Source organism: Rhabdothermincola sp. (genome assembly GCF_036846205.1).
GTDB lineage: Bacteria > Actinomycetota > Acidimicrobiia > Acidimicrobiales > Acidimicrobilacustridaceae > Rhabdothermincola.
The window spans coordinates 1-48,567 of sequence record NZ_DAIUCK010000008.1 but is presented as its reverse complement, the minus strand read 5'-3'; the positions used below and the strand labels follow the sequence as shown (position 1 = coordinate 48,567).

The 48,567-nt window shown below is 70.5% G+C and carries 48 protein-coding genes and 1 pseudogene; 25 read left to right on the top strand and 24 right to left on the bottom strand.

The window, feature by feature from the left end; genetic code table 11:
* A partial coding sequence (locus tag V7004_RS02520) for a S1C family serine protease (protein ID WP_334141837.1) occupies nt 1–1,170 on the top strand: 1,170 nt, incomplete at its 5' end.
* Between the two features lie 3 nt (nt 1,171–1,173).
* On the opposite strand, the gene V7004_RS02515 is transcribed toward V7004_RS02520, so the two are convergent.
* The 4 genes from V7004_RS02515 to V7004_RS02500 form a co-directional block, all read right to left on the bottom strand.
* On the bottom strand, nt 1,174–1,812 hold the full coding sequence (locus V7004_RS02515; RefSeq protein ID WP_334141835.1) for an LON peptidase substrate-binding domain-containing protein: 639 nt from the start codon (nt 1,810–1,812) through the stop codon (nt 1,174–1,176).
* A gap of 36 nt (nt 1,813–1,848) precedes the next feature.
* The gene (dacB, locus tag V7004_RS02510; protein WP_334141833.1) at nt 1,849–3,297 is read right to left on the bottom strand and encodes a D-alanyl-D-alanine carboxypeptidase/D-alanyl-D-alanine endopeptidase; all 1,449 of its coding nucleotides are present in this window, start codon (nt 3,295–3,297) and stop codon (nt 1,849–1,851) included.
* An 87-nt stretch (nt 3,298–3,384) separates the two neighbouring features.
* The gene (locus V7004_RS02505) at nt 3,385–4,851 is read right to left on the bottom strand and encodes a CoA-binding protein (protein WP_334141831.1); all 1,467 of its coding nucleotides are present in this window, start codon (nt 4,849–4,851) and stop codon (nt 3,385–3,387) included.
* The gene (locus tag V7004_RS02500) at nt 4,851–5,543 is read right to left on the bottom strand and encodes an acetate--CoA ligase family protein (protein ID WP_334141828.1); all 693 of its coding nucleotides are present in this window, start codon (nt 5,541–5,543) and stop codon (nt 4,851–4,853) included. Before V7004_RS02500 ends, V7004_RS02505 begins: the two co-directional genes overlap by 1 nt.
* A gap of 21 nt (nt 5,544–5,564) precedes the next feature.
* Between V7004_RS02500 and V7004_RS02495 the strand changes: the two genes are divergently transcribed.
* Nucleotides 5,565–6,872 (top strand): beta-N-acetylglucosaminidase domain-containing protein, encoded by a 1,308-nt coding sequence (locus tag V7004_RS02495; protein ID WP_334141825.1) that lies wholly within the window; start codon nt 5,565–5,567, stop codon nt 6,870–6,872.
* A 16-nt stretch (nt 6,873–6,888) separates the two neighbouring features.
* Here V7004_RS02495 and V7004_RS02490 read toward each other — a convergent pair whose 3' ends face one another.
* Entirely contained in the window at nt 6,889–7,509 is a 621-nt protein-coding gene (locus V7004_RS02490; RefSeq protein WP_208028612.1) for a TetR/AcrR family transcriptional regulator, read from the bottom strand.
* A 71-nt stretch (nt 7,510–7,580) separates the two neighbouring features.
* On the opposite strand from V7004_RS02490, the gene V7004_RS02485 reads away from it, so the two are divergent.
* The 6 genes from V7004_RS02485 to V7004_RS02460 all read left to right on the top strand — a co-directional run bounded on the left by V7004_RS02485 (nt 7,581) and on the right by V7004_RS02460 (nt 15,391).
* Nucleotides 7,581–7,967, top strand: a complete 387-nt coding sequence (locus V7004_RS02485) for a hypothetical protein (RefSeq protein WP_334141822.1) — start codon at nt 7,581–7,583, stop codon at nt 7,965–7,967.
* A gap of 98 nt (nt 7,968–8,065) precedes the next feature.
* The gene (tkt, locus tag V7004_RS02480) at nt 8,066–10,063 is read left to right on the top strand and encodes a transketolase (protein ID WP_334141820.1); all 1,998 of its coding nucleotides are present in this window, start codon (nt 8,066–8,068) and stop codon (nt 10,061–10,063) included.
* Between the two features lie 73 nt (nt 10,064–10,136).
* Nucleotides 10,137–11,234: a transaldolase gene (gene tal / locus V7004_RS02475; RefSeq protein ID WP_334141817.1), complete on the top strand. Its 1,098-nt coding sequence runs from the start codon at nt 10,137–10,139 to the stop codon at nt 11,232–11,234.
* 28 nt (nt 11,235–11,262) lie between these two features.
* Nucleotides 11,263–11,946, top strand: a complete 684-nt coding sequence (pgl, locus tag V7004_RS02470; RefSeq protein WP_334141815.1) for a 6-phosphogluconolactonase — start codon at nt 11,263–11,265, stop codon at nt 11,944–11,946.
* Nucleotides 11,947–12,000: 54 nt separating this feature from the next.
* Nucleotides 12,001–14,346 carry a 5-amino-6-(D-ribitylamino)uracil--L-tyrosine 4-hydroxyphenyl transferase CofH gene (cofH, locus tag V7004_RS02465; protein WP_334141813.1) on the top strand — a complete coding sequence of 782 codons (2,346 nt, stop codon included), beginning with the start codon at nt 12,001–12,003 and terminating at the stop codon, nt 14,344–14,346.
* A 1-nt stretch (nt 14,347) separates the two neighbouring features.
* Nucleotides 14,348–15,391 carry an LOG family protein gene (locus tag V7004_RS02460; protein WP_334141811.1) on the top strand — a complete coding sequence of 348 codons (1,044 nt, stop codon included), beginning with the start codon at nt 14,348–14,350 and terminating at the stop codon, nt 15,389–15,391.
* Between the two features lie 19 nt (nt 15,392–15,410).
* Here the strand turns inward: V7004_RS02460 and V7004_RS02455 are convergent, their stop codons facing one another.
* Complete coding sequence (locus V7004_RS02455) at nt 15,411–15,611, bottom strand: hypothetical protein (RefSeq protein WP_334141809.1); 201 nt, start codon at nt 15,609–15,611, stop codon at nt 15,411–15,413.
* 77 nt (nt 15,612–15,688) lie between these two features.
* On the opposite strand from V7004_RS02455, the gene V7004_RS02450 reads away from it, so the two are divergent.
* The 3 genes from V7004_RS02450 (at nt 15,689) to V7004_RS02440 (ending at nt 18,408) form a co-directional block, all read left to right on the top strand.
* A complete protein-coding gene (locus V7004_RS02450) occupies nt 15,689–16,411 on the top strand; it encodes a hypothetical protein (protein ID WP_334141807.1) in 723 nt (240 codons plus the stop codon).
* Nucleotides 16,412–16,481: 70 nt separating this feature from the next.
* Complete coding sequence (locus tag V7004_RS02445) at nt 16,482–17,366, top strand: AAA family ATPase (RefSeq protein ID WP_334141804.1); 885 nt, start codon at nt 16,482–16,484, stop codon at nt 17,364–17,366.
* Between the two features lie 10 nt (nt 17,367–17,376).
* A complete protein-coding gene (locus tag V7004_RS02440; RefSeq protein WP_334141801.1) occupies nt 17,377–18,408 on the top strand; it encodes a hypothetical protein in 1,032 nt (343 codons plus the stop codon).
* A 12-nt stretch (nt 18,409–18,420) separates the two neighbouring features.
* On the opposite strand, the gene typA is transcribed toward V7004_RS02440, so the two are convergent.
* Both typA and V7004_RS02430 read right to left on the bottom strand, forming a co-directional pair.
* Nucleotides 18,421–20,226, bottom strand: a complete 1,806-nt coding sequence (typA, locus tag V7004_RS02435; RefSeq protein ID WP_334141839.1) for a translational GTPase TypA — start codon at nt 20,224–20,226, stop codon at nt 18,421–18,423.
* A 43-nt stretch (nt 20,227–20,269) separates the two neighbouring features.
* The gene (locus V7004_RS02430) at nt 20,270–20,455 is read right to left on the bottom strand and encodes a hypothetical protein (protein WP_208028623.1); all 186 of its coding nucleotides are present in this window, start codon (nt 20,453–20,455) and stop codon (nt 20,270–20,272) included.
* Nucleotides 20,456–20,610: 155 nt separating this feature from the next.
* On the opposite strand from V7004_RS02430, the gene V7004_RS02425 reads away from it, so the two are divergent.
* Nucleotides 20,611–22,167 (top strand): alpha-amylase family glycosyl hydrolase, encoded by a 1,557-nt coding sequence (locus V7004_RS02425; RefSeq protein ID WP_334141797.1) that lies wholly within the window; start codon nt 20,611–20,613, stop codon nt 22,165–22,167.
* A gap of 73 nt (nt 22,168–22,240) precedes the next feature.
* Here V7004_RS02425 and V7004_RS02420 read toward each other — a convergent pair whose 3' ends face one another.
* The 7 genes from V7004_RS02420 to pyk are packed head-to-tail and all read right to left on the bottom strand — an operon-like array spanning nt 22,241 to nt 28,340.
* Nucleotides 22,241–23,407: a ribonuclease D gene (locus V7004_RS02420; protein ID WP_334141795.1), complete on the bottom strand. Its 1,167-nt coding sequence runs from the start codon at nt 23,405–23,407 to the stop codon at nt 22,241–22,243.
* 19 nt (nt 23,408–23,426) lie between these two features.
* Nucleotides 23,427–23,750: a rhodanese-like domain-containing protein gene (locus V7004_RS02415; protein ID WP_334141793.1), complete on the bottom strand. Its 324-nt coding sequence runs from the start codon at nt 23,748–23,750 to the stop codon at nt 23,427–23,429.
* Nucleotides 23,751–23,765: 15 nt separating this feature from the next.
* Nucleotides 23,766–24,359, bottom strand: coding sequence for a molybdenum cofactor guanylyltransferase (gene mobA, locus V7004_RS02410; RefSeq protein ID WP_334141790.1), 594 nt, complete (start codon nt 24,357–24,359; stop codon nt 23,766–23,768).
* Nucleotides 24,360–24,364: 5 nt separating this feature from the next.
* A complete protein-coding gene (locus V7004_RS02405) occupies nt 24,365–25,621 on the bottom strand; it encodes a glycosyltransferase 87 family protein (protein ID WP_334141788.1) in 1,257 nt (418 codons plus the stop codon).
* A 10-nt stretch (nt 25,622–25,631) separates the two neighbouring features.
* A complete protein-coding gene (locus V7004_RS02400; RefSeq protein ID WP_334141785.1) occupies nt 25,632–26,078 on the bottom strand; it encodes a DUF3151 family protein in 447 nt (148 codons plus the stop codon).
* A 31-nt stretch (nt 26,079–26,109) separates the two neighbouring features.
* Entirely contained in the window at nt 26,110–26,913 is an 804-nt protein-coding gene (locus V7004_RS02395; RefSeq protein WP_334141783.1) for an alpha/beta fold hydrolase, read from the bottom strand.
* Entirely contained in the window at nt 26,910–28,340 is a 1,431-nt protein-coding gene (pyk, locus tag V7004_RS02390; RefSeq protein WP_334141780.1) for a pyruvate kinase, read from the bottom strand. The genes V7004_RS02395 and pyk overlap by 4 nt, the downstream gene beginning before the upstream one ends.
* Nucleotides 28,341–28,377: 37 nt before the next feature.
* Here pyk and V7004_RS02385 point away from each other — a divergent pair, with 37 nt between their 5' ends.
* Nucleotides 28,378–28,971: a histidine phosphatase family protein gene (locus V7004_RS02385; protein WP_334141777.1), complete on the top strand. Its 594-nt coding sequence runs from the start codon at nt 28,378–28,380 to the stop codon at nt 28,969–28,971.
* An 18-nt stretch (nt 28,972–28,989) separates the two neighbouring features.
* On the opposite strand, the gene V7004_RS02380 is transcribed toward V7004_RS02385, so the two are convergent.
* The 4 genes from V7004_RS02380 to V7004_RS02365 all read right to left on the bottom strand — a co-directional run bounded on the left by V7004_RS02380 (nt 28,990) and on the right by V7004_RS02365 (nt 31,473).
* Complete coding sequence (locus V7004_RS02380) at nt 28,990–29,409, bottom strand: hypothetical protein (RefSeq protein WP_334141773.1); 420 nt, start codon at nt 29,407–29,409, stop codon at nt 28,990–28,992.
* A gap of 64 nt (nt 29,410–29,473) precedes the next feature.
* The gene (locus V7004_RS02375) at nt 29,474–30,259 is read right to left on the bottom strand and encodes a SirB1 family protein (RefSeq protein WP_334141770.1); all 786 of its coding nucleotides are present in this window, start codon (nt 30,257–30,259) and stop codon (nt 29,474–29,476) included.
* Between the two features lie 83 nt (nt 30,260–30,342).
* Nucleotides 30,343–30,858, bottom strand: a complete 516-nt coding sequence (locus V7004_RS02370) for a hypothetical protein (RefSeq protein ID WP_334141768.1) — start codon at nt 30,856–30,858, stop codon at nt 30,343–30,345.
* Nucleotides 30,859–30,933: 75 nt separating this feature from the next.
* The gene (locus V7004_RS02365; RefSeq protein WP_334141765.1) at nt 30,934–31,473 is read right to left on the bottom strand and encodes a hypothetical protein; all 540 of its coding nucleotides are present in this window, start codon (nt 31,471–31,473) and stop codon (nt 30,934–30,936) included.
* A 116-nt stretch (nt 31,474–31,589) separates the two neighbouring features.
* Here V7004_RS02365 and V7004_RS02360 point away from each other — a divergent pair, with 116 nt between their 5' ends.
* Complete coding sequence (locus V7004_RS02360; RefSeq protein ID WP_334141763.1) at nt 31,590–33,131, top strand: AMP-binding protein; 1,542 nt, start codon at nt 31,590–31,592, stop codon at nt 33,129–33,131.
* Between the two features lie 34 nt (nt 33,132–33,165).
* Nucleotides 33,166–33,924 carry a glycerophosphodiester phosphodiesterase gene (locus V7004_RS02355; protein WP_334141759.1) on the top strand — a complete coding sequence of 253 codons (759 nt, stop codon included), beginning with the start codon at nt 33,166–33,168 and terminating at the stop codon, nt 33,922–33,924.
* Nucleotides 33,925–33,937: 13 nt separating this feature from the next.
* Here the strand turns inward: V7004_RS02355 and V7004_RS02350 are convergent, their stop codons facing one another.
* Together V7004_RS02350 and V7004_RS02345 are read right to left on the bottom strand one after the other, a co-directional pair.
* On the bottom strand, nt 33,938–35,314 hold the full coding sequence (locus tag V7004_RS02350) for an FAD-binding oxidoreductase (RefSeq protein WP_334141758.1): 1,377 nt from the start codon (nt 35,312–35,314) through the stop codon (nt 33,938–33,940).
* 73 nt (nt 35,315–35,387) lie between these two features.
* Nucleotides 35,388–36,107, bottom strand: coding sequence for a class I SAM-dependent methyltransferase (locus V7004_RS02345; protein ID WP_334141755.1), 720 nt, complete (start codon nt 36,105–36,107; stop codon nt 35,388–35,390).
* Nucleotides 36,108–36,442: 335 nt separating this feature from the next.
* On the opposite strand from V7004_RS02345, the gene V7004_RS02340 reads away from it, so the two are divergent.
* The 9 genes from V7004_RS02340 to V7004_RS02300 all read left to right on the top strand — a co-directional run bounded on the left by V7004_RS02340 (nt 36,443) and on the right by V7004_RS02300 (nt 45,946).
* Complete coding sequence (locus tag V7004_RS02340) at nt 36,443–37,546, top strand: lytic transglycosylase domain-containing protein (protein WP_334141754.1); 1,104 nt, start codon at nt 36,443–36,445, stop codon at nt 37,544–37,546.
* A 470-nt stretch (nt 37,547–38,016) separates the two neighbouring features.
* Nucleotides 38,017–38,679 carry an O-methyltransferase gene (locus tag V7004_RS02335; RefSeq protein ID WP_334141752.1) on the top strand — a complete coding sequence of 221 codons (663 nt, stop codon included), beginning with the start codon at nt 38,017–38,019 and terminating at the stop codon, nt 38,677–38,679.
* Between the two features lie 226 nt (nt 38,680–38,905).
* Nucleotides 38,906–40,570: an ABC transporter substrate-binding protein gene (locus V7004_RS02330; RefSeq protein ID WP_334141750.1), complete on the top strand. Its 1,665-nt coding sequence runs from the start codon at nt 38,906–38,908 to the stop codon at nt 40,568–40,570.
* Between the two features lie 48 nt (nt 40,571–40,618).
* On the top strand, nt 40,619–41,572 hold the full coding sequence (locus tag V7004_RS02325; protein ID WP_334141748.1) for an ABC transporter permease: 954 nt from the start codon (nt 40,619–40,621) through the stop codon (nt 41,570–41,572).
* The gene (locus V7004_RS02320; protein ID WP_334141746.1) at nt 41,553–42,542 is read left to right on the top strand and encodes an ABC transporter permease; all 990 of its coding nucleotides are present in this window, start codon (nt 41,553–41,555) and stop codon (nt 42,540–42,542) included. Before V7004_RS02325 ends, V7004_RS02320 begins: the two co-directional genes overlap by 20 nt.
* Nucleotides 42,539–43,657, top strand: coding sequence for an ABC transporter ATP-binding protein (locus V7004_RS02315; RefSeq protein ID WP_334141744.1), 1,119 nt, complete (start codon nt 42,539–42,541; stop codon nt 43,655–43,657). Before V7004_RS02320 ends, V7004_RS02315 begins: the two co-directional genes overlap by 4 nt.
* Nucleotides 43,658–43,659: 2 nt before the next feature.
* Nucleotides 43,660–44,724: an ABC transporter ATP-binding protein gene (locus tag V7004_RS02310; protein ID WP_334141742.1), complete on the top strand. Its 1,065-nt coding sequence runs from the start codon at nt 43,660–43,662 to the stop codon at nt 44,722–44,724.
* Nucleotides 44,725–44,762: 38 nt separating this feature from the next.
* Nucleotides 44,763–45,395 (top strand): TetR/AcrR family transcriptional regulator, encoded by a 633-nt coding sequence (locus V7004_RS02305; protein ID WP_334141740.1) that lies wholly within the window; start codon nt 44,763–44,765, stop codon nt 45,393–45,395.
* 74 nt (nt 45,396–45,469) lie between these two features.
* Entirely contained in the window at nt 45,470–45,946 is a 477-nt protein-coding gene (locus V7004_RS02300; protein WP_334141737.1) for a peptidylprolyl isomerase, read from the top strand.
* Nucleotides 45,947–45,950: 4 nt separating this feature from the next.
* Here V7004_RS02300 and V7004_RS02295 read toward each other — a convergent pair whose 3' ends face one another.
* Nucleotides 45,951–46,142: a hypothetical protein gene (locus tag V7004_RS02295; protein WP_334141735.1), complete on the bottom strand. Its 192-nt coding sequence runs from the start codon at nt 46,140–46,142 to the stop codon at nt 45,951–45,953.
* Between the two features lie 191 nt (nt 46,143–46,333).
* Between V7004_RS02295 and V7004_RS02290 the strand changes: the two genes are divergently transcribed.
* The gene (locus V7004_RS02290; protein WP_334141733.1) at nt 46,334–46,588 is read left to right on the top strand and encodes a hypothetical protein; all 255 of its coding nucleotides are present in this window, start codon (nt 46,334–46,336) and stop codon (nt 46,586–46,588) included.
* Nucleotides 46,589–46,613: 25 nt separating this feature from the next.
* Here the strand turns inward: V7004_RS02290 and V7004_RS02285 are convergent, their stop codons facing one another.
* Together V7004_RS02285 and V7004_RS02280 are read right to left on the bottom strand one after the other, a co-directional pair.
* Complete coding sequence (locus V7004_RS02285) at nt 46,614–47,741, bottom strand: hypothetical protein (protein WP_334141731.1); 1,128 nt, start codon at nt 47,739–47,741, stop codon at nt 46,614–46,616.
* A pseudogene (locus V7004_RS02280) lies at nt 47,738–48,567 on the bottom strand (hypothetical protein); the annotation flags it as partial. The pseudogene V7004_RS02280 and the gene V7004_RS02285, both read right to left, overlap by 4 nt.

The window sequence follows — 48,567 nt, the reverse complement described above, 5'->3', positions numbered from 1 at the left end:
CCGGTTCCTGCTGCGCCCAGGGCGGTTGCAGCCGCCGTTCCGACGGCGGAAGCCCCCGGCGAGCGAGGCCCCCAGCCGTCCCCCGGGCCGCACCCGCCGCGAACACCCGGTGGGACCACGCCCAGATTCGGCCCGAACTGGCTGCTCATCGGCGGCGTCGCCGTCCTCCTCGCCGCCCTGGTGGCGGGCATCGCGATGGTGGGGGGAGGCGGCGACCGCGGCGATGACGCCACTGACCTCGCCGAGGGCACCACGACCACCGCAGCGGTCACGTCCTTCCCGCCGCCGCCGGCGATCGAGGTTCCCCCGGGCGGCTTCACCGCCGAGCAGATCGCCGTTCACTTCGGGGATGCCGTGTGGCGGGTGGAGGCCTCCGGTTGCGGGGTGGAGACCGGCGGGAGCGGGTTCGCGATCAGCCCGCGCCACGTGGTCACGAACTGGCACGTGGTGGTCGGTGACACGGAGCCGGAGCTGGTCTCCCGCAACGGCGAGCGCATCCCAGGGCATGTCGTGGGCATGACCAAGAGCCCTGACGTGGCGCTGATCGTGGTCGACCAGCCGCTGAGCTCGTATCTCGCGTGGGCGGACACCTCGACCCTCGTCGAGGGCCAGCCGCTCGTCGCGCTCGGCTATCCCCGCCCTCTGCGCACCTTCACGGTCACCGAGCTGAGCATCATGAGCTTCGACCGGAGCGGGGAGCGGCGCATCGGCATGTCGGTCGACGGCCGCATCGACCGTGGCAACAGCGGAGGGCCGTCGTTGACCACCGACGGCAAGGTGGCGGGTATCAACACCGCGGTGAACATCAACCAGGGCGCTGCGCTCGGCGCGCTCAGCAGGGGAGGGTTCCAGGTGGTGCCCTACCTGGAGACCTACGAGGGGGTCAAGGCGTCGCTCGACTCGTTCCTGGCGGACACCTCCGGCAAGACCGTGCCCCCCGACTGTGCGAAGCTCGATCCACGCAAGGCCAGGTCCTACGGCGACAACGCTCAGCTCGACGAGCTGTGGGAGCTGTGCGATGCCGGCAACTCGTACGCCTGTGACCTGCTCGTGCAGGAATCGGCGCCCACCTCGGACTACTACCAGTTCGGGGTGACCTGCGGCGCCCGCATGCCGGTCGCGGGCTACTGCCTGGCCCGGTGGGGGCCGCAGCTCCCGCCCAGGGGTTGAGGCTCAGCCCGGCCCACCGTCGCCGTCGAGGCGCATGCCGGCGAGGAGCACCTCGCGGGCTTCGTCCAGCAGGCCGATGAGCAGCTCGACGCGAGCCTGCGTGGACGGTGCCGACAGCAAACGGTACTGATCAACAGGCCCCAAGGGCGAGAGCGCACAGAGCCGGTAGCTGGCCAGGATCGGGTCGTCAGGCACCTCGAGCTCCACGGGGATCCCGCGACCTCCCGCCTCGGAGAACGCCGCGAGGAGGCGCCGCAGGCTCGCCGCAGCGGAGGCCACCAGCGAGGGCAGCGCTGCGGATGGCGCTGGATCGGGCCACGGCTCGACCTCCGCTCTCGGATAGGGGTCGTCGGTGAGCCACCGGACGACCCGCAGGCGCTCGATCCCGACGCCCAGCAGGGTCCAGCGCCCGTCGGCCAGCTGCACCGGCTCGACGATGGCGGCGCGGGTACCCACCGACGCCCGGACGTCGCCACCGCCGACCTCGCTCCCCCGCTCGATGAGCACGACACCGAAGCCCTCCTGCTCCGCGAGGCAGTCGCGCATCATCCGGCGGTAACGAGGTTCGAAGACCTGCAGGGGCACCGCCCCCGTGGGCTGGAGGACCGTGCCGAGCGGGAACATCGGCAGGACGGGCACCATCGCGCAGCCTATGCCGGGGTCGAGACCCGGTGGGCCTCAGGTGCCGACCGGGCGCGGGGCCAGGTGCTCGACCGGTGGACCGCCCGGAGCGGTGACCAGGGCGGTGGCCAGCTCGTCGAGCGGCAGGAGCCCTCGCGGTTGGTCCGGGCCGTTGATCACGTAGGCGAAGGTCAGGGTGGCGCCGCTGTCGGTCTCGACGAACCCCGCGAGCGCGTTCACCTCGGCGAGGGTGCCGGTCTTGGCCCGCACTCGCCCCTCGGCCGGGGTATCGCGCATCCGCTTGCGCAGCGTGCCGCTGCGGCCGGCCACCGGGAGGCTCCGGCCGAGGACGCTGTCGGGCCCGGCCCGGTCGAGGGCCGCCACCAGCAGGCTGCACGTCACCCGGTCCTGGGGGTCGAGCCCTGAGCCGTCGCGCAGCTCGATGCCCGCCGCCGGCAGGCCCAGCTGCGCGAGCTCGGTGGCGATGGCGTCGAGCCCGGCTCGGGTGGTGCCCTCCCCCCGGGTCGCGACGCCCAACTCCTTGACCAGGAGCTCCGCGGTGGTGTTGTCGCTGTCGGCGATCATCTCGCCCACCAGATCCCAGACCGGCGGGGACTCCAGGGTGGCGATGACGGTTGCACCGGCCGGCGCCGAGCCGATCGACGGCGCGCCCGCCACCCGGACGCCTCGATCCTCGAGCAGGGTGCGCAGCGTCTCGGCCGCGAGCAAGGCGGGCTCCCCCGGTCTGCGGAACCGAGCGGGCTCGTTCGGTGCCAGCGACAGCCCGGTCGAGCCGTCGTTGACCATCAGCGCGCTGAGCGGGCCGACGTAGCCTTCCCGCTGGTAGCGCTGGGGCCACGTGGGGATCCAGCGCTCCTGGTCGTAGCGTGACTCGTCCCCGACGATGCCACCGCGGATCTCACGCACACCGGCGGCCGCGATCCGGTCGGCCAGCTGACCGAAGTCGTTCGAGAGCTGGCCGGGGTTCTCGAAGGTGACCTTGTAGCCATCAGTGGTGAGCAGCGGATCGCCGCCGCCGATCAGGTACAGGTCGCCGTCGATCACGCCGTCGCGGGGGGCCTGGCGCGCCTGGACGGTGGTCGTGAGGTGGCTGCCGGGATCGAGGGTCTCGAGCGCAGCCACACCCGTGAGCAGCTTGAGGGTGGACGCCGGGACCACCGGCGTGTCGGGGTCCTTCTCCAGCAGCACGCGCCCACCAGCGCTGACCACGAGGCAGCTCGAAGGTGGTGCCTCGGCCAGCAACGGCGTCAACGCGTCGTGGAGCCGCTGGCCGGTAATGGCGGCCCGGAGCAGCTCGGGAGCGCGGCGGGCGGACAGTACCGGGGTGGTGAGCCGGGTCCCGGGAGCCTCTGCCGATGAGGCAGCCGCCGCACGATCGGGACCGACCGAGACCGCCTCGCCCGCACAGCCCGCGGCGAGCATCGCACCCACTGCGGCGAGGGCAGCCAAGGCACGGCGCGGCGATCGAGGCGGGTGGTGCGGCATCGGGGGGGAGCCTACGTGCCGTGGATGCGCCGGCCGGCGCATGCCGTCGCTCGCCAGAACCACCCTGCCGGCGGGTGTGGGGTCACCTCAGAGACCCCGGCGGGCCCGCCACCGGGCATGGTGCCAGAGGTGGGCCAGGGCGACCACGGCCCGGTTCGAGGACGGGTAGCAGTACTTGCCGCTCTCCACGACGCCCCGCACCGCGGGATTGTCGGGCGAGCTGATCGACAGCTCGGTGGCCGTGAGAATCGGCTTGCCCAGCTCGTCGGAGAGCGCGCCGGCCGTGGTGGTGTAGCGGTGGTCCTGACGCTCATGGAAGCTCACGATGCGATCGAGCCCGTGGTCGGGGTAGAAGGGCCCCTCCCGCTCGAGCTTGCCCTGATTCCCCTGGATGCCCATCCCGAGCAGGATCACGGCGTCGACCTCGTCGTGGCGGGCCACGGTCGACAGCACCGAGGGAACGGTGTCCTTGGTCTCACCTCCCGCGAGGTCGATGGGGTTGTTGCGACTCCAGCGGGGTGGAAGCTCGGCATCGAGGTCGCGCAGCAGGTCCGGGGGTAGCGTCATCAGATCGAGATCGGTGCGGGCGATCGCATCGGCGGTGACCACGCCCCAACCGCCTGCCGTCGACAGCACCGCTACCTTCGGACCTTTGGGGAGCGGCTGGGTGGCGAAGGTGGCCGCAGCCTCGTAGGCCTCTTCGATCGTGGATGCCCGCACGGCCCCCGCCTGGCGGCACATGCCGTCGAACACCCGGTCATCGGTGGCCAGCGAACCCGTGTGGCTCGCCGCCGCCCGGGCGCCGCCGGCGGTGGCCCCACCTTTCACCAGGACCACGGGAATCTGCTCGCACACCGCGCGGAGCCGTTCGAAGAAGCGGCGGCCGTCCATGACCCCCTCGACATAGGCCAGTGCCACATCGGTCGCCGGGTCCTCGGCGTAGAACTCGAGCACGTCCGCGACCCCCACCTGTGCCGCATTCCCGGCCGAGACCGCACGGCTGACACCGACGCCGCTGTGGATGGCGTAATTCATGAACGAGGAGACGAAGTTGCCGGACTGGCTCACGATCCCGATGCGGCCGGGCGGCGGATAGGGCGCCACGATCTGCGCGCACATCGACACCGGCGTGGACACGACGCCCTGCCCGTTGGGCCCCACGAGCAACAGGCCCAGCTCGTTGGCCAGCGCCACCAGCTCGTCCTGGAGGGCACGGCCCTCCTCACCGGCCTCGCCGTAGCCCGCGGAGGCGATGAACGCAGCCTTGATGCCTTTGCTGGCCGCCGTCCGCAGCACCTCGGGGTTGGATGCCGCGGGCGTGCACACGAAGACCAGGTCGGCTTCCCCCGCGGGCACATCGTCCAGCGAGGGCACGGTGGGCCGGCCGAGCACCGCTGAGCCCTCGCGATTGGTGGCGAAGACCTTGCCCTGGTAGCCACAGGCCAGCAGGTTGTGCAGTGCCACGAAGCCGAACTTGCCGGGGTGGGTCGAGGCCCCTGCCACCACCACCCCGCGGGGCTCGAACAGCGCCAGGAACTGCTCGGTCGTCGCCATCAGGCCTGCACCTCGACGAGAGCGTCGACCGCGATCGGGTCACCACCGACGATGAGCACGGGGTTGAGGTCCGCCGACACGATCTCGGGATGGGCCACCGCGGCCCGCGACAGGGCGAGCAGCACGTCGGCCAGCCGCGACCGGTCGACGGGAGGCTCGCCCCGGAACGCATGCAGCAGGGACTGGGTCGTGAGGTCGTCGATCATCTCCTCGGCGTCTTCCCGCTCGATGGGCACCAGCCGGATGGTGGCGTCGGCGATGGCCTCTGCCAGCACGCCGCCGACCCCCAGCATCACCGTCATGCCGAAGTGGGGGTCGCGAGCCAGCCCCGCGATCAGCTCGCGGGTGGCACGCAGCATCGGCGCGACGAGCAGGTCCACCTCCCCGTCGGCAGGCGTCGCCGCCGCCAGCAGCTCGCCGGCTGCTCGACGGACCGCTGCCTCGTCGACCAGGTTCAGCCGGACCAGGTTCCGTTCCGTCTTGTGGGCGATGCGGTCGCCGTTCAGCTTGACCACCACGGGGAAACCGATGTCGATCGCAGCGGCGACCGCGGCCTCCGGGTCCGCGGTGGCCCGTTCCTCCGGGAAGGGGACACCGAAGCGCGCCAGCAACGCTTTCGAGCGGGCTTCGGAGAGGGTGCGGCTGGTGGGTGGTTCGTGTGGCGCGCGGCCACCGGCTGAGGCTGGCGGCATGGGTGCGTACCCTAGCGAGCCATGGGATGGGCGATCCGCGGGCTGATCGAGGGCTTCTACGGCCCGCCCTGGTCGTGGGACGAGCGCCTCGACGTGATGGCGTGGTGTCACGAGCGAGGCATGACCCACTACCTCTACGCCCCCAAGGATGATCCCCTCCATCGGGAGCGCTGGCGCGAGCCGTATTCTTCGGAGGCCCTGGCCGGGTTCGAACGCCTCCTCGAAGCGGGCACGCTCCAGGTCGGGTTCGCGCTGAGCCCCGGACTGTCGATCGACTACGCATCGCCCGACGACCGGGCCGCCCTGCTGGGAAAGCTCGGGCAGTTGACGGCGCTGGGCGTGCGGCTGGTCTGCCTGGCCCTCGACGACATCCCGCCCCGTCCCGGGCTGGGAGACGAGCATGCCGGGATCACGCGGTGGTTACGGGAGGAGCTCGACGCTGACGTCACCCTGGTGCTGGTGCCCACCGAGTACACCGGCACCACCTCCACGCCGTACCTGGATGCCCTCGCCACAGGGGTCCCCCTCGAGGTCCCGATCGCCTGGACCGGCGCCACCGTGGTGTGCGACGAGATCACCGCCGGCGACGCGCGGGCCCGGGCCGCGGCCCTCGGTGACCGGCCGCCACTCGTCTGGGACAACTACCCGGTCAACGACGCGCTGATGGCCGATCGCCTTTTCCTCGGGCCGCTCCGGGGCCGGGATCCGGCGCTGTCGTCCGCGTGTGCGGGGTACGTCGCCAACCCGATGGTCCAGCCGGTCGCCTCGAAGCTGCCTCTGTCGTCGGTGGCGGCGTTCCTGCGGGGCGATGACCCGACCGCGGCGTGGGAACAGGATGCGGCTGCGCTGGGGATCCGGGGGTTCGCGGCGGCGTGCGACGGGGTGGAGCCCTGGCAGCTCACCCGGGCGGTCGTGAGCTCCTTCGGGACGGCACGGCAGGAGGCGATGGCCCGGCTGCGAGCGTGGATCGACCAGGCGGTCGACGTGGAGGCGGCGCCCGATGAGAAGCTCCTGGCGGAGATCACCCCCTGGCTCACCCAGCTGCGGGCCGAGCGGGAGGCGGTGCGGGTCGCGCTGCGGGTGCTCGCCGCGCTCGACGCGGGGGATCTGACGAAGGCCACCGACCAGGGGCTGGCCCTCCTCTATTTCTGGCCACCCCTGCGCCGGGCGGCCCATTCGGTGATGGGCCCGCGCTGCAGCGTCCGCCCGGTGCTGGGACAGTGGCCCGACGGCACGTGGCGCTACTGCGCCGACAGTGTGGTGGAGGACCGGAACGCCACCGACGCGCTCGTGCGCTTCGCGCTGGCGTCGCTCGCCGAGGCGGGCTGAAGGGCCAGGCGGCGGCTCACGGCTCGAGCGCAGCCCGCATGAACGCCCTCAGGTGCTCGAGGCGCTGCTGGAGCACCTCGGGGGCCATCGGGTCCCGGCCGAGCAGGCCCTCGATGAAGGGCCGGTCACCGAAGTAGCTCAACAGCGCGCCGTACCCGGTCAGGAGGAGCTGCTCCGGGTCGAACCGGCGGAAGGTGCCGGCATCCATCTCCCGCTCGAAGTACCCGACCGCCCGTTCGAACAGGGGCCTGAGCATGACCCCGAGGTCCACCCCCAGCCGTTCCCCGCCGTCGAGCGCCTCCCGCCTCACGATGCGGACGAACTCCGGGTTGGCGACGAAGAACCGGAAGCCCGCGGTCAGCACCTGGTCGACCCGGGCCCAACCCGTGAGCGCGTCGTGCGCAGGACCGGTGGCCTCGTCGACCCGGGCCATCCACTCGCTCAGAGCGTCCTCGAAGACCTGGCGGTAGATGGCATCCTTGGACGGGAAGTGGTGCAGCACGCTGGAGCGGCGGATGCCGACGGCCTCCGCGATGTCGTTGAGCGAGGTGCCGTCGTAGCCGTGCTCGGCGAAACAGTGCCGGGCGGCGAGCAGGATCGAGTCCCGCGTCGATGTCGTGGATTCCTCGACGGCCACGCTGCCAGGGTAGTGACCGGCGGGCGGCCGAGCCGGTTCCGTGTGCCGGATCGCACGGCTAGCTTGCGCCCGTGCACATCCTCGCCGCCCTCTTCATCGACGGGATCGACGTCCGGCAGGTCCCCGGGCCCTCGACGCGTATCGACCTCACCGGCGTGGGCTTCTCGGCCCCGGCACCCGCTGCGCTCCCGGTGACCATCGAGCCCCACCTGGTGGTGATCGTCCACTGCCCGCCGGACCATCGGGGCACCGCGGCGCTCGAGGTCGTGTACCGGCGCGACGGCGAACAGGTGGCGCGCAACGTCCAACCCCTCGAGGTCGAACCGGGACGGTTCACCTACCGGCTGGTGCGGGCGGAGCTCACCTTCGAGGCCTTCGGGACGGTGGAGGCGCACTGCCGCATCGACCTCGGGCCCGCGACGGTGGTGCCCTTCACCCTCCTACCGCCGGTCGGCTGACCGCCGATGAGAGGAGTCCCTCGCATCACGGCGCACCCGGCGTCGGAGCTGCCGGGTGCCCTTGGCTAGGGTGGCCACAGCCATCCGAGGGAGGGACCGTGACCGACGCCGAGCTCCGGCAGCGAAGCATCAACGTGATCCGCGGGCTGGCGATGGACGCCCCCCAAGCCGCGAACTCGGGTCATCCGGGCACGGCGATGGCCCTGGCACCGCTGGCGTACACCCTCTGGGCGCGGGTCATGCGCTACGACGCCGCGGCACCCGATTGGCCCAACCGTGACCGCTTCGTCCTCTCGGCCGGCCACGCGTCGATCCTGCTGTACTCGATGCTCTATCTCACCGGCCACGGGCTGCAGCTCGACGACATCGCGGCGTTCCGGCAGTGGGGCTCCCGCACCCCGGGCCATCCGGAGGTCCACCACACGCCCGGGGTGGAGGTCACGACAGGTCCCCTGGGCCAAGGCTTCGCCAACGCGGTCGGGATGGCCCTGGCCGAGCACATGCTGCGTGCCCGGTTCGGCGAGCAGCTCTTCGATCACCACACCTTCGTCATCGCCAGCGACGGCGACCTGGAAGAGGGCATCAGCCACGAGGCGGCCTCGCTGGCCGGGCACCTCGGCCTGGGCAAGCTCGTCGTGGTCTACGACGACAACCACATCAGCATCGACGGGCCGACCGAGCTGGCCTTCTCCGACGACACGGCGGCCCGGTTCGCCGCCTACGGCTGGCACGTCGACCGCATCGGCGAGGTGGCCAACGACGTCGACGCCCTGGAGGCTGCGCTGCGGCGAGCCATGGTGGTGGAGGATCGGCCGTCCCTGGTGATCCTGCGCAGCCACATCGGCTACCCCTCACCCACCTACACCGACACCGCGCACGCCCACGGCAGCCCGCTCGGCGAAGACGAGGTGCGGGCCACCAAGGAGATCCTCGGGCTGCCGCCCGAGGAGCGCTTCTGGGTGCCCGACGACGTGCTCGCGCACCTCCGTGAGGTCGGTCAGCGTGGCCGCACCGAGCGGGAGTCGTGGGAGCAGACCTGGTCCAGCTGGCCGGAGCACCGGGAGGAGATCGAGGCCTGCCTGCAGGGCCGGGGCCTTCCCGGGTGGGAGGCCAAGCTGCCGACCTGGCAGCCCGGCGAGAAGGTGGCCACCCGCAATGCGGGCAAGGCGTGCCTCGACGCGGTCCTCGACGTCGTCCCCGGCCTCGTGGGGGGCGGCGCGGACCTGACCGGGAACACCGGCACCGAGATGCCGCCCGAGGCCGGGACCTTCTCCCGCACCGACCGGGCCGGGCGCCAGATCCACTTCGGGGTCCGCGAGCACGGGATGGGGGGGATCATGAACGGCATGGCCCTCCACGGCGGGTTGATCCCTGTGGGGGGCACGTTCTTCGTCTTCAGCGACTACATGCGTCCCTCCGTCCGCCTCGCCGCGCTCTCGCGGGCAAAGGTGATCTACTCCTGGTCCCATGACTCGGTGGGACTCGGCGAGGACGGCCCCACCCACCAGCCCATCGAGCAGCTGGCGGCGATGCGGGCGATGCCCGGGCTCCGGGTGATCCGCCCCGCGGACGCCAACGAGACCGCCATGGCCTACCGGGTGGCCATCGACAGTGAGGGTCCGACCGCGCTCGTCCTCAGCCGCCAGAACCTTCCGGTTCTTGAGGGCACGGCGGGCAACGCCGGGGTGGCGAAGGGCGCGTACGTGCTGCGCGACGTCGACGACCCGGCCGTGATCCTCATCGGCACGGGGAGCGAGGTGGCCGTCGCGCTGGCCGCGGCCGACCAGCTCCGAACTGGCGGGATCGCCGCTCGGGTGGTCTCCATGCCCTCATGGGACCTGTTCGCTGCGCAGCCGGTCGCCTACCGCCGCCAGGTGCTCCCTCCAGAGCTGCCAAAGGTGTCCGTGGAAGCGGCGTCCACCTTCGGGTGGGAGCGCTACGCCGACCGTTCCGTGGGTATCGACTCCTTCGGAGCCAGTGCCCCCGGGCCGGTGGTCCTGGAGCAACTCGGCATCACCCCCGAGCGGGTCGCGGCAGCGGCCCGGGAGCTGCTCGGCCGTACCGCTCCGGTCGGCGAAGATCAGCGGCCGAGGTGACGGCGAGCCGGGCGCACACAGGGCAGACTGGCACCGGCCACCGGCGCAGGCGGGCCCCGAGGAAGGAAGCGACGTGAGCACGAGACTGCAGCAGCTCCACGATGAGCAGGGACAGAGCCCGTGGCTCGACAACCTCAAGCGTGGCTGGATCACCAGCGGCGAGCTCGAGCGGTGGGTCGAGCGGGGCGTGCGTGGGATCACCTCGAATCCGAGCATCTTCCAGAAGGCGATCGAGAGCTCCGATGCCTACGACGCCCAGTACCGGGAGCTGATCGAGAGCGGGGCGTCGGTCGAGAGCAGCTACTGGGATCTCGTCACGGATGACATCCGGCGGGCGCTGGCGATCCTCCGACCGGTCTATGACGACAGCGACGGCGTCGACGGCTTCGTCTCCGTCGAGGTCGACCCCGGCCTGGCCCGAGACACGACCGCCACGATCGAGGCCGCCCGCCACCTCCACACGACGATCGCCCAGCCCAACCTCTACGTGAAGATCCCGGGGACCGCGGAGGGCCTTCCCGCCATCCAGCAGATGATCACCGAAGGGCGCAACATCAACGTGACCCTGCTGTTCTCGGTCGACCGCTACGCGGAGGTCATCGAGGCGTACCTTTCGGGCCTCGAGGCCTGCGAGGGTGACCTCTCCCGGGTGTCCTCGGTGGCGTCGTTCTTCGTCAGCCGGGTGGACACCGAGATCGACCGCCGCTTGGAGGCCATCGGCTCACCGGAGGCGCTGGCCCTGCGGGGAAAGGTGGCGATCGCCAACGCCAAGTTGGCCTACGAACGTTTTGTCAGCGCGTTCTCCGGTCCCCGGTGGGAGGCGCTGGCCGCTCGGGGCGCTCGTCCACAACGCCCGTTGTGGGCGTCGACGTCGACCAAGAACCCAGCATACTCCGACGTGCTCTACGTCGACGAGCTCATCGGTCCCGGCACGGTCAACACCATGCCGGATCAGACCCTCGAGGCGTTCCTCGACCATGGCACGGTGCGGCGGACCATCGACGAGGACCTGGCCGGCGCACACGCCACGATCGCCACCCTGGCGGAGGTCGGGGTCGATCTCGCCGACGTCACCCACACTCTCGAAGACGAGGGTGTGGCCGCGTTCAGCAAGTCCTTCGCGGATCTGATCGCCACGCTCGAAGCCAAGGCCGGGACCTTCGCACGCTGAGGACTACGGAGCCGGACGACGGGGCACCATGAACAACGGCTCCCTCTACGTGGTCGACGACGTCCCCGGCGAGTTCGCCGAACGGGTCATCGAGGCGTTCCATGCCCGGCCCGGCGAGACGTTCTCGATCGCCCTCTCGGGCGGTGAGACCGCGCGGCGCTGCTACGAACGCCTGGCGGCCGTCGGCGACACGCAGATCGACTGGTGGAAGGTCGACGTGTACTGGGGTGACGAGCGGTGCGTCCCGCTCGACGACGAGGCGTCCAACTACCGCCTGGCTCGTGAGGCCCTCCTCGATCGGGTCGGCGCGGCCAACGCCACCTACCCCATGCGCTGCGACGAGGGCCCGGACCCGTACCAGCTGCGGGTGGGTGAGCTGGGCCGCTTCGACCTCGTGCATCTGGGGTTGGGCCCGGATGGCCACACGGCCTCCCTGTTCCCCGGCTCGCCCGCACTGGAGGCCGACCCCGGGCGCCTGGTGGCGATGAACGACGATCCCTCCGGTCGCAATCCCTATCGACGGATGACCCTGACCTACGCGGGCATCGCCCGCGCTCGACTCGTCCTCTTCACGGTGGAGGGCGAGGGCAAGCGCGACGCCCTCCACCGGGTGATGGCTGGCGATCCGGCCGCGCCGGCGAGTGCCGTACGGGCGGAGCGAGTGGTGTGGCTCGCGGATCGTGGCGCCGCCGGTGACCTGACGGGTGACTGACCCGATGGTCTACCGAGGTCTCCCCACGCCGAGCTGCCGGTAGTGTCACCCGTCATGACCGATGAGCTTCTCCGTCTTCCCCTCGGCGAGCTCATGCGTCGGGCCCGAGCGGTTCGCGATGCCACCACCGGCACCAGGCTCACCTACTCCCCGAAGGTGTTCATCCCTCTCACGATGCTCTGTCGCGACCGTTGCGGGTACTGCACCTTCGCACAACCTCCGGCACGGCTGGATCGGCCGTATCTCGAGCCCGCGGAGGTGCTGCGCATCGCGCGGGCCGGGGCCAGGGTCGGTTGCCACGAGGCCCTGTTCACCCTCGGCGAGCGACCCGAAGAGCGCTACCAGGTGGCCCGCGACTGGCTCCACCAGCACGGCTACGACTCGACCGTGGCGTACCTGGCGGCGATGTGCGAGCTGGTGGTGGAGGAGGTGGGGCTGCTCCCCCATGCCAACGCCGGGGCGTTGTTCCCCGATGAGCTGGCACTGCTGCGGCGGGTCGCTCCCTCGCAGGGGATGATGATCGAGTCCCTCAACCCGTCGCTCACCTGCCATCGGGGCGCCCCGGACAAAGACCCCGGGCGGCGCTTGGCGACCCTCGAGGCGGCCGGGGAGCTGGCCATCCCGTTCACGACCGGGATCCTCGTAGGTATCGGAGAGTCGCGCTCCGACCGCCTCGCCGCCCTGCGGGCCATCGCCGGAGCGCATCTCCGGCACGGCCACGTGCAGGAGGTGATCGTCCAGAACTTCCTGCCCAAGCCGGGCACCGCCATGCAGGCCGCGCCCGCCTGCCCCACGGAGGAGTACCTCGAGACCATCGCCCTGGCCCGCCTCGTGCTGCCTTCCGACGTGCGGGTCCAGGCACCCCCCAACCTCTCCGACGATCTCGGCGCCCTGATCGAGGCTGGCATCGACGACTGGGGTGGCGTCTCGCCGGTCACCGCGGATCACGTCAACCCGGAGCGCCCCTGGCCTGCGCTCGATCACCTTCGCCGGGCCACCGAAGAGCGCGGGTTCGCCCTCGCGCCCCGTCTCACCGTGCACCCCCGGTTCGTGGCGGAGCCGGAGCGGTGGTTGGACGAGCGGCTGCGGTTCGCGGTCCTCGACCGCTCCGATGCCGAAGGGCTCGCACGCGACGACCCGGGCTCCCTCTTCGTGCAACGCATCGCCCCGGCACAGCCTGAGCAGGTCGATGATGGGGTGGAGGTTGTGCACCTCGGCGAGCGCAGCACCGCCTGGTGTGCGGGGGCCAGCCTCGCTCCCCCGCTGCTGCTGCCCGGCGCGCCGGCGGCCCGTGGTGCCCTCGGCGAGGTCCTCGCCGGGGTGCTGCTCGGTCAGGAGGTCGGCGTCGAGGAGATCGTGACGTTGTTCTCGGCCCGCGGACGCGAGGTGGTGGCCGTCGCCGAGGTCGCCGACCAGCTCAGGCAGGACGCCGTGGGCGACACAGTGACCTTCGTGCGCAACCGGAACATCAACTACACGAACGTGTGCACGTTCAAGTGCCGGTTCTGTGGGTTCTCCAAGGGACCCCTCTCCCTCAACCTCCGGGGTACGCCATACCTGCTCACTCTGGACGACATCGCGGCCCGGGCGGCCGAGGCCCAGGCACTCGGCGCGACCGAGGTCTGCCTGCAGGGCGGCATCCATCCCGACTTCGACGGCGAGTACTACCTCGAGGTGATCAGGGCGGTGGCGGCAGCCGCTCCGGGCATCCACATCCACGGCTTCACCGCGCTCGAGGTCACCGAGGGGGCCCGGCGTCTCGGGGAGCCGTTGCCCGCCTACCTGCGCCGTCTGAAGGAGGCCGGCCTGCGCACGCTCCCGGGAACCGCGGCAGAGATCCTCGACGACGACATCCGGGCGATCATCTGCCCCGACAAGGTCACCACGGACGAATGGCTCGACGTCCATCGTGCGGCCCACGAGGTCGGCCTGCGCTCGAACGTGACGATCATGTTCGGAACGATCGAAAGCCCGCTGCACTGGGCGCGCCATCTCGTGCGAACCCGGGCCCTGCAGCTGGAGACCGGTGGGTTCACCGAGTTCGTCCCTCTCCCGTTCGTCCACATGGCCGCTCCCCTCTACCTGCAACGCCGGTCGCGGCGTGGACCGACGTTCCGGGAGGCGCTGCTCATGCACGCCGTCGGTCGCATCGCCTACCGCGGAGCCATCGACAACGTGCAGGTCTCCTGGGTGAAGCTCGGCCCAGCCGGGGCGGCGCAGGCGTTGCAGGCCGGTGCCAACGACCTGGGCGGGACGCTCATGAACGAGAACATCTCCCGCGCCGCTGGCGCGACACACGGCCAGGGCATGGAGGAGGAGCAGTTCCGGGCCCTGGTGGAGCCGCTGGGCCGCCCGCTGGAACAGCGCACCACCGTGTACGGGCGCGTGGCGGTGGCCTGAGGTGGCACGCCGCGCCCCGTACCGCACCGGTGACCCCTCGCTCGACGCGCGGATCGCGGAACTGCTCGACGAGGCCGGCGTAAGCCGTGACGAAGACCTGGTGTTCGAGATGCTGGTGTCAGCCCTGCGCATCGGCCGGGAATCGGCCAGCCGCGCCGACCTCAAGCTGGTGAACGCCGCGCTCAAGGAGCTGCGGTACTCGTTTCTCGTCTTCGAGCCCTATGCCTCGGTTCCCAAGGTGTCGATCTTCGGCTCGGCTCGCATCCGCAGGGACGACCCTGCCTACGAGGTGGCGATGCGGTTCGGGCGCCAGATGGCCGAGCAGGACTGGATGGTCATCACCGGGGCCGGGCCGGGGATCATGGAAGCCGGCATCGAAGGGGCAGGGGCCGAGCGGGCGTTCGGCGTGAACATCCTGCTGCCCTTCGAGAACGAGCCGACCGCCCTGCTCGCGGGGGATCCGAAGCTCATCAACTACCGGTACTTCTTCACCCGCAAGCTCACGTTCATGAAGGAGTCGAAGGCGTTCGCGCTGCTCCCCGGGGGCTTCGGGACCCTGGACGAGACCTTCGAGCTGCTCACCCTGATGCAGACGGGACGCTCACCCATCTGCCCTGTCGTGCTGATCTCTGCCGAAGGATCGACCTACTGGCAGACGTGGCTGCAGTTCATCGAGAACGAGCTGCTGGGTCCCAGAGCGCTGATCGGCCCCGACGATCTGTGCCTGGTCCGGGTGTGCAGCACCGTCGAGGATGCGGTGGGGGAGATCACCCACTTCTACTCCCGCTACCACTCGATGCGGGTGGTGGGTCGTCGGCTGGTGGTGCGGCTCAGGACTCCGGTCGACGAGCACGAACTGTCTGAGCTCAACGAGCAGTTCGCCGACATCGTGGTCTCGGGGAGGATCGAAGCTGTTGAGACCTCACCCGCCGAGCGGGAGGATGGCGACGTTCCGGACCTGCCACGGATCGCCTTCCAGTTCAACCGGGTCAACTATGCCCGCCTCCGACGGCTGATCGACGCGCTCAACGGCCCGCGGAGCTGATCCTCCCGGGCACGGCAACTCAATCGCTGTCGTCCGGCTCTCGCAGGATCGCGGCAGCCTTCTCGACCGCTCGACGGGCGCGGGTGAGCCGCCGCTCGTCGACCGGCAGCTCCGTGCCGCCGGCGTCGACGCACTCGCGGAGCCGTTCGATCGCCAGGTCCGCCAGCTCCTCGGCGATGACCTCCAGCCGTCCCCGGATCTCGTCGAACTCGCCGGCCATGGCGCATTCCTAGCGCGTCGCGGCCGGCCCGGCGAGGGGTAACCTCACCGTTGCCCTCGAGCCCGACCTGGAGCGTGATGAGCACCCGAGACATCCACGAGTGGTTGTCGTTCGAGTACGCCGGCGAGACGTACCTGTTCGACCTGACCTTTCTGGGGAGCTCCTGGTCGTGTATCTACGGCCGGGGGTGCCCGGGCATCGATGAGGCCCCTGCACCCGAGCTGAGCCTCGGTTGCTGCTCGCACGGGGCCTACTTCACGGACAAGGCGGACCGGAAGCGCACCAAGCAGCTCATTGCCATGCTCGGGGACGACGAATGGCAGTACAAGCCGGTCGCGGAGGAGCTCGGCGGGGCGATCTACAAGAACGAGGACGGGGACTGGGTCACACGGGTCGTGGACGGTGCGTGCATCATGCAGAACCGGGCGGGCTTCGAGGGAGGGCCCGGTTGCGCGCTGCACCTCGCCGCCGTGAAGCGGGGCGAACGCTTCATCGACTGGAAGCCCACCGTGTGCTGGCAAGCTCCTCTCCGCCTCGACTACCACGTCGACGACAACGACCACCTGACGAAGATCCTGCGCGAATGGAAGCGCCGGGACTGGGGTGAGGGGGGCTTCGACTTCCACTGGTGGTGCACCGACGACCCACTCGCGTTCACCGCCCGCGAGCCCGTCTACGTCACTCTTCGGGACGAGATCATCGAGATGGTCGGCGAGGAGCCCTACACCCGACTGGCCGAGCACCTCGAGCAGCAGGAAGACCGTCTGCTCCCCCATCCAGCCCTCAAGAAGCGAGCTTGACCGCCGACAGGTGACGAGCATGCACCAGTTCACGTCTGAGGAGCTTCAGCGGGCCGCCGAGGAGGCGGGGATGATCTTCCCCCCCTACGTGCTCGACCAGTTGGTGGCAGCGATCGACGCCGGCAAGCACGTGATCCTCACGGGCCCTCCGGGGACCGGCAAGACCACCCTGGCGTACCTGGCCGCCGACGTGGCCCGCCGAGCCATGTTCTGCACCGGCTACCTGCCCACCACGGCCACCAGTGAATGGACGACCTTCGAGACCATCGGTGGTCTGCAGCCCACCCCGGACGGGTTGATCTACCGGCCCGGGTTGTTCGTGGAGGCCATCGAGAGCGGCCGGTGGCTCGTGATCGACGAGCTCAACCGGTCGAACTTCGACCGGGCCTTCGGTCAGCTGTTCACCGTGCTGTCCGGTTCGGCCGTGGTGCTGCCCTTCAAGCGCAAGGGCCAACCCGATCCGATCTCCCTCGTGCCCTCAGGCGAGGAGCCACCGGAGAAGACCGACGTGATCCGGGTCCCGGCCAACTGGCGGATCATCGCCACCATGAACGTGTTCGACAAGAACCTGCTGTTCGACATGAGCTACGCGCTCATGCGCCGGTTCGCGTTCATCGAGGTCGGCACCCCCGACGACCAGGCGTACGAGAAGCTGCTCGCTGGCCCCGGCGAGATCGTGACCAAGCTCCTGCCCCTGCGCCGTTTCCAGGACCTCGGTCCCGCCGTGTACCTCGACGCCGCCAAATACGCGGCCCGCCGGGCCAAGGACGGCCCGACCGAGTCGCGGCTCATCTACGAGGTCTTCTACGCGTACTTCCTCCCTCAGTTCGAGGGGATGGAGGACCGGCGGGCCACGACCCTGTACCGCACGGTCGCGCAGCACATGGATCCACCCGAGCAGGCCGAGGTCCAACGCACGATCGGTGAGGTCCTCGGGGTCGAGCTCGCCGTCTGATCGCGATCTGATGGCGCCACCGGTCGAGATCGAGCCCGCGAGCCCGGTGGTCGACGACCCCGTCGCCATGGCCTTTGACCGGCTCTGGGACCGCCTGGCCCGTCCCTTCGACGTGGTGGGGACGGTCGCGGCGCTGGTCGGGCTCTCCCCCGCGGCCGTGGCGCAGCTCGTGGGGGTGGTCGTGGCCACCTCCGAAGAGGCCGAGCACCTGCTCGATCAGTTCCCCGTGACCGTTCGATCGCTGGCGACCTCCATCCACACCAACGCGGAGCGCTGTATCGGGCAGCTGCGCGGCCCGGTCCTGTGGAGCGAGACCATGTCGGCCCGGGCCTCGAGCTTCGGCGACCCGGACCTGTTCGTGTGCTCGGCCCCTTCTCGCGCCTACGACATCGACGAGAACCAGGTCCTCGTGGCCGCGCTGGTCGAAGTCCGCGAAGCCGCGAAGTACGCGAGCGAGAGCGCCGGTGATCGTGGAGCTGATGATCCCCTCATCCGAGCGGCTCGGCGGAACGGGCAGGACGCGTCCCGGTTCATCGAGCACCCCTCGTTGCAGCGGGTGAGCCGCAGCCGCCCCAGGGCACGAGCGTTGAAGCGCACCCGCTCAGGCAAGCACCGCAAAACGTACGGGCCCGCGCTCGCGATGCTGGACCGGGCCATGAACCCCCTCGACCGCGACGACGTGAGGGCCTGGTGCGACGAACGCACGCGGATGCAGCACTACGCCCTGATGGGCTTGGTGGATCGATTGGAGCGTGGGGGTCGCCGGTTGCCGGACTTCCGAGCCGAACGCGGCGCGCTCTACTCGGGCCCGGTCCAGTACTACCACCCCCGCGGCCTCGGGGAGAGCGGGCAGCTCTCCGGCATCGTCGTCGGTCAACTCCTCGTCGACATCCCGATGCGCCTGCACGACCCTGATCGAGATCGGGCCGAGGCCGAGCTCAAGGCCCGGGCCGGAGGTCGCCGATCGATGGTCATCATGGAAGAGGACGACCTCGATCGGGCGATCGAGCTCGCCATCGACCTGGCCCGCCGGGGCCGCTGAGCCCCGGAGAAGTCACCTCCGGGACCGCCGGCGCTCCGCCTCCCGGAGGAGTCGCTTTCGCAGCCGGACCGCCCGCGGCGTCACTTCGATCAGCTCGTCGGCCTCCACGAGCTCCATCGCCCCTTCAAGGGTCACCTGCCGTGGAGGTGCGAGCCTGATCGCTTCGTCGTGCGAATGAGTGCGAATGTTCGTCTTCTGCTTGTCGCGGGTGACGTTGACCACGAGGTCGCCAGGGCGAGACGTCAAACCGACGATCATCCCCTCGTAGACCTGCGCGCCTGGTTCGATGAACAGCTCCCCTCGCGGGGACAGGCTGTCGAGGGCGTAGGCCGTCGCGTACCCGGCCCGGTCGGCGACCAGCGCCCCACCGGCCCGCCGCGGCAGGTCGCCCACCCATTCGATCCATCCCGCGTGATGAAGCTGCAACAGCGCCGTGCCCCGGGTGACGGTCAACAGCTCGCCACGGAGGCCCAGCACACCGCGGGCAGGCGCCTGGAAGCTGATCACTGTGCGTCCCGTGTCGCCGGGGCGGATGTCGAGCACCCTCCCCCTGCGGGGCGCCAGCGCCTGGGTGACGGCACCGACGTGCTCGTCGGGCACGTCCACCACTCCGCGCTCGAGCGGCTCCAGCGGCTTGCCGTCACCCTCCTTGAGGATCACCTCCGGGCGGCTGACCTGCAACTCGTACCCTTCTCGGCGCATGGCCTCGATGAGCACGGCGAGCTGGAGCTCCCCTCGCCCCGCGACCTCGATGACGTCGGAGGAGCCGGTCTCCCCCAGCCGAATGGAGACGTTGCCCAGCACCTCGCGACCGAGCCGCTCGCGAAGGTGCCGGCTGGTGAGGTACCGGCCCTCCTGCCCGGCCAGCGGGGAGGTGTTCACCCCGAACGTCATCCGCAGCACGGGCTCGTCCACCCTGAGCCGCGGCAGCGGCTCGGGCGACGCCGGATCCGCGAGCGTGTCACCGACTTCGATCTCGGGGAATCCGGCCAGCACGAACAGGTCTCCGGCCCGCACCTCGTCGGTCTCCACCTGGCTCACGCCGGCGAAGGTCATGAGCTGGGCCACCCGCCGCACGAGCGGTGATCGCTCGCCGACCGGCGCGCAGAGCGCCACCTGGTCACCTCGGCGGAGGGTCCCCCGCTCCACCCGCCCGATCGCCAGCCGGCCGAGGTAGTCCGACGCGTCGAGATTGGTGACCAGAGCCTGTAACGGCGCTGCGGCGTCACCCCGAGGCGGCGGAACCGCTCGGAGGACGGCGTCGAACAGCGCGGTGAGCCCGCCGGCCTCGCCCGGTGTGGCGAGCCCCTCGGCGGCGAGGCCGTCGCGGGCGATCGCCGACACCACCGGGAAGTCGATCTGGTCGTCGTCGGGGTCGAGGTCCAGGAACAGTTGGTAGATCTCGTCCAGCACCTCGGCGGGGCGGGCGTCGGCGCGATCAACCTTGTTGAGGACCACGACCGCGGCCAGCCTCCCCTCGAGGGCCTTCGACAGCACGTACCTCGTCTGGGGAAGCGGGCCTTCTGCCGCATCGACCAGCAGGAGGACCCCGTCCACCATCGCCAGTGCCCGCTCGACTTCACCGCCGAAGTCCGCATGCCCGGGCGTGTCGACCAGGTTGATCCGGGTGCCCTTCCACGTCACCGAAGCCGCTTTCGCCAGGATGGTGATGCCCCGCTCTCGCTCCTGGTCGTCGGAGTCGAGCACCCGATCAACGACGTCACGATGAGCGGGCAGGGCCCCCGTGGCGCGCAGCATGGCGTCGACCAGCGTGGTCTTGCCGTGGTCGACGTGCGCGACGAGCGCGACGTTGCGGATCGGCGGGCAGGTGCTCAGGAGCTGGGCGGGATGGTCGGTGAGCTCAGGCGGACCAGTCGTCCCGGGAGTCCTCGTTGAGGCACCACGACTTGTGATCGTGCCCGGGCTCGGCCCCGCACTCGGGGCAGGGCTCGGCGTCTCGAGCGTCGAGCAGAGCGTCCAGATCGCCTTCGGTACTGCGTTTCAGTGCTCGGGCTTCCTCGAAGCGCCGATGACGCCCCTTCTTCACGGGCCAAACTCCCGATCGACTGCGGACAGTTCGCACAGTCTACCCCCGCCGTGGTGGTCTCCGACGAACTCCACGCCCTCCCGGGATTTTCGTGCATCCTCGTATGGTCTCATGCCTCTCCGCGCTGCACACCCTCGGAACCGTAGGATCGGAGCGTGAGCGAGCTGCCCTGGTGGAAGACCTCGGTCGTGTACCAGATCTATCCCCGATCCTTCTGCGACACGAACGGCGACGGGGTGGGCGACCTGGCGGGGATCCGCCGGCACCTCGATCACCTCGAGTGGTTGGGCGTCGACGCTGTCTGGCTCTCGCCCTTCTACCGCTCACCGATGGCGGACTTCGGCTACGACATCAGCGACTACTGCGAGGTGGACCCGCTCTTCGGCACGCTCGCCGACTTCGACGCCCTGGTCGAGGATGCGCACGACCGAGGCATCCGGATCATCGTCGACTGGGTGCCCAACCACACCTCGGACCAGCACCCGTGGTTCGTGGCGTCACGCTCGGGGCGGGACAACCCGAAACGTGACTGGTATCTCTGGCGCGACCCGGCGCCTGGCGGTGGCCCCCCGAACAACTGGGTGGCGGCGTTCACCGGAGGTCCCGCGTGGACCTACGACGAGGCGACCGGGCAGTACTACCTGCACTCCTTCCTCCCCGAGCAGCCCGATCTGAACTGGGCGAACCCCGAGGTGGTGGAGGCGATGCACGACGTGCTGCGGTTCTGGCTCGACCGGGGTGTCGACGGCTTCCGGGTCGACGTGGTCCACCTCATCGGCAAGGACCCCGACCTGCCCGACGACCCCGAGGAGTACCTCCCGATCCCCCATTCCGGCCTCAACCACCGCCCCGAGACTCACGAGCTGCTCCGTGGGATCCGCCGACTCCTCGATTCCTATCCCGGCGACCGCATGATGGTCGGGGAGGTCTACCTCCTCGACACGACGATGGTGGCCACCTATTACGGATCGGGCGACGAGCTGCACCTGGCCTTCAACTTCCCGCCGCTGTACACGCCCTGGGACGCCGAACGGTGGCGTTCCCAGATCGAGATCGTGAGCCGGGAGCTCGACCCCATCGGCGCGTGGCCCACCTGGGTGCTCTCGAACCACGACAACAAGCGGCACCGCACCCGCTACGGGGGCAGTGAGGCGAGAGCGCGGGCCGCGGCCGTGCTGCTCCTCGGGTTGCGTGGCACGCCCTTCCTCTACGCGGGTGAGGAGCTGGGCCTCGAGGACGCGGTGGTGCCAACCGATCGGGTGGTGGACCCCGGAGGACGGGACGGGTGCCGGGCGCCGATCCCGTGGGAACCCGCACCCCCCCACGGCTGGGCGGGCGCCGATCCCTGGTTGCCGTGGCCACCGGAGCCGGGAACCCGGAACGTGGTGAGCCAGCGGGAGGACCCTGCTTCCATCCTGCACCTCTACCGGCGGCTGCTCGCGGCCCGGCGCCGCTCCCCCGCCCTCCGGGAGGGTGACCTTTCCCTGATCGACGCACCGCCGGGCGTGCTCGCCTGGCGGCGCGTGCACCAGTCGGGGGATGAGCGGGTCCTCATCGTCAACTTCTCCGCTGACCGGGTGACCATGCCGCGAACTGGCCTCAGCGGGCTGGTCGAGGTGGCGAGCGACGGCTCGGGGGAGGGCGCCCCGTTCACGGGCGAGGTCGGCCCGGATCAGGCGCTGCTGATCGACCCCCGCGCCAGCGCATCGTGAACCGCTCGGTCGAGCGCGGGCCCCGGGCACGGCCTCGACGGCGAAAACCGGCCCGCTCGGAGCGACCCACCCCTCAGCCCACGGGGCGGTGCGAGCGCTCCTCGAGCACCAGCGCGCCGTTGCCGTCGAAGGCCAGCGCAGCATCTCCCCGAACCAGTTGACGTATCGGCTCGCCGACGAGCGACGCCCGCCAGCCGTGCGCCAGGCGAGCGTCCTCGTCGCCCCGGAGGAAGGCCTCGAGATCGGCTCGGGTCGCGAGCAGGGCGGTCTCGATCTCCAACTGCCGGGCCATCTGGCTCACCCAGGCCGAGACCAGGCTCACCGCCGGCCGCAGGTCACGGTCGAGCTCCCGTTCCGCTGCCGGTTCCGGGGGGCCCAGCGGGCGCTGCCGGGCTTCTTCGATCACCTCCAGGAGCGCACCGGCCTGGCCGCCGCCCAAGTGACGGTCGTCAAGGCCCCGGATCTTGAACAGCCCGTGGGTGTCGGTCGGAGGCCGCTGAGCGATGGCGACGATCGCCAGGTCCGGAATGACGAACCGGCTCGGCACGTCGAGCTCGATCGCCCGCATCTCCCGCCAGGCCGCGACGGCCCGGGCGATCTCCCGGGACCGGCCCTTGAGCTGGCGCGCTTCCCGTATCCGTCGCCAGGCCAGCGAGGGGTCGCGGACTCCCCGAGCCCGACGCCGGATCTCCTCGCACTCGTCGAGCACCCATTGCAGACGCCCGCGCCCTTCGAGCTCCTCGGCCAAGCGGTGCTGCACCTCGAGTAGATGGGCCACATCCGACGCCGCGTACTCGAGCTGGTTGGGTTGGAGCGGACGGGCCAGCCAATCCGAGAGGCGGTCGGACTTGGGGACCGTGAGGCCGAGCACGTGCTGGTACAGCGCGGCGAGCGATGGCGAGCTCATGCCGACGAAGCCCGCCGCGATCTGCGTGTCGAACAGGTTCGAGGGCACCACACCGCACGCCAGAGCGAGGACTTCGAGGTCCTGGTCGGACGCGTGCAACACCGCGACCCCTGGTCCTTCCAGCACGCGACGCAGCGGGGTCACGTCGACCACCAGCGGATCGACGAGCGCGAGGCCGCCCCGCCACGCGAGCTGGATCAGCGCCAGTTTCGGGAAGTAGGTACGCTCCCGGTGGAACTCGGTATCGAGTGCGTACCGAGGTTCATCCACCAGCTGCTCGACGACCTCCTCGAAGGCAGCGTCCGAGTCGATCACCTCATAGGTGGCAGCCATCGTCGCGTCCTGCGGCCGGTCAACCTGGATGAGGACCGGCGACGGTGGGCTTGCCGGCCTCGATCCACGCCAGGGTCCCGCCAGCGACGTTGGTGGCGTCGACGCCTTGACGGGCGAGGAACTCTGCTGCCCGGCGGCTCCGGACGCCCGATGCGCAGATGAACAGGACGGCGCGATCGACCGGGACCTCCTCGATGCGATCAGGCAGTTCGGCCAGCGGGATCAGGACCGCGCCCGGCACGTGCGCCTGGGCGTACTCGTGCGGCTCCCGCACGTCGATCACCGGCGCACCATCTGCGCAGCGCTTCTCCAGCTCGTCGACGTCGATCTCGGGGATGTCCAAGAAGCCTCCTCGCGCTCAGGGGTCGCCCGAAGCGTACCGGTGGAGGTCTGCGGCGTCGTCGAGGTCCTCGAAGACCGGGGCCATCCCCTCGACCTCAACGACGTCGAGGCTGGCGAGGCCGTGGTGCAGCGAGCGGACCCCGGCCTCGAAGGCCGCCGCCAGAGCGGGCAGGGCCGAGCGACGGTACGCCACAGCCGAGAGCTGGCGACGCTCGTCCACGAACGGCACCGCTGCCGCGGCAGGGCACGAGTGCAGGGAGACCACCAGCCCCCGCACCGCGGCAGCATCGACCTCGGGCAGGTCACACGCCAGCACCACCACGATCGGGTGGGTCGCCGCCCCAAGTGCCGTCAGCACCCCGCCGAGAGGCCCCTGGCCTGGGTGTCGGTCCGCCACGTACTCGAACCCGAGCGCTCGCAGGTCCGCGCTGCGCCTCCCGCCCACGGCGAGCACCCGGCGCGCGCCCGCCTGGACGAGCGCTCTCTGGGGATAGGTACACAGCGGGGCACCCCGCACGACCACGAACGCCTTGTCGGTTCCCATCCGCACCGACGAACCACCGGTGAGCACCGCCCCGGTGAACGCACCGGCCCGGCCATCCGTGCGCATGGCAGTCAGCCGGCCACCTCGGCGGACGTGCCCCGTGACACGGACGCAGACGCCACCGCGTGGCTGGCCGGCGGCCGGTACCCCACCACGAGCCCGATGGTGATCAGCGTGAGCGCGTTGTGGGCCAGGACCCCAGCCGCCCGCACGGCGTGGTTCCCGTCGTCGAGCAACGCCCAACCCCACCAGCCGAGGGGCAGGAGCAACAGCAGGGACACGACCGCCGCCCACGCGTCGCGGGCCCGATCCCGGCCATCCGCCACCAGCGCGCCGACCATCGGGAGCAACCAGACGAAATGGTGGAGCCACGAGATCGGCGAGACCAGCAAACCCAGCGCGGCGGTGACCGCAGCCCCGCCGAGCTCGTCGCCTGCGCGATAGGCCTCCCGTGCCCGGCGCAGGCCGATCACCACGATGGCGACCGACACCACCAGCCACACGGCAGCTCGTGCGTGAGCGGGGACCATCCGGCTCACGGCGCCGAGCACCGACTGATTGGACGTGTAGGCCAAGGAACCGGTGACCCTCTCGCCACGGAACACCGCGTCGGACCAGTAACCGATCGAGGCGGCGGGCAACACCACGAACGCGAGACCGGTGCAGACAGCGAAGGCGGCCAGGGCGTTGCCAGCGGCCCGGAGCCGACCGGTGACCGCCAGGTACACGATGAACACCGCAGGGGTCAGCTTCAGCGCGCTGGCCACCCCGATGAGCGTGCCCTGCGGCCAGCGCCGGCGGATCGCACACAGGTCGACCAGGCACAGCAGCACCATGAAGACGTTGACCTGACCCATGGCCACGTGCTCCGCGAACGGTCGGGAGAGCACGGCCAGCACGCAGGCACCCCCGAGGACCAGCGGCCGTAGGTCCGCACCCACCGCTTCGATGGCCCGCCGGAACGAGAGCCACACCACTCCCACCAGTGCGAGGATGGAGCCCACTGTCCAGAGGAACTGGCCCCACCATTGACCGAACGGCGCGGTGAGCACCGCCACCAGGGCGGCGAATGGGGGGTAGGTGAACACCAGATCGTCGCCCCCGGAGTGGTATCCGAAACGACCGGCGAGCACGTCCCGGCCAGCGTGCTTGTAGACGTCGAGATCGATGAGCGGGTGCAGCGGCTGATGCACGACGTAGCGCCACGCGACCGCCGTCGTGGCGATCATCACGCCTGCGATGGCCACCGCCACCGCGAGGTGCCGCCGGGCCACGGGCCGGTCTGGGCGGGAACCGGGCTGCGCCGACGGCGACAGGGCGAACCCCACCGGTCTCGGCTCAGCGCTGGTCCGGCGGTGGCCAGGCCGGATCGAGCTGGCGGAGGAAGCGCGCACACCGCTCTTCCTCATCCAGCTCACCGATCGCCGCGGCCGCGGCTCGCAGTCCGTCGAGTGCCCGCAGAAAGCCGCGGTTGGTTTCGTGCTCCCAGCGCACGTACCCCGAGCCACGCCAACCTCCGGCCCGCAGCGCGTCCAGCCCTCGGTGGTAACCCACCCGGAAGTACGCGTACCGCTCGATCTGGTCCCGTCCACGGAGACCGAGCTGCGCCCAGGCGTCGAGGTAGCGGGGGTAGCGGGCCACGACTGACGCGATCGCGTCGCGCTGGCGCTCTACCGGCTCTGAGAGGGCTCGATCCAGCGCCTCAGCCGCCTCGGTGGGCGGTGGGGGGAGGATGGTCTCCGGCGGCCCGGCCGGGGTCAGGTTCACGGGGCTGTGGTCGGCCATCCACGCCAACCTAGACCACGATGGCAGCCGGTCAGCGACCGGTCGAGGCCCGCTCAACCGCCCGGCGGACGAACGCTGCGAACTCGTCGGGGTGGCTCGTGTGGGCATCGTGGCTGGCCCCGGGGATGCGGAGGAGCTCGCCGTCCCGAACGGAAGCGGCGAGCTCTTCCGCCGCCCGGCGATGGCGGTGCGCGGTCGCGGTGCCACAGCCGACGACCACCGGGCAGCCGATCGCTGCCGGGTCGTAGGCCTGACGGGTGCGGACCGATCGCAGATCGGCGAGGAGGGCCCGGCCCTCGGCTCGTCGCTGCGCCTGGGTCGACCGGGGAAGCTGCTCCCAGCGTTCATCGCCGATCACCCGGCGCATGAACCGCTCCACAGCGCTAGCTGCTGCCTCCGGGCCTCCTGCCGAGAGGGGATCTTCCAGGCGCGACCGTTCCGGCCACCACGGCACCCACGGCATCGGGGCCTCGAACGCGGCCACCGCCAGCACGAGCGGCGGCTCACGCTCGGCCGTGGCGAGCGCGATCACGCCGCCGAGACTGTGGCCCACCAGAACCGCCGGCTCACCGCCGAGTACCTCCACCAGATCGGCGACCATGGCATCGAGATCAGCCGCCTCTCCGCTCTCGAGGGACCGGCCATAGCCTCGCCGGTCGTAGCGCACCAGCTCGAGGTCCGGGAGGCGCCGTGCAACCTTGAGGAACGCCGCAGCCCGGTCGAGCGTGCCGTGCACGAAGACCACCCGAGGAGCGGGGCGCGAAGCTCCCTCGGTGCTCGCGGCGTGGCGGTACACAGCCAGTTCCGCCTGCCGCCTGCGGCCCGCGCCGTTCACGGGATACGCAGGAGACGCAGCGTGTCCGTTGCCCGCCCCGCGAGCTCCCCGGTCCCGAACAGGAGCACCACGAGATCACCCGGCTTCACCTCGCCGAGGCGCAATGCCTCGGCGATGGCGGCTGGCACGAGGTGATCGGCACGCTCGGTGCCGTCGAGGTGGTAAGGCACCGAGCCCCAACTCATCGTCAGCTGGCGCACCGTGCGCTCGTGAGTGCTGAAGCCGATGATCCGCGCCCGAGGTCGGAACCGGGCGATCGACCGGACGGTGAACCCACTGCGGGAGATGCAGATGATGGCCGCGGCGTTCGTCGCCGCGGCGGCCCGGTGGGCCGCGCTGGTCATCGCGTCGGTGATGGCGTTGGCCGGGTCGGTCACATCCCGCTCGATCGTCTGCAGCTGGTCGGCCCAGGTGTCGTAGTCGAACTCGTCATCAGCCCGCTCGGCGATGCGAGCCATGGTCGCCACCGCGTGCACCGGGTCAACACCCACCGCGCTCTCGCCGGAGAGCATCAGCGCGCTCGAACCGTCGAACACGGCGTTCGCCACGTCGGAGGCCTCGGCGCGGGTGGGGATCGGAGCCTGGATCATCGACTCGAGCATCTGGGTGGCCGTGATGGCGGGGCGACCGAGGGCGATGCACCGGTGGATGATCCGCTTCTGGAGATGCGGGAGCTCCTCGATCGGGAACTCCGAGCCGAGATCACCGCGGGCCACCATCACCGCGCCCGACGCCTCGATGATCCCGTCGAGGTTCTCCACCGCCGCCCGGGTCTCGACCTTGGCGACGATGAGCGGGCCCCGCGGGTGTGGCTCCACCCCCACCCGGCGCACGTCGTGCGCAGAGCGCACGAACGACAGCGCCACCATGTCCACGTCGACGTCGATGAACGCGTCGAGGCAGCGCAGGTCCTCTGGAGTCGGACTGGTGAGCCGGAGCCGATCGGAGGGGATGTGGATGCCCGGTCGCCCCTTGAGAACCCCGCCATGGATGACGCTCGCCTCGATGTGGTCGTCGGCGCGACCCAGCGCCTCGACCACCACCGCGCCGTCGCCGAAGGCGATGGTGTCACCGGGGTGGATGTCGGACAGAAGCTGGTCGTAGTCGACCTGGATCACCTCGGCCGTGCTGGTGCCCGTCCCCGGGGTCAGCTTGAAGCGCTGCCCCTCCAAGAGAAGCAGGCCCTCGTCGGGCACGGCGCCGGCACGGACCTTCGGACCGGGGAGATCGACGAGGATGCCGACCGTGCGCCCGAAGTCGGCGGCCGCCTTGCGGACCCGGTGGTACCGCGCCAGTGCCTGGTCGAGGCTCTCGTGGGCGAGGCTCAGTCGCGCCACGTCCATCCCGGCCTCGATCATCCCCTTCAGCACCGCCTCGGAATCGGAGGTGGGCCCGATGGTGGCGATGATCTTGGTCCGTCGCGGCATGCCCCAACGCTAGCGGCACCTAGGCTCGTCGCCCGTCATGGAGCTCCTGCTCATCCGGCACGCCAGACCGTTCCGCACCACCGCCACGGAGGGACCGGCCGACCCGTCGCTCGACCCGGTCGGGGCCCGCCAAGCGGCGCGCCTGAGCGACTGGCTCGCCCGGGAGGAGATCGACGCGGTCTACACCAGCCCGCTGGCCAGGGCCCGGGAGACGGCCGCGCCCCTGGCCGTTCGGCTCGGGGTCGATCCCGTGATCGACGAGGGGGTGGCGGAGTGGGATCGCGACGCGCCTGCCTACATCCCGATGGAGGAGCTGCGGGCGACCGGGCACCCGTGGTGGCGGGCCATGGCTGCTGGCGACTGGGAACTGCTCGGGGTGGACCCGGAGGCGTTCGGGCAGCGGGTGGTCACCGCCATCGACGCCATCGCGGCCCGGCACCCCTCCCAGCGGGTGGCGGTCGTGTGCCACGGCGGGGTCATCAACGTGTATGTCGCGGAGGTGCTCGGCCTCGGCCGGCGCACGTTCTTCCAGCCTGCCTACACCTCGATCAGCCGGGTCCTGGTGTCGCGCACCGGCGTGCGCTCGCTCGAGACGCTCAACGAGCGTGCCCACCTGCGAGATCTCGCCTAGCCGACCCCGGCGTCCGGGTCAGCCCGGTCGCTCCCACACCGTCGAGCGCGACGGGGCTTTCCTTCCGAGAGCCTCGATCAGGCGCTGCACATCGAAGCCCGGCAGGAGCTGCAGGTATCCCACCAGATCGGTGTCCTCGACCTGGTCCAGCGGGACCAGGCATCCCCGGGTGGCATCGCCGGCGAGGACCACCACCCCCCCGTGGCGCCCGTGAGGGCCGCGCTCGGCCGTCACCACTTCCACTTCAGTGAGCTCGCCCCAGTCGACCGCCTCCTCACGCCCGTCGGCGAGAACCCGCCGAGCGCCGAACTCGTCGACACGGAGCTCGACGGTGGCTGCGCGCAGCTCGCGGCGGTGAGCCTCATTACGGGCCACCGCTAGCAGCACCACCACCGGCGACATCATCAGCACCACGGCGAGCCAGCCCACGGTCAGCATCCCCCACGATCGTCGTGCCGACCACGGCACGTGGCGCTCGGCCTCGGACCGACGAAGACGGTCATCAGTTCAGGCGGGCCCTGAGCCGGGCCGCGCGCCGCGCGTACTCCTCACCGGTGCCACCGCCGACGCGCTCTGCGACGATGTCCAGCTCGCGGGCCGCGCCCCGGAAGTCACCGCTCGCGGCCAGCACCGCGGCCAGCTCGGCCCGCTCCTCGATCGGCACGCCGGGGACGAGGCTCCGCAGGCGCAGCACCCACGCCAGCCCGGTGTGGTCGACCGCCGTCGCGAACACCACCCGCAGGTTGGCCAGCATCCGAGCCAGGATGGCGAACGGGCCGACCGGGGCCAGGTAGGCCTCATCGAAGACCGCGTCCTGACCGTGCACGGCCCGGAACACCCGCTCGCAGCCCGCCCGGTCGAGGAACGCACCCGCCGCGAACGGATCCACGAACACGCTCGGATCGACCCGGTCGCGCAGCAGGAAGTGCCCCGGCATGCCCACCCCCGCGAGGGGGACGGCGAGTCGCCGCCCCACCGCCATAGCCAGCACCGACAGCGTGATCGGGATGCCGCGTCGTCGGCGAATCACCTCGTTCAGATACGAGTTGCGCGGGTCGTGGTAGGCGGTCCGGTTCCCGCGGAAGGCGAGATCCACGAACAGGTATCGGACCAGGGCATCGAGCGTCGGGGCGAAGCAGCCCTCGGCGATGCAGTCGATGGTTGCCAGCTCGGCCTCGACGTCCAGCCCGGGGTAGGCGTGCGCGGCGATCAGCAATGCCGCCCGATCCAGGGGAACCGCGTCCTCGGGACCGTCGAGCAGGTCTGCGAACTGCTCAGTCACCTGCACCCGGCGGAGGGTACCCGCGGCCGGCCGGAACGGCGAGGGGCCCGCGTCTGCGGGCCCCTCGGTCACGGTCGATCGTCGTCGGCTCAGCCGGTGAAGCGTGGGGTCACCACCGCCGCCTCGGCCGCGGCCGTGGTGGTCGTCGCCCCGCCGGTCGTGGTCGTGCTCGCCGCGGTGGTCGACGTCGTGCCGCCCCCCGAGAACACGTTGATGATCTCGAGCTCGTAGCGGGTGGGATTCTCCACGGAGACGGCTCCTCCGTCGCCGATGATCTGCTCGGCACCGCCGTCGACGGTCTCGTTGACGGAGCACTCGGCTTCCTGGAAGAGCACGAACTGCTCACTGCCACCCTGGGCCCCGAAGACGAGGACCTCGTCGACCACGGGGAAGACGATCGGCACCTCACCACTGTCGTCGACCGACTCGCAGTACACCTGGATGACGAACTCGGCGTCGGCTGGAGCCTGCCCCTGGACCGTCTTCGTGACGGTCAGCGTGGCGCTGCTGCCTTCGCCAGCTCCCGCCGACGGTGAGCCGGCGACCAGGCCCGTCACCAACAGGGCGGCGCCACCAGCGGCAGCGATCAACGGACGGAGCTTCATGGATGCACTCTCCTCAGGTGAGAGGTGCCCGCCGGAGGGAGTCCACCGAGCACCGGATGGGTTGGATGGGCGGCCTCAGCCGGTGAAACGTGGGGTGACCACCGCCGACCCAGGGGCGGCCGTGGTGGTCGTCGAGGCGGTGGTCGTAGAGGTGGAGGGCTCGACCGGATCGAACTCGTTGATGACTTCAGCGCTGTACTCACCCGGCTCGTTCATCGAGATGACCTGGTCACCGCCCTCCACCCGGTCCGCGGCACCGTCGCCGGTCTCCAGGACGGTGCAGCTCACCTCGTCGAAGGCCACCATCGGTGCGATATCGAACGACTCACTCCCGCCACCGGGGCCGAAGGTGACCGTCTCGTCGAGCACGAGCGTGTCTGCCATGGGCCTCATGGACTCGGGGATCCGCCCACCGACCGCGAAGCACTCGACCTCGATGACGAACTCGGCCCCTTCGGGCGGCGAGCCTTCGACGGTCTTGGTGACGGTCAGCACCGCGAACGGGCCACCCGCGCTCGCAGGGGTCACCCCGGACACCACGGTCGCCACGGTCGCCACGGTCGCCACGAGCATCCCGAGCGCCCCGATGGCGCGAACGATCGATGACGTATTCACGTCAACCTCCTCCCAGCTCCCCCTACCCTAGTGACGGCCACCGGACGGGGCGAACATCTCCGATGCGGCAGGCGCTACGGTCCCGGGGATCGAGCCGCCGACCGCGGGAGGAGCACGTGTACCCCGGAACCTTCGCCGAGACTGACCCCGACAAGCCCGCGTACATCATGGGAGGCTCGGGCCAGGTCGTGACCTACCGGGAGCTCGACGACGAAGCCAACCGCCTCTCCCAGCTGTTCCGCGACGTCGGCCTCGAGCCGGGGGACCACATGGCGTTCTGTCTGGAGAACCATCCGCGCTTCCTGGCCATCGCCTGGGGAGCGCACTACGCGGGCCTCTACTACACCGCCATCAGCTCTCGCCTGACCGCGGAGGAGACGGAGTACATCGTCAACGACTGTGGAGCGAAGGTGTTCATCACCTCCCGGTACAAGGCCGATGTCGCGGCCCAACTCGTCGATCGCATCCCCGACGTGTCGCTCCGCCTCATGCTCGACGGTGCGCTGGACGGCTACGAGTCCTACGAGGAGGTTGTCGCCCGGTACCCGGCCGAACCGCTCCCCGATCGGATCGCCGGAAAGGACATGCTCTACTCATCGGGTACCACCGGCCGCCCCAAAGGGGTCAAGCCGGCATTCCCGTCCGAGCCCATCGACCAACCGACACCGGTGACCGGCCTGATGCAGCTGCTGTTCCAGGCCGACCCCTCGATGGTGTACCTGTCGCCCGCGCCGCTCTACCACGCCGCGCCCCTGCGCTTCACCATGGCCGTGCACCAGATCGGGGGCACCGCGGTGATCATGGAGCACTTCGACCCCGAGGAGGCGCTCGCCCTGATCGAACGCTACCGGGTCACCCACAGCCAGTGGGTGCCGACGATGTTCGTGCGGATGCTCAAGCTGCCCGAGGAGGTCCGCAACCGCTACGACGTCTCCAGCATGCGGGTCGCCATCCATGCCGCGGCGCCGTGCCCGATCCCGGTGAAACGCCAGATGATCGAGTGGTGGGGCCCGGTCATCCATGAGTACTACGCCGCCACGGAGGGCAACGGGTTCGTCTACTGCAACAGCGAGGACTGGCTGGCCCACCCCGGCACCGTGGGCCGCCCGCTCCTCGGCGAGGTGCACATCGTGGGTGAGGACGGTGAGGAGGTCCCCGTCGGCGAGGAGGGCACGATCTACTTCAGCGGCGGCAGCGACTTCGAGTACCACAACGATCCGGAGAAGACGGCGCAGTCCCGCAACGATCGGGGATGGACCACCCTCGGCGACGTGGGGCGGGTGGACGAGGACGGCTTCCTCTACCTGACCGACCGCAAGAGCTACATGATCATCACCGGCGGGGTGAACGTGTACCCGCAGGAGACCGAGAACCTGCTGGTCACCCACCCCAAGGTCTTCGACTGCGCCGTGATCGGCGTGCCCAACGAGGACTTCGGGGAGGAGGTCAAGGCGGTGGTCCAGCTCGCCGACGGGGTCGAGCCCGGGCCGGAGGTCGAGCGGGAGCTCATCGCCTTCTGCCGCGAGCACCTCGCCGACGTGAAGTGCCCCCGCAGCGTCGATTTCGTCGACGACCTCCCACGCCATCCGACGGGCAAGCTCTACAAGCGCCTGCTCCGCGACCGCTACTGGGCAGGTCACGAGAGTCGCATCATCTGAGACCTGCCACGCGGCCGGCGTAGGGTGCGCGGCGATGGTTCGCCATCCCTTCCTCGACCACCCCGGACCGATCCCCTTCGCGCACCGCGGTGGGGCGGGCCTGTGGCCCGAGAACACCCTCCCGGCGTTCGAAGGGGCGATCGCGCTCGGCTACCGCTACGTGGAGACCGACGTCCACGCCACCGCCGACGGGGTTCTCCTCGCGTTCCACGACGACCGTCTCGACCGGGTGACCGACCGGACGGGCCTGATCCGCGACCTGCCTTGGCGGGAGGTCCGCCGGGCGCGGGTTGCCGGGGTCGAGCCCATCCCGACACTCGAGGAGCTGCTCGGCACCTGGCCGGACCTACGGGTGAACATCGACCCCAAGCACGACTCGGCCGTACCCGCGCTGATCGAGGCGATCACCCGGACCCGCTCGCTGCACCGGGTGTGTGTCGGTTCGTTCTCCGGACGGCGCCTCGGCCGCCTGCGGGCGCAACTCGGCGAGCAGCTGTGCTGGTCGTACGGCCCGGCGCGGGTGGCACGCCTGCGAGCGGCCAGCCTCGGGGTGCCTGCTGGGCGACTCGGCGGGCATTGCGTCCAGGTGCCGGTGCGAGCGGGGGGCCTCCTGATCGTCGACGACCGCTTCGTGCGAGCTGCCCACGCGCGCCACCTGCAGGTGCACGTCTGGACGGTCGACGAGCGCTCGGAGATGGACCGGCTGCTGGACCTGGGCGTCGACGGTCTGATGACCGACCGGCCCGAGGTGCTCAGAGAGGTGCTCGAGCGGCGCGGCCAATGGGCCGCCTGAAGGACCACACCGGTCATTCCGGCGGGAGCAGGACGTTCGGATTGAGGATCCCCACAGGGTCGAGCGCCCGCTTGATCCTCCGGAAGGCCCGCACCTCGGCTGCGCTGCGGTTGAGGTGCAGCCAGCGTTTCTTCGCCGTGCCGATGCCATGCTCCGCGCTGATGGACCCACCGCAGCTCGCGACCATCCTGAAGATGATGTCGTCCACCTCCTCGTCGTCGGGCGCCGTGCCGGTGATGTTCACGTGCAGGTTTCCGTCACCGATGTGCCCGAAGAGCCACGTGCGGGCGCTCGGGGCATGGCGAGCGACCACCTCCGGTAGCCGGGCGATGAAGTCGGGCAGCATCGGCAGCGGCAGCGAGAGGTCGAGCTTGTGGGGGGGACCGAGGGTGTTGATGGCGGAGGTGTGCCGTTCCCGGTAGGCCCACAGCTCGGCGCGGGTCCTCGCATCGGTGCCCACCGCGACGTCGCCGGTGACCCCCGCCGCCGCGAGCGCCGACGACATCCGCTCGGTGGGATCGTCGTGGTCCGAGGCTTCGAGCAGCACGTACACCGGCCACGAACGCCCGAACGGTTCCCGGAGCCCCTCCACCTCGCAGACCAGTGCCAGGCCGTCGGCGAAGAAAACCTCGGCCGCGTTGAGGCAGGACAGCCCCCGCCTCACCCGGGCCACGACGGCCACCGCCGCCCGCAGGTCCTCGAACCCGACCAGGGTCACGACCCGCTCCGGGAGGCGGGGCACCAGGGCGAGGCGCGCCGCGGTCACGACACCGAGGGTGCCTTCGCTTCCACACAGAAGACCGGCGAGATCCAAGCCGGTGTTGTCCTTCGGTAGGCCACCGAGGTGCCGCACGACCGATCCGTCTGCCAGGACCGCTTCGATCCCTCGCAGCTGGGCGCGGGTTCCGCCCCAGCGGATCACGTGCAGACCACCGGCGTTGGTGGCGATCGTCCCGCCCACCGTGGCCGAGTCGCGAGCAGCCAGGTCCACCGGGTACTCCAGCCCGGCGGCCCGAGCACGCTCCTGCAGGGCGCTGATCGCCACGCCTGCGCCGGCGGTCACCTGGCCGGCGATCTCGTCGACCTCGCCGAGGGCGGTCAACCGCCGGGTGCTGAGCACCAGCTCACCTTCGAGAGGAACGCCCCCTCCCACCAGACCGGTGTTCCCACCCTGTGGCACGATCGCCACCCGGGCCTCGGCGCAGACCCGGACGACCTCGGCCAGCTCCTCGACGCTGCCCGGCCGGATCACCGCCGGTGTCGTGCCGTGGAAGCGCCCGGTCCAGTCCACCGTGTAGGGACGGGTCACCTCCGGATCGACGACCACGTGCGGTGATCCGACGATCCCGGCCACCCGGGTGAGCACGGCGTCGAGGCCATGGCGTGCCACGACGCCATCCTGGCCGCCACAGGTCCTCGGGCGCACGACCCGGCGGCCCGCCGATCGCCCACCGGGCCCGTGGTCAGTAGGGCCAGGTGCCGTCGCTGCCCAGCAGGCGGTACACCGGCCGCAGCTTCAGGGTGATGAGGACCTTGAGCACCACGTTCTTCGCGAACCAGGGAAGCTGGGCCGCCTGGCGTGCGGCGTTGGCGAGACGCTGGGGACCTCGAACCGGTCGGCGCCGGTACTCGGCCAGTGATCCCGACCGGCCGACGTAGTGGAACTGCCGGCCGACGAACAGGCTCGCCATGAGGGCGCCGGTGACCCCGATCGAGCTGAACGCATCGTGGATCAGCAGCGTCCCCCCGGGCGCGACCCGATCGCCCCATCGGCGGATGTCGGACAGAGCGGGCCCCAGGCGATGGGCGCCGTCGATGTAGAGCAGCTCGACGTCCCCCTCCACGTCGCCGAGCGCCTCGGTCGAGTACCGCCGCAGGTGCCGGATCCGCTCCCGCACCCCTGCCCGTTCGAGGTTGGCCAGGAACACCTCGTGGTCTTCCTGCGCTTCGGCCTCGAAGCCCTCGATCTCCTGGGGACCACGGTCGTTGCCGCCGTGGGGGTCGATGGTCACGATCTCGACCCCCTCCGGTGCGGCCGACGCGAGCACGATCGCGGACCGACCGCGGAAGCTGCCGATCTCGACGATCCGATCACCGGCCCGCAGCTCCGAGGCGCGGTCCCACAGGCGTCCGGCCTGTGAGCGGGTCATCCATCCCTCCACCTCCGCCAGCGAACGGAACACCTCGTCGAAGCTGCGTCGCGGCGGGCTCGGCGTGGCAGGCGGGAGCGACACGGGTTCGGGCACTGCGGGGCTCTCGGTCGTCTGATGCGGTTGGCAACCGGTGCCGGCTCCGGCCCGGGGTGGACGGCGAGCATACCGTGGCGTTCCGCCGAGGGAGCGGAGTGCCACGCGCTCGCCCGCCTGGTGAGCGACACTGGTCCCCCGTGCGCCGCCGACTCCTCACTACCGGAGCCGCGGGCCTGATCCTTCTCGCCACCTTTTCAGCAGCGAGGGCGACCCCGCTCGCCGCGGAGGACCCGGTCCGCGCCGCGTCGTCTCACCTCGAGGACCCGCGCGTGTCCCCCGAGCTGCAGGCCGTCGACGTCGACAGCGCCGCGTACCGGCGTTCGCTCTCCCGTTACCGAGAAGCGGAAGCCCGGCTCGCGGAGGCGCACCAGCGGGCTGCGTCGGCCGAGGAGGAGCTCGGGAGCCTGACGCTGGCCGAGCACCCGCTGCTCCGCTCCCTGGAGCAGGCCGAGCGCCGGCGTACCGACTCCGAGCGCCGACTCGCCGACGTCCGGGCCGCGCTCCGGGACCTGGCGGTCGCGGGCTACGTCGAGGGCGGCATGGCCGCGCTGTCCAGCACCGGGATCGGCACCAGCGGCGAGGAGCGCCATCGCCGGATCCTGGTCGACGCGGTCACGCGCGAGCGGCTGCGCCAGGCCCGGGCCCATCGAGCCGTCATGCACCAGATGGACGCCATCGGGGTGCGTCACGCAGCCATGCTCGAGGACGTCCGCCAGCGCATCACCGACACCACCTCTGCGCGCGACGCGGCCTGGGACGATGCCCGCCACGCGCAGCGCGATCTCGACGCGGCGCGCGGCCCTCTCCTCGACCACCGGATGGAAGCGATGGTCACCGGCCTGGATCTCCCGCTGGTGGCCCTGGACGCCTACGTGCGGGCGGCAAAGCGCATGGCCTTCGAGCGACCGGGCTGTGCGCTCCGCTGGCAGGCGCTGGCCGGCATCGGCAAGGTCGAGAGCGGGCACGGTACGTACGGAGGGGCGAGGGTCACCGCCGCGGGTCGGCTCAGCCAGGCCATCGTCGGGCCTCCGCTCGACGGCACCAACGGCAACCTCCTGATCCATGACAGCGACGGGGGCCAGCTCGACGGCGACTCGGTCCTCGATCGTGCGGTGGGCCCGATGCAGTTCATCCCCACGAGCTGGCGGTCCCTCGGCCGTGACGGCGACGGCGACGGACGCGCCGACCCCCACAACATCCATGACGCCGCCCTCGCGGCGGCGAACCTGTTGTGCGGTGGCCGCCCGCTGGATTCCGACGACGGCCTGCGCGCCGCGCTGCTCCGGTACAACAACTCGGAGCGATACGCGACGCTGGTGCTCCAGAAGGTCCACGGCTACGACGGCTTCGCCTTCCCACCGAATCCTCGCTGAGGCCACGGCGAGACGACCCATTCGGCCGGGGACATCGGGAGCAGGTTGTGGGTGACCTGTCGACAACCTCGGGTGTTCTGGGGATTGGCGAGAAATCCGCCGGATAACCCTGGGGATCGTCAGAAACCGCTTGACTCGGTTCGGAGAGAGGCGCAGCATCGATCCAGGTCAGGCAAGAACGGGGCGCCAGATCACACCCGGCGCCGGAGACCAACCCCGCGGGGGAGGCCACCGAGCGACTGGGAAGGATCGGCGACTCGGGGCGCTTGGCCACGGAGCACCGGCACCGGCACCCACCTCCGGTGAGGAGCCGGCGACGCGAGCGGGACCAGCCCGGACCCGTGAGCGGAGCGGTGCCCCGCGCGGGTCGGCCCCGAGGAGCTGACGGCTGCGGCCGGAGGCTACTCGGGGTCCTCGTGCGTTCGGGCCCGATGCGGTCGACGCAGGCCCGCGTGGGTGATCATCGGGGGATGGACACCCCCAAGTCGTTCCACCTGCCCGCCGACATCCACGCGTACCTCGTGGACCACGGCACCGCTCCTGACCCGGTGCAGCAAGCCTTGATCGACGACACCCGGGCCCTCGGTGACATCAGCATCATGCAGATCGCCCCCGAGCAGGGCGCGCTGCTCACCCTGCTGGTCGCACTGACCGATGCCCGCTTCGCCGTGGAGGTGGGCACGTTCACCGGCTACTCGGCCCTGTGTATCGCCCGGGGCTTGCAGCCCGGCGGGCGCCTCGTGTGCTGTGACGTCAACGAGGAGTGGACGGCCGTGGCCCGCCGGGCATGGGAGCAGGCCGGCGTGGCCGATCGGATCGACCTTCGGCTGGCACCGGCCATCGAGACCTTGCGAGCGCTCCCACCGGAGGCGGTGGTTGACTTCGCCTTCATCGACGCCGACAAACCTTCCTACATCGACTACTACGAGGAGCTCCTCCCCCGGCTGCGGATGGGTGGCCTCCTGGTGGCCGACAACGTGCTGTGGTTCGGCCGGGTCGTCGATCCCGCGGCCACCGACCCCGACACCCGGGCGATCCGTCGCTTCAACGACCATGTGCGCGACGACCCGCGCACCGCGGCGGTCATGTTGCCCGTCGGTGACGGCCTGACCATCGCTCGCCGCGTGGCCTGACCGACCGCGCCACACCGCCCGGGGGCATTTATTGACACGGCGGCAACAGGGTCCTAGCGTCCTGCCCACCGCTGTGGCCCCAGTCACAAATCGCTGGGTCCGACAGATTTGACGCCGCCTCGATCTCGGCGATCCGGGGCTGGGCGGGCGCCCGAGCACCGCGCCCGATGACAACGAGGGGGAAGAGCTGGTGGCCAGCCATCTGGATCGATATCGCGCACGGTTGGTGAGCACGGGGCTGCTCCTCGTGATCGCCCTGCTGGTGGGCGCGTGCGGCGGCTCAGGGAACGACACCTCCGGTAGCGGCGGCGACACCACGGGGACCGCCCCCCCGAGAGATCCCGACGTGACCCTGGCGGCCACCGGCCAACCCCAGCGAGGCGGCACGCTCGTCTACGGGGTCGAAGCCGAGTCCGACGGCTACAACCCAACCAAGAACCGCTTCGCCCCCTCGGGTACGGAGATCGGCCTGGCCATCTACGACCCGCTCGCGGCCTTCGACGAGAACGGCGTCCCGCAGCCGTACCTGGCCGAATCACTGACCCCCTCCGCGGACTTCACGGTCTGGACCATCACCGCTCGGCCGGGCGTCAAGTTCCACAACGGCGAGGCCCTCGACGGTGAAGCCATGCGCATCTTCTTCGAGGCCCTTCGGGCCGACCTGCTGGTGGGCATCGCCTTCAAGAACGTGGCCGCCGTGGCCGTCGACCCGTCGAACCCTCTCGCGGTCAGGATCACCATGAAGGAGCCTTGGGCGAGCTTCCCGGTCTTCATGACCGGACAGGGTGGGATGGTCACCGCCCCGGCGATGGCCAACGACCCCGACAGCAGCCGCCACCCCATCGGCACGGGCCCGTTCGTCTTCCAGGAGTGGGTGCCCGACAAGGCGCTCAAAGCGACCCGCAACCCCAACTACTGGCGCAGGGACGCCAACGGCGTGCAACTTCCCTACCTCGACGCGGTGGAGTTCCGGCCCCTCCCCGATGCCAGCACCCGCTCGGCCGCCTTGCGCTCCGGGGACGTGCAGATGATCCACACCACCAACCCCACCGAGATCGAGGCGCTCGACGCAGACGCCCGTGCCGGCAAGGTGCAGATCGTCTTCGACCGGGGTGAGCGAGAAGAGAACTTCTTCATGTTGAACACCTCCAAGCCCCCCCTCGACGACATCCGGGTCCGCCAAGCCCTGGCCTACGCCACGAACCGCGAGGCGTTCAACCAGGTCATCTTCGACGGCAAGGGCGAGATCGCGGACGGCATCTTCAGCCAGGGCTCGCCTTGGCGGGGTGAGGGCGCGCCCTACCCGGCCTACGACCCCGCCAAGGCCCAGGAGCTGGTGGCGGAGTACGAAGCCGAGAAAGGGCCGATCCGCTTCTCGCTGGTCAACAGCGGCACCGATTCCCGGGGTATCGACCTGGCGAAGGAACAGTGGGCCGCGGTGGGCATCGACGTCGACGTCTCCCTGATGGAGCAGGGCCAGTTCATCGCCAACGCCGCGCTCGGCGACTTCCAGGCCCACGACTGGCGGCAGTTCGGCGCCCTCGACCCCGACTACGACTACATCTGGTGGACCTCGGAGAACGCCGGCGAGGGCATCGCCCTCAACTTCGCCCGCAACAAGGACCCACGGATCGACGAAGCCCTGAAGCGGGGCCGCTCCACCACTGATCTGGCGGTGCGCAAACAGGCCTACGCCGACGTGCAGCGCTACATCAACGAAGACCTGCCCTACATCTGGACCGTGCGCTCCCAATGGGCGGTGGTGGCCTCGAACAACGTCCGGGGCATCACGAACGGCCCCCTGCCCGACGGTGCGCCTTCGTACCCGATGGGCGGACCAGGCGGATTCGGGGGCATCACCTTCCTCACCCAGACCTGGCTCCAGTCGTAGATCCACGATGACCCCGACCGTCACCGACGATCCCCGGAAAGGACCGCGATGAGGTTCGTCCGTAAGAAGCTGGTCCAGCTGCTGCTGGTCCTGCTCGCCGTCACGTTCCTGTCGTTCTTCTTCCTCAACCTGCTCCCTGGCGACACCGCCCAGGTGCTCTGCGGGCTGGGCGGCGGGCCGGAGTGCGTGGAGCAGAAGACCCAGGAACTGGGCCTCGACAAGCCCCTGCCGGTGCGCTACGGCGAATGGCTGCGTGACGCACTCACCGGGGACCTCGGCACGTCGGCTCGGAACCAGCAGCCGGTGTGGGAAGCGATCAAGCAGCGGATGCCGGTGACGATCGAGCTGCTGATCTATTCGCAGTTCATCGCCCTGGCGGTGTCGATCCCCCTGGCAATCATCGCCGCCCAGCGACCCGGTGGCATCTTCGACCGGGTGTCAACCAGCGTCGCGTTCGCGCTGCTGTCGGTGCCGAACTTCATCCTGGCGATCGTGCTGATCCTCATCTTCGCCGTGAATCTCGGCTGGTTCCCTGCCACAGGCTACGTCGATTTCTTCACCGATCCGGCCAAGAACCTCCATGACCTCTTCCTGCCCGCGCTCACCCTGGCGGTGGCCGAGATGGCGGTCTACCTCCGCCTGCTCCGCACCGATCTCATCGCCACCCTGCAGGAGGACTACATCATGATGGCCAAGGCCAAGGGCCTGCCCTCGCGGCGGATCCTGCTACGCCACGCCTTCCGCCCCTCCACCTTCTCGCTGGTGACCGTCGCCGGCCTCAACATGGGCCGCCTCATCGGCGGGGCGTTCATCGTCGAGGTGATCTTCGCCATCAACGGCATCGGCAAGTACGTCGTCGACAGCATCCTGGCCCGCGACTACATCCCGGTGCAGGGCGGGGTGGTGATCATCGCCGTCGGCTACGTGCTCATCAACTTCGCCGTCGACATGTTCTACGCCGTTCTCGACCCGAGGATCCGCCATGCCCGCGCGCTCGCCTGAACCCAGCTCGGAACCACTGCCCACCGACAGCTCGGTCTTCGCCGAGAGCGGCGACCTGGCCACCGAGATCACCGGGATCGCCGACGGCGACATCGAGCTGCTCGAGGAGCTGCACGAGCTCGATCCCGGCCAGGTGGCTGCGGAGGACCTGGTCAAGAAGCGCCTCGGTCCCCTGTTCTGGATCGCGGTGGGTTGGTTCGGGCTGGTGGCCCTCCTGGCCCTGCTCGCCCCGGTGCTGCCCCTCCAGGACTACCGGACCCCGTCGTCGTGCGTGCGTTGCCCACCGAGCGCCGATCACTGGTTCGGCACCGACACGTTGGGGCGCGACATCTTCTCCCGGGTCGTGTGGGGCGGCCGAGTGTCGCTGGCCGTGGGGTTCGCGGCGGTGGCCTTCGGTGTGGCCATCGGGGGCACGCTCGGGGTCATCGCCGGGTACTTCAAGGGTCGGCTGGAGGCCACGATCATGTGGGCCATGGACGTCCTCCTGGCGTTCCCCGCCCTGCTCCTGGCCCTGGTGATCGTCACCTTCCGAGTCAACCGGGACGTCGGCAACATCATCCTGGCCATCGGCATCGTCGCCATCCCACCCATCGCTCGGTTGGTGCGCGCTGCCACCCTGGTGCACAGCGAGCGCGAGTACGTCACCGCGGCCCGGGCTCTCGGGGCGAGCAACTTCCGCATCATCTGGCGGGAGGTGGTCCCCAACGTGGCCCTGCCCGTGCTGTCCTTCAGCATCATCGGGGTGGCCGTGGCCATCGTGGCCGAAGGCGGCCTCTCGTTCCTCGGTCTGTCGGTGCCTCCACCCACCCCGACCTGGGGCGGGATGATCAACGACGGTCGAGCGGTCCTGGCCCGGGAACCGTTCATCAGCCTGATCCCCTGCGCGGTGATGTTCCTCACCGTGCTGGCCCTCAACCTCGCCGGTGACCGGGTCCGGGAGTACTTCGACGTGAAGGAGGTCGGCCTGTGAGCCGCAAGGTCATCAGCTCCACCAAGGCGAGCGCGGCCAGCACCCCGTCGAACCTCCTGCGGGTCGTCGACCTCAAGACCCACTTCCGCACCGAGCGGGGCACGGTGCGAGCGGTGGATGGCGTGAGCTTCTCGCTCGACCGGGGCAAGACCCTCGGCGTGGTGGGTGAGTCCGGCTCCGGCAAGACCGTGCTCGCCCGCTCGATCATGGGGCTGCTCCCCAAGCGCAACGTGATCCGCGACGGCCACATCTTCTACGAGGGCGCCGACATCATCGGCTACACCCAGGACCAGATGCGCTCGGTCTGGGGCGCCGAGATGGCGATGGTCTTCCAGGACCCGATGACCTCGCTGAACCCGGTGATGAAGATCGGCAAGCAGATCACCGAGTCGCTCATCCACCACCTCGGCATGGACAAGAACGAGGCGAACGAGACCGCCCTGTCGCTGCTGAGCTCGGTGGGGATCCCCGAGCCGGCACAGCGACTTGAGGAGTATCCGCACCAACTCTCCGGTGGCATGCGCCAGCGGGTCACGATCGCCATCGCCCTGGCCTGCGGTCCGAAGCTGCTCTTCGCCGACGAGCCCACCACCGCGCTCGACGTCACCGTCCAGGCCCAGATCCTGAACCTGCTCCAGCAGCAGCAGCGCGAGCGTCACATGGCCATGATCCTCGTCACCCACGATCTCGGCGTGGTGGCGGGACGCACCGACGACATCCTCGTGATGTACGGCGGTCGGGTCGCCGAATACGCGCCCACCAGCGTGCTGTTCTCCGACATGAAGATGCCCTACACCGAGGCGCTGCTGAACTCGATCCCCAAGATCGACTACCCCAGCCACACCCGCCTCGAGGCCATCCCGGGCCGGCCCCCCGACCTCATCAATCCTCCGAAGGGCTGCAACTTCGCTCCCCGCTGCCGCTACGCGCAGCCCAAGTGCCTCACCGACGACCCACCGTTGGTGGAAGGGCCCACGCCCGGGCACCTCTACCGCTGCTGGTACCCCGTGGGCACCCCGGAGGGAGAAGATGCCCGCGCCCGCAACGAGGCCGCCGGCGCCACCGCCGCCGCCACGCCGGTCTCCATCCGTCCCGCGAACACCGAGGAGCTCTGAGAATGGCTGGAAGTGGCACCGCTCACCTGCGGTCCGCGAACGACACGCTCCTGCGGGCGGAGAATCTGGTGGTTGAGTTCCCGGTCGGCTCGACCGGGCTCAAGGTCCACGCGGTCTCGGACGTCAGCATCGACATCAAGGAGGGTGAGACCCTCGGCCTGGTCGGCGAGTCCGGGTGCGGCAAGTCCACGACCGGCCGGACCCTCATGCAGATGCCACGGCCCAACTCGGGAGAGGTCCACTTCGACGGCCAGGAGCTCACCAAGCTGGGGAACGCGCAGCTACGCCAGGTGCGCCCCCGCATGCAGATGATCTTCCAGGACCCGATCTCCTCCCTCAACCCCAGGCGCAAGGTGAGCGACATCGTGGCCGAGCCGCTGCGGATCTGGAAGCGGGGCACGAAGGAGGAGCAGCGGGAGCTGGTCCGCGAGACCCTCGAGGCGGTGGGCATCGACCCCGACGCCGCCTGGAACCGCCGGCCGCACCAGTTCTCCGGCGGCCAGTGCCAGCGCATCTCGATCGCCCGAGCGCTCGTCATGGACCCCAAGCTCATCATCTGCGATGAGCCGGTATCCGCGCTCGATGTGTCGGTCCAGGCCCAGATCCTGAACCTGCTCCAGGACATGAAGAAGCGCTACGGACTGACGCTGGTGTTCATCGCCCACGACCTGGCGGTGGTCAAGAACGTCAGTGACCGGGTGGCGGTCATGTACCTGGGCAAGCTGTGTGAGGTTGCACCCCCCGACGACCTGTACTCGCGGCCCGCCCATCCCTACACCGCGGCCCTGCTCAGCTCGATCCCGGTGCCGGATCCATCGGTGCGGCCCCGAGAGGACGCCACCCTCGGAGGCGAGATCCCCTCTCCCGTCGCCCCACCGAGCGGCTGCCGATTCCGCACCCGCTGCCCGAAGGCCCAGGACATGTGCGCGCAGGTGGAGCCGAAGATGCGCCAGATCGGCCTCGGCCACTACGTCGCCTGCCACTTCCCCCTGGAGGTCACCGAGAGCAAGAAGGTCGTACCCAAACCTGCTGCCAAGACCACTTCTGACGGCGAGAGCAAGGGCTAGGGAGTCCGCTGCGGGGCGGGGATCTCGAGGCAGGCCAGGTGACCGAGCCGGCGCGAGGGGGGCGCACGAGAACCAGGCTCGACCCGGAGATCCGCCGCGAGCAGATCGTCGACGCTGCCGAGCGGGTCTTCACCCGCCGGGATCCCAGCGAGGTCACCCTGGAGGAGATCGCCGAGCAGGCTGGGGTGTCCCGAGCCCTGGTCCACAACTACTTCGGTGACCGCAGCGGGGTGCTCGCCGCGGTGCACCTACGGTGCACCCTCCAGCTCGACGAGGCGCTGCGTTCGATCTCGTCCGATCCGCACCGCACGCTTGGCGACCACCTGGCTGCTCTGGTCGATGCGTACCTCCGCATCGCCGCCGCGAACCCCGCCGCCTGGAAGCTGGTGGGCACCCCCGAGGCGACCCTGCACCCACTCGTCGTGGAGGCCCGGCGCCGGCGCTGCGAGCGGCTGGCCGACTGGTGGGGCGGTGACGCCCCGGCTCGGCTGCTGGCCCGCAGCGTGCTCGGCTGCCTGGACGCCGCGGTGGCGGCCTGGCTCGAGCAGCCCGACCTCTCGCGAGACCAGGCGCTGGGGGTGATCCACGGCCTGCTCCTGCGAGGTCTCGCGGGCATCCTCACGCAGGAATCGGCGAGCCCTACCCGGGCCGTGGGTGACCCCCCTCGGTGACGGGGGTGCCCCGACCTCGCTCCGCTGAGGACCCGAGGGCGCGACCTCCTCGACGGCGTGAGAGGATGAGCGCCATGCCGAACCCCCCTGCCATGCAGATCGACGAGAACGCCATCTACCGGGCCACCATCACCACCGATCGGGGAACCATCGTGATGGACCTGGACCCCCGTCTCGCTCCCAACACCGTCAACAACTTCGTCGCCCTCGCTCGCGAGGGCTTCTACGACGGGCTGACGTTCCACCGGGTGGAACCCGGCTTCGTCATCCAAGGCGGCTGCCCTGACGGTACGGGGCGCGGGGGCCCCGGCTACCGCTTCGCCGACGAGCCCGTGCAGGGGGACTACGTGGAGGGTGCGGTCGCGATGGCGAACGCCGGCCCGGACACGAACGGCTCGCAGTTCTTCATCTGCCTGGTGGACCTCGCGGGGCGCCTACCCAAGCAGTACAACCTCTTCGGTCAGGTCGTGGAGGGTATGGAGACGGTGCACGCCACCCGCAAGGGCGACGTCATGCGGCAGGTGACCATCGCGGAGCGCCCTGCCGCCTGATGACTCACTCCTTCAGTGCCACCGCATTCGGCGTGACGTGCATCTTCGGCTCGTAGGCCGCAGCCTCGACGTCGCGCCGCTCACCCCCGACCGTGGCCCGCAGCTGCTCCCGGCAGCCGCCGCAGGGCCCGTAGAACCGCTCGGTGGCGGTGGCTCCGCAGCGGGGGCAGGTGATCGACAGGATCTGGTCTCCCATGGCGGGCACTCTCGCGCGCCGAGCGGAGCCGCTCGCGGACCCTCAGCCCGTCCGGCGCGTATCGCGAGGATCCTGGTGGCCATGAGGCGCCGAGCTGTGGAGAAGTCGCGAAATCCACAGAGTTGGCCCTCTTCCTCCTCACAGGCCCATGCCCGTAGCGTTCCTCCGAGGACCAGAGAGCGAGGAGACCTGTGGCTGCCTACCGCGTCACCCTCCGAGACGGCACGGTCGAGATGATCGACGGCGCCGACGCCTACCAGCAGGAAGGGCAGATGACCACGTTCTTCGCCACCGCGTCGGGCCGGCAGGTGGTCGACTGCTGGAGCACCCGCGTGGCCAGCATCCGCACCTCGGAGGTCCTGGCCATACGACGAGTAGAACCCCGGCGGGAGGGCCCGGCGACGATCGGCGCGGAACCCGTGAGGGTCGGGCTGCACCTGGCCTGACCCTCACGCGCCGGCCCACCCTCCGTCAGGGTACGTACGCCGCCAGCCAGGCGAGGGTCGCCAGCGACACGAACCCGGCCGCGCACAACGCCAGCACCGGCCGCTCCGCCCGCTCGTCCGCGGTGTAGAGCGCAAGGGTGAGCACCAAGGGGAAGGCGTTCAGGCCGTACCGCTCGAGCGAGTTGAGGTTCTCCGCGCCGAGCGCCAGTGCCAACACCGCCGCGGCGTACAACCCGTAGGAGACCGGCCACCGCCGGAAGGCCAGCACCAGCAGCACCACGAAAAGCGCGGCGAACGGCAGGTGCAGCCCCTGGCCGAAACGCTCCGGGCCGACCAGGTCGACGAGGCCGTCCCACATGCGGGTGATCGGGTTCACGGCCCGGCCGCGCAGGTCCTCCTGCACGGTGAAGGGGAGCAACGGGTCACCGTCGCGGACCCAGACCCATCCGGCGTAGAGCGCCGTGCCGACCAGCGGCCCGGCGATGGCGGCCAGCCCGCCGGCGCGGTCCTGACCGCGACCGGCGCGCCAGGTACGGGCAACCTCGACCACGGCGGGGATCGCGAGCAGGATGCCGAGCGGCCGGCACAGCGCCGCCAGGAGCCCCCCGGCTGCGGCCACCCACGGACGACGGGTGCGCAGGCCCAGGAACGCCAGGAGCGCCCCCACCAGCATCAGCGCCTCGGCGTACCCCCAGACCAGCACGAACGCCGGCGGGAACAGCATCATGAGCCACACCGCCCGGCCGGCCGCGGCGCGGCTACGCCCCTCCGCCCGCATCAGCTGCAGCACCAGCACGCCCAGCACGATGGAGGCCAGGTTCGCGATCAGCACCAGCGCCGCGCCCTGCGAGCCGAGCGAGCCGCCGACGAGCCGGCCCGCCAAGGGGAATCCGGGGAAGAACCGCAACGCCTCCCGGTCGAGCCCCCCGTAGCCGACCGCGGCGATGTCGCGGTACCAGGTCCCGTCCCAGGCCAGCAGCCCGTCGGCGAGCGCCGGAGGCGCCAGCGCGAAACGATCCGCGACCACCCGGGCGGCGACGTACGCCGCGACCACCAGGATCCGGGCGGTCACCCAGGCGGGCACCACCACCCAGAGGTCCTCACGGAGCCCAGCCCACCATCCCCGGGACGGTGCTCGACGGATCGCCGTCATGGCGTCGACGCCGGCAGCATGACGAGCTGGGCGTGCTCGTAGTAGCGGTCGCCGGCCTCCTCCACGAGCACCTCCGCCCCTCCACGGGCGCGAGCCAACGCATCGAGCAGGGCCTCGCACCGGCCCTCGAAGGTGGCGTAGCTCCCGCTCCACACCAGAAAGATGCGGTGGGATGGGCCTGCCCGATCCAGGATCTGCTGGGCGATGGCCTGCGGATCTGCCGCCCGGTTCCGAGCCTCGTAGTCGCGCCAGTCGACCCGTTCGGGGCCGTCCAACGTCGGGTAGACGAGCTGGGTCACATCCGCCGGCATCTCCCGGCTCCCAGCCGGGCCGAGCTGGTCCGGGCAGTAGACGACCACATCGCCCGCCGCGGCCCGCTCTCCGACCGCGGCTCCGATCACCCCCGCCTGGGTGCGGACGGCGACGAGGTTGTACACCCCACCGAGGAGGAACGCGCCCGTCACCGCGACCGCGATCCCGTCACGGACCCAGCGGTCCCCGAAGCGTTGGATGCCCCCCGCCACCAGCAACATCACCAGGGGGAAGAGGACCGTCGCGTACCTCGTGGCGTACGCGCTCCAGGTGGCATAGGCGACGGCGGCCCCGAGCACGAGCGTGCTGGCGGCGACGTACGCGTCCGCCCGGAACGGTGGCGTCGTGCGCACGTCGATCTCGATAGTGAACCGGTCACGGGTGGCGCCGAACACGGCCAGCAGCACCAGCACGAGGATCATCGCCCCCACCAGCTCGGCGTCCCGGAAGTCGCCTCCCCCGAAGTCCGTGAGGGTGCTGGCGAGGAGGGTGGTGGGGCGCGGAGGGCCTGACC

What these genes read in the sequence shown, in the direction of transcription:
- V7004_RS02515 (WP_334141835.1), bottom strand. Translation starts at nt 1,812, where the DNA reads ATGGTGCCCGTCCTGCCGATGTTCCCGCTCGGCACGGTCCTCCAGCCC.
- dacB (WP_334141833.1), bottom strand. Translation starts at nt 3,297, where the DNA reads ATGCCGCACCACCCGCCTCGATCGCCGCGCCGTGCCTTGGCTGCCCTC.
- V7004_RS02505 (WP_334141831.1), bottom strand. Translation starts at nt 4,851, where the DNA reads ATGGCGACGACCGAGCAGTTCCTGGCGCTGTTCGAGCCCCGCGGGGTG.
- V7004_RS02500 (WP_334141828.1), bottom strand. Translation starts at nt 5,543, where the DNA reads ATGCCGCCAGCCTCAGCCGGTGGCCGCGCGCCACACGAACCACCCACC.
- V7004_RS02495 (WP_334141825.1), top strand. Translation starts at nt 5,565, where the DNA reads ATGGGATGGGCGATCCGCGGGCTGATCGAGGGCTTCTACGGCCCGCCC.
- pgl (WP_334141815.1), top strand. Translation starts at nt 11,263, where the DNA reads ATGAACAACGGCTCCCTCTACGTGGTCGACGACGTCCCCGGCGAGTTC.
- cofH (WP_334141813.1), top strand. Translation starts at nt 12,001, where the DNA reads ATGACCGATGAGCTTCTCCGTCTTCCCCTCGGCGAGCTCATGCGTCGG.
- V7004_RS02455 (WP_334141809.1), bottom strand. Translation starts at nt 15,611, where the DNA reads ATGGCCGGCGAGTTCGACGAGATCCGGGGACGGCTGGAGGTCATCGCC.
- V7004_RS02450 (WP_334141807.1), top strand. Translation starts at nt 15,689, where the DNA reads ATGAGCACCCGAGACATCCACGAGTGGTTGTCGTTCGAGTACGCCGGC.
- V7004_RS02445 (WP_334141804.1), top strand. Translation starts at nt 16,482, where the DNA reads ATGATCTTCCCCCCCTACGTGCTCGACCAGTTGGTGGCAGCGATCGAC.
- V7004_RS02440 (WP_334141801.1), top strand. Translation starts at nt 17,377, where the DNA reads ATGGCGCCACCGGTCGAGATCGAGCCCGCGAGCCCGGTGGTCGACGAC.
- V7004_RS02420 (WP_334141795.1), bottom strand. Translation starts at nt 23,407, where the DNA reads ATGGCTGCCACCTATGAGGTGATCGACTCGGACGCTGCCTTCGAGGAG.
- mobA (WP_334141790.1), bottom strand. Translation starts at nt 24,359, where the DNA reads ATGCGCACGGATGGCCGGGCCGGTGCGTTCACCGGGGCGGTGCTCACC.
- V7004_RS02400 (WP_334141785.1), bottom strand. Translation starts at nt 26,078, where the DNA reads ATGGCCGACCACAGCCCCGTGAACCTGACCCCGGCCGGGCCGCCGGAG.
- pyk (WP_334141780.1), bottom strand. Translation starts at nt 28,340, where the DNA reads ATGCCGCGACGGACCAAGATCATCGCCACCATCGGGCCCACCTCCGAT.
- V7004_RS02385 (WP_334141777.1), top strand. Translation starts at nt 28,378, where the DNA reads ATGGAGCTCCTGCTCATCCGGCACGCCAGACCGTTCCGCACCACCGCC.
- V7004_RS02380 (WP_334141773.1), bottom strand. Translation starts at nt 29,409, where the DNA reads ATGCTGACCGTGGGCTGGCTCGCCGTGGTGCTGATGATGTCGCCGGTG.
- V7004_RS02370 (WP_334141768.1), bottom strand. Translation starts at nt 30,858, where the DNA reads ATGAAGCTCCGTCCGTTGATCGCTGCCGCTGGTGGCGCCGCCCTGTTG.
- V7004_RS02355 (WP_334141759.1), top strand. Translation starts at nt 33,166, where the DNA reads ATGGTTCGCCATCCCTTCCTCGACCACCCCGGACCGATCCCCTTCGCG.
- V7004_RS02335 (WP_334141752.1), top strand. Translation starts at nt 38,017, where the DNA reads ATGGACACCCCCAAGTCGTTCCACCTGCCCGCCGACATCCACGCGTAC.
- V7004_RS02325 (WP_334141748.1), top strand. Translation starts at nt 40,619, where the DNA reads ATGAGGTTCGTCCGTAAGAAGCTGGTCCAGCTGCTGCTGGTCCTGCTC.
- V7004_RS02320 (WP_334141746.1), top strand. Translation starts at nt 41,553, where the DNA reads ATGCCCGCGCGCTCGCCTGAACCCAGCTCGGAACCACTGCCCACCGAC.
- V7004_RS02310 (WP_334141742.1), top strand. Translation starts at nt 43,660, where the DNA reads ATGGCTGGAAGTGGCACCGCTCACCTGCGGTCCGCGAACGACACGCTC.
- V7004_RS02300 (WP_334141737.1), top strand. Translation starts at nt 45,470, where the DNA reads ATGCCGAACCCCCCTGCCATGCAGATCGACGAGAACGCCATCTACCGG.
- V7004_RS02295 (WP_334141735.1), bottom strand. Translation starts at nt 46,142, where the DNA reads ATGGGAGACCAGATCCTGTCGATCACCTGCCCCCGCTGCGGAGCCACC.
- V7004_RS02285 (WP_334141731.1), bottom strand. Translation starts at nt 47,741, where the DNA reads ATGACGGCGATCCGTCGAGCACCGTCCCGGGGATGGTGGGCTGGGCTC.